The sequence below is a fragment of the Streptomyces coffeae genome (genome assembly GCF_016741875.1).
Classification (GTDB): Bacteria; Actinomycetota; Actinomycetes; order Streptomycetales; family Streptomycetaceae; genus Streptomyces; species Streptomyces coffeae.
Map to the genome: position 1 here is coordinate 1 of NZ_JAERRF010000021.1, position 55,807 is coordinate 55,807.

General features: G+C 72.2%; 58 protein-coding genes (1 of these 58 cut by a window edge). 23 read left to right on the forward strand and 35 right to left on the reverse strand.

Annotation, left to right across the window (positions count from 1 at the left end):
- Positions 1-177 precede the first annotated feature (177 nt).
- The 11 genes from JK363_RS28920 to JK363_RS28970 all read right to left on the reverse strand — a co-directional run bounded on the left by JK363_RS28920 (position 178) and on the right by JK363_RS28970 (position 4,186).
- On the reverse strand, positions 178-372 hold the full coding sequence (locus tag JK363_RS28920) for a hypothetical protein (protein WP_201879296.1): 195 nt from the start codon (positions 370-372) through the stop codon (positions 178-180).
- 81 nt (positions 373-453) lie between these two features.
- The gene (locus JK363_RS28925) at positions 454-807 is read right to left on the reverse strand and encodes a hypothetical protein (protein ID WP_201879298.1); all 354 of its coding nucleotides are present in this window, start codon (positions 805-807) and stop codon (positions 454-456) included.
- A 401-nt stretch (positions 808-1,208) separates the two neighbouring features.
- On the reverse strand, positions 1,209-1,571 hold the full coding sequence (locus JK363_RS28930; protein WP_201879300.1) for a hypothetical protein: 363 nt from the start codon (positions 1,569-1,571) through the stop codon (positions 1,209-1,211).
- A complete protein-coding gene (locus JK363_RS28935) occupies positions 1,568-1,813 on the reverse strand; it encodes a hypothetical protein (protein ID WP_201879302.1) in 246 nt (81 codons plus the stop codon). The genes JK363_RS28930 and JK363_RS28935 overlap by 4 nt, the downstream gene beginning before the upstream one ends.
- Positions 1,810-2,133 carry a hypothetical protein gene (locus JK363_RS28940; protein ID WP_201879304.1) on the reverse strand — a complete coding sequence of 108 codons (324 nt, stop codon included), beginning with the start codon at positions 2,131-2,133 and terminating at the stop codon, positions 1,810-1,812. Before JK363_RS28940 ends, JK363_RS28935 begins: the two co-directional genes overlap by 4 nt.
- Positions 2,134-2,317: 184 nt before the next feature.
- A complete protein-coding gene (locus JK363_RS43920; RefSeq protein WP_307821903.1) occupies positions 2,318-2,596 on the reverse strand; it encodes an HNH endonuclease in 279 nt (92 codons plus the stop codon).
- A gap of 187 nt (positions 2,597-2,783) precedes the next feature.
- Positions 2,784-3,002: a hypothetical protein gene (locus tag JK363_RS28950; protein ID WP_201879306.1), complete on the reverse strand. Its 219-nt coding sequence runs from the start codon at positions 3,000-3,002 to the stop codon at positions 2,784-2,786.
- A complete protein-coding gene (locus tag JK363_RS28955) occupies positions 2,999-3,199 on the reverse strand; it encodes a hypothetical protein (protein ID WP_201879308.1) in 201 nt (66 codons plus the stop codon). Before JK363_RS28955 ends, JK363_RS28950 begins: the two co-directional genes overlap by 4 nt.
- Positions 3,196-3,381 (reverse strand): hypothetical protein, encoded by a 186-nt coding sequence (locus tag JK363_RS28960; protein WP_201879310.1) that lies wholly within the window; start codon positions 3,379-3,381, stop codon positions 3,196-3,198. Before JK363_RS28960 ends, JK363_RS28955 begins: the two co-directional genes overlap by 4 nt.
- The gene (locus JK363_RS28965) at positions 3,378-3,695 is read right to left on the reverse strand and encodes a hypothetical protein (protein ID WP_201879312.1); all 318 of its coding nucleotides are present in this window, start codon (positions 3,693-3,695) and stop codon (positions 3,378-3,380) included. The genes JK363_RS28960 and JK363_RS28965 overlap by 4 nt, the downstream gene beginning before the upstream one ends.
- A complete protein-coding gene (locus JK363_RS28970) occupies positions 3,692-4,186 on the reverse strand; it encodes a DUF6907 domain-containing protein (protein ID WP_201879314.1) in 495 nt (164 codons plus the stop codon). The genes JK363_RS28965 and JK363_RS28970 overlap by 4 nt, the downstream gene beginning before the upstream one ends.
- 202 nt (positions 4,187-4,388) lie before the next feature.
- On the opposite strand from JK363_RS28970, the gene JK363_RS28975 reads away from it, so the two are divergent.
- The 3 genes from JK363_RS28975 to mug all read left to right on the forward strand — a co-directional run bounded on the left by JK363_RS28975 (position 4,389) and on the right by mug (position 7,321).
- The gene (locus JK363_RS28975; protein WP_201879316.1) at positions 4,389-5,174 is read left to right on the forward strand and encodes a GntR family transcriptional regulator; all 786 of its coding nucleotides are present in this window, start codon (positions 4,389-4,391) and stop codon (positions 5,172-5,174) included.
- 142 nt (positions 5,175-5,316) lie between these two features.
- Positions 5,317-6,750 (forward strand): adenylosuccinate lyase, encoded by a 1,434-nt coding sequence (gene purB, locus JK363_RS28980; protein WP_201879317.1) that lies wholly within the window; start codon positions 5,317-5,319, stop codon positions 6,748-6,750.
- Positions 6,751-6,778: 28 nt separating this feature from the next.
- On the forward strand, positions 6,779-7,321 hold the full coding sequence (gene mug, locus JK363_RS28985) for a G/U mismatch-specific DNA glycosylase (protein ID WP_201879527.1): 543 nt from the start codon (positions 6,779-6,781) through the stop codon (positions 7,319-7,321).
- A 65-nt stretch (positions 7,322-7,386) separates the two neighbouring features.
- Here mug and JK363_RS28990 read toward each other — a convergent pair whose 3' ends face one another.
- Positions 7,387-7,824 (reverse strand): hypothetical protein, encoded by a 438-nt coding sequence (locus JK363_RS28990; RefSeq protein WP_201879319.1) that lies wholly within the window; start codon positions 7,822-7,824, stop codon positions 7,387-7,389.
- A gap of 183 nt (positions 7,825-8,007) precedes the next feature.
- Here JK363_RS28990 and JK363_RS28995 point away from each other — a divergent pair, with 183 nt between their 5' ends.
- Positions 8,008-9,210 (forward strand): ROK family protein, encoded by a 1,203-nt coding sequence (locus JK363_RS28995; RefSeq protein ID WP_201879321.1) that lies wholly within the window; start codon positions 8,008-8,010, stop codon positions 9,208-9,210.
- Between the two features lie 21 nt (positions 9,211-9,231).
- Here the strand turns inward: JK363_RS28995 and JK363_RS29000 are convergent, their stop codons facing one another.
- Complete coding sequence (locus JK363_RS29000) at positions 9,232-9,978, reverse strand: GntR family transcriptional regulator (RefSeq protein ID WP_201879323.1); 747 nt, start codon at positions 9,976-9,978, stop codon at positions 9,232-9,234.
- 198 nt (positions 9,979-10,176) lie between these two features.
- On the opposite strand from JK363_RS29000, the gene JK363_RS29005 reads away from it, so the two are divergent.
- Positions 10,177-10,923 carry an SDR family oxidoreductase gene (locus JK363_RS29005; protein WP_201879325.1) on the forward strand — a complete coding sequence of 249 codons (747 nt, stop codon included), beginning with the start codon at positions 10,177-10,179 and terminating at the stop codon, positions 10,921-10,923.
- Positions 10,924-10,950: 27 nt separating this feature from the next.
- Here JK363_RS29005 and JK363_RS29010 read toward each other — a convergent pair whose 3' ends face one another.
- The gene (locus JK363_RS29010; RefSeq protein ID WP_201879327.1) at positions 10,951-11,832 is read right to left on the reverse strand and encodes an RNA polymerase sigma-70 factor; all 882 of its coding nucleotides are present in this window, start codon (positions 11,830-11,832) and stop codon (positions 10,951-10,953) included.
- A gap of 146 nt (positions 11,833-11,978) precedes the next feature.
- Here JK363_RS29010 and JK363_RS29015 point away from each other — a divergent pair, with 146 nt between their 5' ends.
- The 4 genes from JK363_RS29015 (at position 11,979) to JK363_RS29030 (ending at position 16,703) form a co-directional block, all read left to right on the forward strand.
- Positions 11,979-12,809, forward strand: coding sequence for an alpha/beta fold hydrolase (locus tag JK363_RS29015; RefSeq protein WP_201879329.1), 831 nt, complete (start codon positions 11,979-11,981; stop codon positions 12,807-12,809).
- 187 nt (positions 12,810-12,996) lie between these two features.
- A complete protein-coding gene (locus tag JK363_RS29020; protein WP_201879331.1) occupies positions 12,997-14,571 on the forward strand; it encodes an alkaline phosphatase D family protein in 1,575 nt (524 codons plus the stop codon).
- Positions 14,572-14,625: 54 nt separating this feature from the next.
- The gene (locus JK363_RS29025) at positions 14,626-15,162 is read left to right on the forward strand and encodes a DUF1990 domain-containing protein (protein WP_201879333.1); all 537 of its coding nucleotides are present in this window, start codon (positions 14,626-14,628) and stop codon (positions 15,160-15,162) included.
- 125 nt (positions 15,163-15,287) lie between these two features.
- Positions 15,288-16,703 (forward strand): GNAT family N-acetyltransferase, encoded by a 1,416-nt coding sequence (locus JK363_RS29030; RefSeq protein ID WP_201879335.1) that lies wholly within the window; start codon positions 15,288-15,290, stop codon positions 16,701-16,703.
- On the opposite strand, the gene JK363_RS29035 is transcribed toward JK363_RS29030, so the two are convergent.
- Positions 16,621-17,841: a trans-sulfuration enzyme family protein gene (locus JK363_RS29035; protein WP_201879337.1), complete on the reverse strand. Its 1,221-nt coding sequence runs from the start codon at positions 17,839-17,841 to the stop codon at positions 16,621-16,623. The genes JK363_RS29030 and JK363_RS29035 overlap by 83 nt on opposite strands.
- A 59-nt stretch (positions 17,842-17,900) precedes the next feature.
- Between JK363_RS29035 and JK363_RS29040 the strand changes: the two genes are divergently transcribed.
- The 3 genes from JK363_RS29040 to JK363_RS29050 all read left to right on the forward strand — a co-directional run bounded on the left by JK363_RS29040 (position 17,901) and on the right by JK363_RS29050 (position 21,131).
- Positions 17,901-18,395, forward strand: coding sequence for an Lrp/AsnC family transcriptional regulator (locus JK363_RS29040; protein ID WP_201879339.1), 495 nt, complete (start codon positions 17,901-17,903; stop codon positions 18,393-18,395).
- Between the two features lie 90 nt (positions 18,396-18,485).
- Positions 18,486-20,168, forward strand: coding sequence for a DUF885 domain-containing protein (locus JK363_RS29045; protein WP_201879340.1), 1,683 nt, complete (start codon positions 18,486-18,488; stop codon positions 20,166-20,168).
- A gap of 87 nt (positions 20,169-20,255) precedes the next feature.
- Positions 20,256-21,131: an ATP-grasp domain-containing protein gene (locus JK363_RS29050; RefSeq protein ID WP_201879342.1), complete on the forward strand. Its 876-nt coding sequence runs from the start codon at positions 20,256-20,258 to the stop codon at positions 21,129-21,131.
- A gap of 204 nt (positions 21,132-21,335) precedes the next feature.
- Here the strand turns inward: JK363_RS29050 and JK363_RS29055 are convergent, their stop codons facing one another.
- The 3 genes from JK363_RS29055 to JK363_RS29065 form a co-directional block, all read right to left on the reverse strand.
- Positions 21,336-24,641, reverse strand: a complete 3,306-nt coding sequence (locus tag JK363_RS29055) for an AAA family ATPase (protein ID WP_201879344.1) — start codon at positions 24,639-24,641, stop codon at positions 21,336-21,338.
- The gene (locus JK363_RS29060) at positions 24,638-25,861 is read right to left on the reverse strand and encodes an exonuclease SbcCD subunit D (protein WP_201879346.1); all 1,224 of its coding nucleotides are present in this window, start codon (positions 25,859-25,861) and stop codon (positions 24,638-24,640) included. The genes JK363_RS29055 and JK363_RS29060 overlap by 4 nt, the downstream gene beginning before the upstream one ends.
- 337 nt (positions 25,862-26,198) lie before the next feature.
- Positions 26,199-26,825, reverse strand: coding sequence for a YigZ family protein (locus tag JK363_RS29065; RefSeq protein ID WP_201879348.1), 627 nt, complete (start codon positions 26,823-26,825; stop codon positions 26,199-26,201).
- 282 nt (positions 26,826-27,107) lie between these two features.
- Between JK363_RS29065 and JK363_RS29070 the strand changes: the two genes are divergently transcribed.
- Complete coding sequence (locus tag JK363_RS29070) at positions 27,108-27,515, forward strand: CoA-binding protein (protein WP_201879350.1); 408 nt, start codon at positions 27,108-27,110, stop codon at positions 27,513-27,515.
- Between the two features lie 36 nt (positions 27,516-27,551).
- Here JK363_RS29070 and JK363_RS29075 read toward each other — a convergent pair whose 3' ends face one another.
- Together JK363_RS29075 and JK363_RS29080 are read right to left on the reverse strand one after the other, a co-directional pair.
- Positions 27,552-28,106, reverse strand: a complete 555-nt coding sequence (locus JK363_RS29075; RefSeq protein WP_201879352.1) for a YbaK/EbsC family protein — start codon at positions 28,104-28,106, stop codon at positions 27,552-27,554.
- Between the two features lie 43 nt (positions 28,107-28,149).
- Entirely contained in the window at positions 28,150-28,722 is a 573-nt protein-coding gene (locus tag JK363_RS29080; protein ID WP_201879354.1) for a helix-turn-helix domain-containing protein, read from the reverse strand.
- Positions 28,723-28,824: 102 nt separating this feature from the next.
- On the opposite strand from JK363_RS29080, the gene JK363_RS29085 reads away from it, so the two are divergent.
- Positions 28,825-29,691, forward strand: a complete 867-nt coding sequence (locus JK363_RS29085; protein WP_201879356.1) for a DMT family transporter — start codon at positions 28,825-28,827, stop codon at positions 29,689-29,691.
- Between the two features lie 72 nt (positions 29,692-29,763).
- On the opposite strand, the gene JK363_RS29090 is transcribed toward JK363_RS29085, so the two are convergent.
- Positions 29,764-30,543 (reverse strand): alpha/beta hydrolase, encoded by a 780-nt coding sequence (locus tag JK363_RS29090; protein WP_307821904.1) that lies wholly within the window; start codon positions 30,541-30,543, stop codon positions 29,764-29,766.
- A gap of 117 nt (positions 30,544-30,660) precedes the next feature.
- Between JK363_RS29090 and JK363_RS29095 the strand changes: the two genes are divergently transcribed.
- On the forward strand, positions 30,661-31,212 hold the full coding sequence (locus JK363_RS29095; RefSeq protein ID WP_201879360.1) for a gamma carbonic anhydrase family protein: 552 nt from the start codon (positions 30,661-30,663) through the stop codon (positions 31,210-31,212).
- Between the two features lie 57 nt (positions 31,213-31,269).
- On the opposite strand, the gene JK363_RS29100 is transcribed toward JK363_RS29095, so the two are convergent.
- Together JK363_RS29100 and JK363_RS29105 are read right to left on the reverse strand one after the other, a co-directional pair.
- On the reverse strand, positions 31,270-31,938 hold the full coding sequence (locus JK363_RS29100) for a DedA family protein (RefSeq protein WP_201879362.1): 669 nt from the start codon (positions 31,936-31,938) through the stop codon (positions 31,270-31,272).
- Between the two features lie 181 nt (positions 31,939-32,119).
- Positions 32,120-32,572 (reverse strand): DUF4442 domain-containing protein, encoded by a 453-nt coding sequence (locus tag JK363_RS29105; protein WP_201879364.1) that lies wholly within the window; start codon positions 32,570-32,572, stop codon positions 32,120-32,122.
- Positions 32,573-32,656: 84 nt separating this feature from the next.
- On the opposite strand from JK363_RS29105, the gene JK363_RS29110 reads away from it, so the two are divergent.
- Together JK363_RS29110 and JK363_RS29115 are read left to right on the forward strand one after the other, a co-directional pair.
- Positions 32,657-33,727, forward strand: coding sequence for a DUF8017 domain-containing protein (locus tag JK363_RS29110; RefSeq protein ID WP_201879366.1), 1,071 nt, complete (start codon positions 32,657-32,659; stop codon positions 33,725-33,727).
- Positions 33,728-33,784: 57 nt separating this feature from the next.
- The gene (locus JK363_RS29115; protein WP_201879368.1) at positions 33,785-35,209 is read left to right on the forward strand and encodes an MFS transporter; all 1,425 of its coding nucleotides are present in this window, start codon (positions 33,785-33,787) and stop codon (positions 35,207-35,209) included.
- Here JK363_RS29115 and JK363_RS29120 read toward each other — a convergent pair.
- The 4 genes from JK363_RS29120 to JK363_RS29135 form a co-directional block, all read right to left on the reverse strand.
- Positions 35,188-36,378, reverse strand: a complete 1,191-nt coding sequence (locus tag JK363_RS29120; protein ID WP_201879370.1) for a glycoside hydrolase family 113 protein — start codon at positions 36,376-36,378, stop codon at positions 35,188-35,190. The two genes, JK363_RS29115 and JK363_RS29120, sit on opposite strands and share 22 nt — an antisense overlap.
- 200 nt (positions 36,379-36,578) lie before the next feature.
- A complete protein-coding gene (locus JK363_RS29125; protein ID WP_201879372.1) occupies positions 36,579-37,424 on the reverse strand; it encodes a spermidine synthase in 846 nt (281 codons plus the stop codon).
- Positions 37,425-37,636: 212 nt separating this feature from the next.
- Complete coding sequence (gene tuf, locus JK363_RS29130) at positions 37,637-38,818, reverse strand: elongation factor Tu (protein WP_201879374.1); 1,182 nt, start codon at positions 38,816-38,818, stop codon at positions 37,637-37,639.
- Between the two features lie 96 nt (positions 38,819-38,914).
- Entirely contained in the window at positions 38,915-39,091 is a 177-nt protein-coding gene (locus JK363_RS29135; protein WP_201879539.1) for a hypothetical protein, read from the reverse strand.
- Between the two features lie 272 nt (positions 39,092-39,363).
- On the opposite strand from JK363_RS29135, the gene JK363_RS29140 reads away from it, so the two are divergent.
- The gene (locus JK363_RS29140) at positions 39,364-40,098 is read left to right on the forward strand and encodes a TVP38/TMEM64 family protein (RefSeq protein WP_201879376.1); all 735 of its coding nucleotides are present in this window, start codon (positions 39,364-39,366) and stop codon (positions 40,096-40,098) included.
- 22 nt (positions 40,099-40,120) lie between these two features.
- Here the strand turns inward: JK363_RS29140 and JK363_RS29145 are convergent, their stop codons facing one another.
- On the reverse strand, positions 40,121-40,309 hold the full coding sequence (locus JK363_RS29145) for a hypothetical protein (protein WP_201879541.1): 189 nt from the start codon (positions 40,307-40,309) through the stop codon (positions 40,121-40,123).
- 268 nt (positions 40,310-40,577) lie between these two features.
- On the opposite strand from JK363_RS29145, the gene JK363_RS29150 reads away from it, so the two are divergent.
- Positions 40,578-41,450, forward strand: coding sequence for an undecaprenyl-diphosphate phosphatase (locus JK363_RS29150; protein WP_201879378.1), 873 nt, complete (start codon positions 40,578-40,580; stop codon positions 41,448-41,450).
- 267 nt (positions 41,451-41,717) lie between these two features.
- Here JK363_RS29150 and JK363_RS29155 read toward each other — a convergent pair whose 3' ends face one another.
- The 7 genes from JK363_RS29155 to JK363_RS29185 form a co-directional block, all read right to left on the reverse strand.
- Positions 41,718-42,356, reverse strand: a complete 639-nt coding sequence (locus JK363_RS29155) for an HAD family hydrolase (protein WP_201879381.1) — start codon at positions 42,354-42,356, stop codon at positions 41,718-41,720.
- A gap of 48 nt (positions 42,357-42,404) precedes the next feature.
- Positions 42,405-43,028, reverse strand: coding sequence for a flavin reductase family protein (locus tag JK363_RS29160; protein WP_201879383.1), 624 nt, complete (start codon positions 43,026-43,028; stop codon positions 42,405-42,407).
- A gap of 117 nt (positions 43,029-43,145) precedes the next feature.
- Positions 43,146-45,080 carry an APC family permease gene (locus JK363_RS29165; protein WP_201879385.1) on the reverse strand — a complete coding sequence of 645 codons (1,935 nt, stop codon included), beginning with the start codon at positions 45,078-45,080 and terminating at the stop codon, positions 43,146-43,148.
- A 149-nt stretch (positions 45,081-45,229) separates the two neighbouring features.
- Complete coding sequence (locus JK363_RS29170) at positions 45,230-45,661, reverse strand: VOC family protein (protein ID WP_201879387.1); 432 nt, start codon at positions 45,659-45,661, stop codon at positions 45,230-45,232.
- A gap of 5 nt (positions 45,662-45,666) precedes the next feature.
- A complete protein-coding gene (locus tag JK363_RS29175) occupies positions 45,667-46,524 on the reverse strand; it encodes a helix-turn-helix transcriptional regulator (protein ID WP_201879389.1) in 858 nt (285 codons plus the stop codon).
- Positions 46,525-46,581: 57 nt separating this feature from the next.
- On the reverse strand, positions 46,582-46,887 hold the full coding sequence (locus JK363_RS29180; protein ID WP_201879391.1) for a hypothetical protein: 306 nt from the start codon (positions 46,885-46,887) through the stop codon (positions 46,582-46,584).
- 87 nt (positions 46,888-46,974) lie between these two features.
- A complete protein-coding gene (locus JK363_RS29185; RefSeq protein ID WP_201879393.1) occupies positions 46,975-47,262 on the reverse strand; it encodes a helix-hairpin-helix domain-containing protein in 288 nt (95 codons plus the stop codon).
- Positions 47,263-47,696: 434 nt separating this feature from the next.
- Between JK363_RS29185 and JK363_RS29190 the strand changes: the two genes are divergently transcribed.
- The 4 genes from JK363_RS29190 to JK363_RS29205 all read left to right on the forward strand — a co-directional run.
- The gene (locus JK363_RS29190; RefSeq protein WP_201879395.1) at positions 47,697-48,500 is read left to right on the forward strand and encodes a Tat pathway signal sequence domain protein; all 804 of its coding nucleotides are present in this window, start codon (positions 47,697-47,699) and stop codon (positions 48,498-48,500) included.
- Positions 48,501-48,514: 14 nt separating this feature from the next.
- Positions 48,515-49,735, forward strand: coding sequence for a copper amine oxidase (locus tag JK363_RS29195; protein ID WP_307821905.1), 1,221 nt, complete (start codon positions 48,515-48,517; stop codon positions 49,733-49,735).
- A gap of 44 nt (positions 49,736-49,779) precedes the next feature.
- A complete protein-coding gene (locus tag JK363_RS29200; RefSeq protein WP_307821906.1) occupies positions 49,780-51,144 on the forward strand; it encodes a serine hydrolase domain-containing protein in 1,365 nt (454 codons plus the stop codon).
- A 144-nt stretch (positions 51,145-51,288) separates the two neighbouring features.
- Positions 51,289-55,807, forward strand: partial view of a non-ribosomal peptide synthetase gene (locus tag JK363_RS29205; protein ID WP_201879397.1) — the 5' portion only. It continues 14,135 nt past the right edge of the window; the window shows 4,519 of its 18,654 coding nt (coding positions 1-4,519); it begins with the start codon at positions 51,289-51,291; the stop codon falls past the right edge of the window.

Consider the following 55,807-nt stretch of genomic DNA (forward strand, 5'->3'; position numbering starts at 1 on the left):
GCTGAACCCCGGCACAGACAGTCCTTCAAGTAACTCAGTCAGACGCCCGCACGGGCCAGGCGGAGATTTTCGCGGCGCCGCGAAAATGTGGCCGGGCATAGCGAAGGCCCGCCGCGCCGGTACCGTCCCCGGTGGAGTCGGGGGCGGGCCCAGTGCGACGGGCCTTGGTGGAACTGGTCAGCCTCGGCGCCGACGAGACGGCTTGCCAGTGACGGCCGATCCCTTGATGTGCGGCGGCACCAGGCCCTGCTTGGCGAGCTCAGCGCCGAGCAGCTGCTGCTCCTTCACCTCCGGGTCGTCGGTGCTGTCCGCGGCCCGCTGGCACGCGGCTGCGATGTCGGCGGCGGTGGTGCGCTTGAACGGGTTCTTCATGGTCTTCTCCATCCCGGCCGGTCCGTCCGGCCCCACCGCACCCGCCGGCGCCGCCGCCGCCGGTGGGCACGGAAGGGTCGGTCAGAGCGGGTGACTGAAGCCGACTTTGCGCGCCACGCGGTACAGCTCGGACTGGGTCGCCCGCAGCGTGGTGACCATGCGGGCCTGGTCGTCCTTGACGCCCGCGGCATCGGCGGCAGCCCGCACGTGCCGCAGGGCGGCCTCGATGTGGGCGACGGCCGTGCTGTGGTCAACGGCGGCCAGCTGGTAGCTGGTGCAGATCCCGACCCGGTCGGCCTGGAACGCGGCGAGCGGCGACAGGTGGGCGGCGGTCGGCCAGTTGGCGGTCTCCTCCATGGGCACGGTAGTGACGAGCGCCCCGGAGCCGGTGGGGATGGTCTGCTCGTCGGCGGTGACGGTCTGGGTGTTGGTCATGGTGGTCCCTTTCGGTTCGGTGTGAGAGTGAGAGCGCGCCCGGTTGAGAGCGCTCGTGAGATGGGGGCATTGGTTTGCACGCTGCGCGTTTCCCGTTTCCTTGAGAGGGGCCCACGGCCCTTTTCCCCCAAGGGTCACGAGGGGTCCGTAGCCCTTTACCGTCAACGGTTTCGGGCCCCTCCCGCGCCCCTCTCAGGGCCGTCCACGAGAGAGGGGGTCGATGGGATTTGCGCTGCGACAACGACCCTCCCGATGGCCCTCTCAGGGCAGGGGGGACTTGCAATACATGCTGCGGCGACGCGGTCGCTTCGGGGGTGTGCCGGGCCCCGTAGGAGGAGGGTCCGGAGCACCCCCGAAACAGGGGGGGATAGATCGGAAGCGACCTGCGACAACGACCTGCCTCATCCGGCCGTTCGAGACAACTCCGCCAGCTGCTGTTGCAGCTCGTCCATGCGTGCCTGAATGAGCGCCATCTCACCGGCCAGCCGGGCGATCGCCTGAAGCGGTGCGGGCGTGGCGTCGGCGGGCGGCGGGAAGTTCCGCGCGAACCGGCGCCGCACACCGTCGTTGGTCATCTCGTAGGCGGTCTCCAACGCGTCCTGCAACTCGCCGCGGGGGACGATCGCGGGCTTGGCTCGCCACTCGGCGACCGTGCGCGGGGCCACGCCCAGGTGCTCGGCGAACCGCTCGTTCGACAGCCGCATGGCGTCCTGGAGCATCCGGGCGGTGCGGCCCGTCCACTCATCGATCACCAGGTCGCTCATGCCGCCACCTTCTTCTTCCCAGCCTTGGGGCGGACGAGGACGGAGACAGGCATCGAGCGGTTCGCCGCCGCTCCCTGGCCCCGGCACGGCTCGTGCGCCGCGTCCTTGAACGAGGGCGTCCCGCACGTCCCGCAGAACCAGCACGAGTCACCCCAGAACATGTCCTCGCCCCAGTCGTGCGTGGACCACGGGCTACCGGGCGCGTACCGCTCCGGGTTCGGGACCTTCTCCTGCCAGCTCATGCCGTCACCGCCGGAGCCAGCTCGGGGAACGCGCGGTCAGCAGCCCGGTACACAGCCGCGATGAAGTCCGTCACCGAGCCGTCGTCGGCGCTCGTAAAGTACTTGGCCGACTCTTCCAGGTCGAGCACTCCGCACACCCGCAGGTGCACCTCGACGCTCTCGCGGATGAACTCGGGGGTGAGCCCGTCGGCCGGGCCGTAGCCGTCGGCGACGACGAGGTCCACCACGGCGGCGACCATGTCACGGGTGACCGCCATCGGCACGCTGATGGTGAGGGTCGGTGCCTCGCTCACGGCGGGCTTTTCGAGGATGATGCTCATGGTTCCTCTTCTCAGCAGAGGTGGTTCCGACACCCGCCCCGGGGAGCAGCCCGGGGCGGGGCTAGAAGTTGTCGGCCGGCAGTACCGTCCCCGCTAGGCCCGGGGGCGGGCCCGCCAGTAGGCGGTGGGGTCTGAAAGCCCCCCTCACCGCCCGGGATGCAGGGTCGGGCGGATCGGGTAACCGTCAGGCCGCGGGGGCGTACAGCGCCGGGTCGGCGGCGGCGTAGCGGAGCAGCAGCCACGCGAACGGCCACGGCAGCGCATCGGCCTTCCGGCTGTTGCACGGGTCGCAGGCAAGCACGAGGTTCGACTGACGCCAGCCCGGCCACAATCGGCGCGGCACGTAGTGGTCGAGCGTCGCCCCCACCAGGTCCGGGAACGAGCAGCCGCAGTAGAAGCAGCGGGCCCCGTCCCGGGCCGCGATCGCCTTCCGCTGACGCTTCCGGTCCGGGCTGCGGCTCACTGCGCGAGTCCTGTCGCCCGGTCGAGCATGCAGTCCAGCAGCCGGGCCCCGTACCGGTCGCCGTGCCAGCGGGCCTCAACCAGCAGATCCGCCAGCCGATCCGTTGACACCTTCGGCCGGGGCGACCGGGGCGCCGCACCAACGGCAGCGTCCTCGGTTGGCCGTCGCACATTCGCCGCCGTGCCGCTCACCGGTCCACCCCCACGGCCAGACCGGCGACACTGCCGCCAGCCTGCGGGCAGATGGCCAGCGCGTCACCCTTGCGGTAGCCGGGCGTCAGGCACAACACGCACCGGAAGCCACCGCCCTCCACGTTCAGCCAGTCGTGCGCCCACTGGTGGCCGTTCGGGTCAGCCTGCTGGCCAGGGATCACCGCAGGCCCGACCAGAAGCATCGCGCCGCTCATCGCTGGGCCTCCGTCCGGCCGAGGCGGTCGATGACCGTCAACACGGTGCTGATGGCCCGCTCCAGCTCCCCGATGCGGCGGTAGGTCTGCCGCACGTAGGTGCCGTTCTCGGTGGAGCCGAGCACATCGGTGAGAATCTGCACGACCAGGGCGACGGCCTGCGCGTCCAGTACCGGCTGTGTCTCCTGCGCGGTCACGGTCGGCCCCCGCTCTCGATGAGCTCGACCAGAGCCCCGACCGTGTACTCGGCGCGGCCGAGCAGGCGGGCCATGTCGCGCTCGGTGGTCTTGGCCCAGTTGATGCCCTTGAGGTCGGCGACGAGCTGCTTGGCCCGCTCGACCTGTGCCGTCTCGGACGAGGTCAGTTTCCGGGTGCTCATGACCGGCCTCCGTCCTCGGGAGGCTCGAGCATCGCCGTCAGTGCCTGCTCGAACCGGTCGAGACGCTGGAGGCTGCCCCTCGCCGCGTGGATCTCCATGCGGGCAGCACGCGCGAGGTTCAGGAACTCCTCGTCATGCTGCAGCCGCAGACGGGGCGACTTCGGTTGCTCCTCGGCGATGGCCAGCAGGGTGCGGACCATGCCCCGGAGGCTGCCGACCGCGTGCGCGGCAGCCTCCATGTCCCGGAAGTTCACGCCCTCGGTGTCGTCGAGGATCCGCTTGGCCGTCTCCACGGCCGTCCGGTGCGCGCTCACGACTGCTGCGCTTCGATGAGCTGCTGGACCTGGGCGCGCATCTTGGCCAGGTGCGTGGTCGCCTGGTCGATGAACGCCAGCGCGGCCGGGCCCTGAAGGTTGGCGACGTCGCCCTCACCGGTCGCGTCGAAGCCGAGGTAGGGGGCCCCGCGGTCCTCGTCGTTGCAGAACGGCCACTGACGCAGCGAGGTGACCATCACGTCGAACACGCCGTTGAACTCGGGCGCGGCCAGCGCGATCTCCTCTCCCTGGTGGCTGACGTCCTCCAGGAACATGTAGTTCTCGCTGTGAGGGAGGACGCACCAGGCGGGGCAGTCAACGATGACGGCCTGGCCGCGGACGGAAACGGTGACCTTGCCGGACCGGTCGGCCTTCTCGGTGGTGGGCTGCTGCGGGATACCGGAGAGTGCGGCACGCAGCTTCGCCGACGAGACAGCGGAAGGGTTGGTGATGCGTGCGTCTTCACGGCGCACGTCGGTACGATCGCTCATGTCTGGTCCTTTGTGCTTCGCAGGCGGAAGGACTGGCACGGCTTGGTGGTGAGACACCAAGCCGAAACCGGCGGCCCTGCTGGGTGGTGAGACACTCAGCGGGGCCGTTCTTGTGCTCTCGGTGACGACGCTAGCATCATCCACCGGCTTTAGACTAGTCTAGGTGGAAGATTCTTCATCACCGCAGATCGGAGCCCATGAAATGACCGAGGACACATACGAAATCGTGGCCGCGAACCTGCGCGCCGCGATCGACTCTGGCGACTACGCGCCCGGCCAGCAACTGCCGTCAGGCCCCAAGCTCGCTGAGCATTTTGGGGTCCACCGAGGGACCGTCTACAAGGCCCTCGAGACCCTGGCCACTGAGGGATACCTGGCCCTCGAGAAGCGGCGGCCCGCAGTCGTGCGTGAGCGCCCGCGAGAGCGAATGGTGGTCCGGGACCGCGCGGTCTACCGGGATGAGATCGGCTACTTCTTCGACCAGAACGCTAAGTCATGGCGCCCGGTGAAGCCTCCGACGCACAGGATCGGACCGCCGCCGAACCACATTGCGGACGCTCTCGGCACCACCCGCGGCGACAACGTGCTGACCCGCGAACGCGTCATGGCACCCCCCGAGGCGAAGCGCGGTCTTCAGTTGGCCATCAGCTACCTGCCGCTCTGGCTCGTCGCCGAGCTGCCTGTCATCGGGGGCACCGAGACGGGGCCGGGCGGCATCTATGACCGGATCGAAGAGCACTTCGGGCAGCCCATCCACTGGCACGAGACCATCGTGGGGCGGTCGCGCCCGACCACAGCCGAGCAGGTGGCGCTATCTGTGCCAGCCTCGGGAGTCGTGCTCGTCGTGACCCGGGCGGCCGAAGTCGAGCGCGGCGGGAAGGCGCTGACCGTGGAGGTGAACGAGACGAGCATGCCAGCGGAGCAGTTCGCCGTGTCCTACGCGGTCACGAGACACGAGAGTGCGGCGTGGCCGCGCCGGGGATCGTGATGCGCGGCGCGGCCCGTCCGACGTCTCACACTTGTCTCACACGCTCGCACACGTCGGACGGCCACGCCCTCTCTGACCTGCGGTTCAGCGACCGCTACGGGAATGAAAAGGCCAGCATGGAACGAATGTAAACTCTGTGCACGTGACTGCTAAGCCGCGCATCCCGAACGTCCTGGCCGGCCGCTACGCCTCGGCGGAGCTGGCCGTCCTGTGGTCCCCCGAGTACAAGGTGACGCTGGAGCGGCGGCTGTGGCTCGCCGTGCTCCGCGCTCAGAAGGACCTCGGGATCGAGGTGCCGGACGCCGCCCTCGCCGACTACGAGCGGGTCCTGGAGAACGTGGACCTGGCCTCGATCGCCGAGCGCGAGAAGGTCACCCGCCACGATGTGAAGGCCCGGATCGAGGAGTTCAACGCCCTCGCCGGTCATGAGCATGTGCACAAGGGCATGACCTCCCGCGACCTCACCGAGAACGTGGAGCAGCTCCAGATCCGGCTCTCCCTGGAGCTGGTGCGGGACCGCTCGGTGGCCGTACTGGCCCGGCTGGGGAAGCTGGCCGCCGACCACGCCGAGCTGGTGATGGCGGGCCGTTCGCACAATGTCGCGGCGCAGGCCACGACGCTCGGCAAGCGGTTCGCGACCGCGGCGGACGAGCTGCTGGTGGCCTACGGACGGCTGGAGGAGCTGCTCGGCCGCTATCCGCTGCGCGGCATCAAGGGCCCGGTGGGCACCGCGCAGGACATGCTCGACCTGCTGGGCGGGGACACGCAGAAGCTGGCCGAGCTGGAGCGGCGGATCGCCGGCCACCTGGGCTTCGCGCAAGCCTTCACCTCGGTCGGCCAGGTCTATCCGCGGTCCCTGGACTACGACGTGGTCACCGCGCTGGTGCAGCTGGCCGCGGCCCCGTCCTCGCTGGCCAAGACGATCCGGCTGATGGCCGGGCACGAGCTGGTGACCGAGGGCTTCAAGCCCGGCCAGGTCGGCTCGTCCGCGATGCCGCACAAGATGAACACCCGCTCCTGCGAGCGCGTCAACGGCCTCGCGGTGATCCTGCGCGGCTATGCCTCGATGGCCGGGGAGCTGGCGGGCGACCAGTGGAACGAGGGCGATGTGTCCTGCTCGGTGGTGCGCCGGGTCGCGCTGCCGGACGCGTTCTTCGCCTTCGACGGGCTGCTGGAGACCTTCCTGACGGTGCTCGACGAGTTCGGCGCCTTCCCCGCCGTGGTCGCCCGTGAGCTGGACCGCTATCTGCCGTTCCTCGCGACGACGAAGGTGCTGATGGGCGCCGTGCGGGCCGGGGTGGGCCGCGAGGTGGCGCATGAGGCGATCAAGGAGCACGCGGTCGCCGCGGCGCTGGCGATGCGCGAGCGCGGCGCCGAGCGCAATGAACTGCTGGACTCCCTCGCCGCCGATGAGCGGATCCCGCTGGACCGGGCCGCGCTGGAGCAGCTGATGGCGGACAAGCTGTCCTTCACCGGCGCCGCCGCCGACCAGGTCGGCGCGGTGGTGGCCCGGATCGAGGAGGTCGCCAAGCGGCACCCCGAGGCCGCGGCGTACACGCCCGGGTCGATCCTCTGACCCCGGCGGCGAGCCGGTGTCTCCCGTGCTGACGCCCGAGGAGCTGGAGGCCGCCCGCGACCGTCTGGTGCCGGACGTGGTCGCGGACGGCCTGCGGGTGCTGTTCTGCGGTATCAACCCGGGGCTGATGACGGCCGCGACGGGCCACCACTTCGCCCGTCCCGGCAATCGCTTCTGGCCCGTGCTCCACGCCTCGGGCTTCACCCCGCGCCGTCTGGACCCGTCCGAGCAGGCGGAGCTGGTGGACTACGGGCTCGGCATCACCAATGTCGTTTCCCGTGCCAGCGCGCGGGCATCGGAGCTGAGCGAGACCGAGTACCGGGAGGGCGGCCGGATCCTGGAGGAGAAGGTGCTGCGGCTGCGTCCCCGGTGGCTGGCCGTGGCCGGGGTGACCGCCTACCGGATCGCCTTCGGGGACAAGCACGCGACGATAGGCCCGCAGACCAGGACCATCGGCGACACCCGGCTCTGGGCGCTGCCCAACCCGAGCGGGCTCAACGCGCACTGGACGCTCGCGACGATGGCAGAGGAGTTCGGCAGGCTCCGGGCGGCGGCGGAAGCGGAGGGCTGAGCGTCCCCGAGGGACGCGGCCTCGCAGACCGGTAACAGCGCCTCGCGGCATGTCCCGCGGAGCGCTCAGGGCGTGGCCGCGCCGAGGTCGGGATCCTCCGCTATGGCCACCACCAGCTGGAACGGCAGCTCCCGGCCCGCCTGCCCCACCCCCAGCGCGACCCAGCGCCCGTCCGCCCGCCACACGCACAGCTCGGGGACATAGCCGCACAGAACATCCAGCGGGGGCGGCACCGGCTCGCCGATGGCCGAGCGCTCCAGATACCCGGTGAGGTGCAGCACTTCGGGGGCTCCCCACCGTAAGGACAGCACCTGGACGAGCGCGCGCAACTCGGCCTCGAACTCCTCCTCCGCCTCCCGCACCCGGACCGCGTCCGCCTCCCAGAACTCCTCGCTCACCCGGAGATCGGCAACACGGCATCCCGAACCGCGCTGCGCGGGCAGGGCATCGGCACGCAGCCGGTCGATCGTGGCCAGATACCGGGCGGTGGTGCTGCTGGTCATGCTGTCAGTAAACAACGCGGGTCGGACATGTGGCCCTCCGTCAGGGTCCGGGCGTCCGGCGCCGGCTCACGCTCCGCCGCGCGGCGGAGCGGATCCGCCCGCTCCCGAAACGGGGGCCACTCGCCGCCTTGGCCCCCAGCGGCTACGATCCGGCAGACACGGACAGCGAGGGAGGCCGACGACGTGGGGCGGCTCACCGGCGGGGACCCGTCCCTGCTGCGGCGCATCAACTCCGCGGTGGTGCTGCACGCGCTGCGCGCGGCGACGGCGGCCGGATCCGGGGACGGCTCCCGTACGCCCGGGGCCGCGACCCTCACCGATCTCACCCGGGTCACCGGACTGTCCCGGCCGACCGTCGAGGGTGTGATCGACGGGCTGATCGGCAGCGGGCTCGCGGTGGACGTCCCCGCCGAGGAGGGCGGGGTGCGCCGCCAGGGGCGTCCCGCGCGCCGGTTCCGCTTCCGGGCCGAGGCCGGACATCTGCTGGGCATCGAGATAGGGCCGCACCGCGTCGCCGCGCTGCTGTCGGACCTCGACGGGCGGGCGCTCGGCTCGACGGTGCGGGAGGTCTCCGAGAAGGCGTCGGCGGACGAGCGGCTGGAGCGGGTGCGCGGCTCCGTCGCGGATCTGCTGCGACGGGCCGGGGTGGCGCGCCATTCGCTGCGCGCGGTCGGGGTGGGCAGCCCGGGGGTGGTCGAGGACGACGGCTCGGTGCATCTGTGCACGGCCCTCCCGGGGTGGACCGGACTGCGGCTCGGAGAGCGGCTGCGGCGGTCCTTCCGCTGTCCGGTGCTGGTGGAGAACGACGCCAACACGGCGGCGGTGGCCGAGCACTGGAAGGGCGCGGCGCTGGGCTCCGACGATGTGGTGTTCGTGCTGGCCGGGCTGAGTCCGGGTGCCGGATCGCTGATCGGGGGGCGGCTGCACCGGGGGTTCGGGGGCGCGGCCGGGGAGATCGGCGCGCTGCATCTGCTGGGCCGGGAGGCGACCCCGGAGGAGGTGCTGTCCACCACCGGGGAGCCGCTGAACCCGCTGGACGAGGCGCAGGTGGCCGGGGTCTTCGCACGGGCCCGGGAAGGGGACGCGCGGGCGCGCGCCGCCGTCGACCGCTTCGTCCGGCGGCTGGTGCACGATGTGGCAGCGCTCGTGCTGGCGCTGGACCCCGAGGTCGTGGTGGTGGGCGGCTGGGCCGCGGGTCTTGCCGGAATGCTGGAGCCGCTGCGCGAGGAGCTGGCCCGCTACTGTCTGCGGCCGCCGCACGTGGCGCTGTCGCTGCTGGGTGAGGCGGCGGTGAGCACGGGCGCGCTGCGGCTGGCCCTGGACCATGTGGAGGCGGAGCTGTTCGCGGTGGAGGGCACAGTCACGGCCCGCCGCGCAGGTCCCTGACCGGCGGCGGGTGGCGAGCGCTCAGCCCGCCAGCAGCTCCTCGGAGTCGTGCGGATCGCCGAAGGTGAGACGGCAGGTGTCGGCTCGGTAGGTGGCCACGGCGACGGCGACGGTGCGCCCGGCCGCGACATAGCGGGTGGTGACCACGAGCACGGGGGCACCGGGCAGCCGGTCCAGCTCCTTGGCGTCATCCGCTCGGGCCGAGCCGAGCTCGACGGACCGCTCCCGTCCCTCCAGCGCCAGACGGCGTAGCTCGCGCAGCACGGCGCGGGCGCGGGCCAGCCCGCTGGGGGTGTCGATGGCGGCGAGGCCGGGCACGGACTCGGCCGGGACGTAGAGCAGCTCGGCGGCGAGCGGCAGCCCCTGGCCGATCCGGGTGCGCCGGACGCGGTGCACGGGGGTGTCGGGGTCGGTCTCGAGCAGCCGGGCGACGGCGGCCGGGGGCACCGCCTCGACGCTGTCGACGGACTGCCAGGCGTCGGCGCCGCCGTCGGTCCAGCCGTGGGTGGAGTCGCCGACGGCCACGCCCACGCGGGGCGGGGCGACGGTGGTGCCGACACCGCGGCGCCGCTGGAGCCTGCCTTCCAGCTCGAGCTGTTCCAGGGCCTGGCGGAGGGTGGCGCGGGCAACACCGAAACGGGCCGCGAGCTCACGCTCGTTGGGCAGGATCTCCCCGACGGCGAACTCGGTGTCCAGCGCGTCACTCAGCACGGTCTTCAGGTGCCAGTACTTGGGCTCCGGCACCGATTCCAGGTCCGTGGTCCCCACCCTGTCCCCCTGTTCTCCGCACCGGCTTGTGCGTGCTCACCGGTATATGCGTGCTTCTTTATTAAAGGTTGTTGCAGTATCAATGCGACCATAAGGCGGCCTGCGTACTTGGTCAAGACCAATCCTCGATCAGCTAGGGTCGGTGATCACTGGATCCGACAGCCGGACCAGGGCGCAACACGGGGCGGGAGCGGGACGATGGACCAGGTCACGGTGGTCACCGGCGGCAGCCGTGGAATCGGGGCGGCGGTGGCCGTACGGCTCGCCCGCACCGGGCACCACATCGCCATCGGCTACGAGCGCGCGCGGGACGCGGCCGAGCGCAGCGCGGCGGCGGTGCGGGCCGAGGGGGTCTCCGCGGTGGTCGTCCAGCTGGACACCAGCGTCGAGGACCAGGTCGAGGCGCTGTTCGACATCGCCCGGAAGGAGCTGGGCCCGATCACCGGGCTGGTCAACAACGCCGGGATCACCGGGCCTCTGGGCCGGTTCACCGAGACATCGCCCGAGGTCATGCGCCGGGTGGTGGACGTCAATGTGACCGGCGCGCTGCTGTGCGCGCGGCGGGCGGCCCGCGAGATGTCCACCCGCCTCGGCGGCCAGGGCGGCGCCATCGTCAACATCTCCTCGGGCGCGGCGACCACCGGCAGCCCTGGGGAGTACGTCCACTACGCGGCCGGCAAGGCGGCCGTGGACACCATGACCGTGGGGCTGTCCAAGGAGCTGGCCGGGGAGGGCATCCGGGTCAACTCGGTCCAGCCCGGGATGACGTTGACCGATATCCACGCCCAGATGGGCGACCCGGAGCGGCCGTGGAAGGGCGCGGGCCGGGTGCCGATGGGACGGCCCGGTGAACCGGAGGAGATCGCGGGTGCGGTGGCGTGGCTGCTCTCGCCGGACGCGTCGTACACCACCGGCGCGATCCTGCGGGTCGCGGGCGGGATGTGAGGGAGACGCCCCGACGGCCGGCCGCGCTCAGCGGGCGAACGCGGCCAGCTTGTCGGGGTTGCGCACGATGTAGATCGACTGGATCCGGCCGTCCGCCACATCGAGGCTCCACACCGAGTCCGGCACCCCGCGCGAGAGCAGCAGCACCCCCGGCCCGCCGTTGATCTCCGTGAAGACCAACTCCGGCTCCTCCATGGGCTGCTGGGAGATGGCGACCAGGAAGCGCCCGATCTTGTCGGCCGTCTCCAGCACCCGCAGCGGCGCCTTGGCCTTGCCGCCGCTGTCGCCGACCAGCCGGGCGTCCGGGGCGAGCAGCGCGAGGAGCTGCTCGATGTCCCCGCCGGTGGCGGCGGCCAGGAACTTCTCGGTCAGCTCCCGCTGTTGCTCCGGGTTCACCTCGAAACGCGGTCGGCGCTCCTCCACATGGCGCCGGGCCCGGCCGGAGAGCTGCCGTACCGCCGCCTCGCTGCGGTCCAGCGTCTCGGCGATCTCGCCGTACGGAAAGCCGAACGCCTCGCGCAGCACGAACACCGCGCGCTCCAGGGGCGACAGCGACTCCAGGACGACCAGCACCGCGAGCGAGACCGTCTCCGAGAGCAGGGTGCGCTCGGCGGCGTCCGGGGCGGTGTGGCCGAGATCGGTGGCCATCGGCTCGGGCAGCCACGGGCCGACGTAGGACTCCCGGCGGGAGGTGATCTGGCGCAGCCGGTCGATGGCGAGCCGGGTGGTGATCCGCACCAGGAAGGCGCGCGGATCGCGCACCTGCTCGCGGTCGGCGCCGGACCAGCGCAGCCAGGTCTCCTGGACGATGTCCTCGGCGTCCGCGACGCGGCCGAGCATGCGGTAGGCCACTCCGGTCAGAACGGAACGGTGCGCTTCGAAGTCGTCGGTCGCGGTGTCGGTGGCCACGGTCCCATCCCACCCGACGCGGCACGGGTTGTCCAGGCGGATCGATCACAGCCGCCCACCAGGTCTACCCGACGGTAACTCGTGCTGACATGCTGTCTCATGCGCCTGCCCGGCAGATCATGACGAGCCGACCCGAGGAGCCCTCCATGGCCGCGACCCTCTCCTTCCCCGTCGACACCCCCGGCGGCCCCCGCACCGCCCGGGTGGTCCACGAGCGGCGGGGCACGGGGCGCCCGCTGGTGCTGCTGCACGGCATCGGCCACCACTGGCAGGCATGGGAACCGGTGCTGGACATCCTCGCGGTGGAGCGCGATGTCATCGCCGTCGACCTGCCCGGTTTCGGCGCCTCTCCCGCACTGCCGGACGGCGTTCCGTACAGCCTGGAGGGCGTGGTGCCGGTGCTGGGGGCGCTCTTCGAGGCGCTGAGCGTCGACCGCCCCGATGTCGCCGGGAACTCGCTCGGCGGGCTGCTCGCCCTGGAGCTGGGCCGGGTCGGTCTCGTGCGGTCCGTCACCGCGCTCTCCCCGGCACGGTTCTGGAACGAGGCCGAGCGCCGCTATGCCTTCGGGGTGCTGAGCGCGATGCGGATGGGCGCGCGGCGGCTGCCGCTCCCGCTGGTGGAGCGGCTGGCCCGCAGCGCTGCCGGGCGGGCGGCGCTCACCGGCACCATCTACGCCCGCCCCGGGCGGCGTTCCCCCGAGGCGGTGGTGGCCGAGACCCGGGCGCTGCGCGAGGCGGTGGGCTTCGAGGCGACGCTCGCGGCCGGGGGCGCCGGGCTGTTCACCGGGGATGTGGCCGATGTGCCCGTCACCATCGGCTGGGGGTCGCGCGACCGGCTGCTGCTGCGCCGTCAGGGGGTGCGCGCCAAGCAGGTGATCCCGGGGGCGCGGCTGGTGCGGCTGCCCGGCTGCGGACATGTCCCGATGAGCGATGACCCGGCGCTGGTGGCCCGCGTGATCCTGGACGGCAGCCGCTGACCGCAGGCCGCCGGCCGAAGGCCCCGAGGGGGATCCTCCGGCGCCGCCCGCTTCCCCGGCACGGGGGCCGGCTGTTCACTGTCCGTTCGGGCACGGGGCACCTCGCACCGATAGCAACGAGAGTGGCACAGCGGCACTGTGGCAACGCACGGCACAGCGGCTCTTCGAATCACACGGGAGGTTCCACATGATGCGGGATTCCGGCGGGCGGATGGGGCGACGGGCGGTACTACGGGGTTCGGCGGCCGCCTCGGCGGCACTCACCCTGCCCACCATGGCACCGGCCGCGCCCGCCCAGGCGCTGTCCGGACGGCCGGACGCCCGGTGGGGCGTCCAGGTGGGCGATGTGACCATGTCGTCCGGACTGGTGTGGGTACGCTCCGACCGCCCGGCCCGAATGATCGTCGAGACCTCCGCGACCGAGTCCTTCACCCGGCCCCGGCGCTGGCAGGGCCCCCTGGTGGGCCCCGGCACCGACTTCACCGGCCGGACGGCGCTGCGCGGGCTGCCGTCCGGCAGCCAGGTGCACTACCGGGTGCTGCTCGCCGACCCCGACGATCCGCGCCGCACCGGTGAGCCGGTGTACGGCACGTTCCGTACCGTGTCCGAGAGCCGCCGCGACGGGGTGCGCTTCGTCTGGTCCGGCGATCTGGCCGGCCAGGGCTGGGGCATCAACCCCGATCACGGCGGCTTCCGCATCTTCGAGGAGATGCGCCGCCGGAACCCGGACTTCTTCCTGTGCAGCGGTGACAACATCTACGCCGACGGCCCGTTGACCGAGAGCGTCACCCTGCCGGACGGTTCCACCTGGCGGAACGTGGTCACCCCGGAGAAGACCAAGGTGGCCGAATCCCTCGACGAGTTCCGCGGCGCCTTCCGCTACAACCTGCTGGACACCGCTCTGCGCCGGTTCCACGCCCAGGTGCCGACGATCACCCAGTGGGACGACCACGAGGTGCTCAACAACTGGTACCCGGGCGAGATCCTCACCGACGCGCGCTACACCGAGAAGAACGTGGACGTGCTGGCGGCGCGCGCCCGGCAGGCGTTCGCCGAGTACTTCCCCATCGGCACCCTGCGCCCCGACGGCGAGGGCCGGGTCTACCGGGTGCTGCGCCACGGCCCGCTGCTGGATGTCTTCGTCCTGGACCTGCGCACCTACCGCAACGCCAACTCGCCCGGCCGCCAGCCGGAGGACACCCAGGGAGCCCTGGGCGCGGAGCAACTGGCCTGGCTCAAGCGGGAGCTGTCGCGGTCGCGGGCGGTGTGGAAGGTGATCGCCTCCGATATGCCGCTGGGCCTGGTGGTGCCGGACGGAAGCACCGACATCGAGGCCGTGGCACAGGGCGACCCGGGCGCACCGCTGGGCCGTGAGCTTCAGGTGGCCGAATTGCTGCGGCACATCAAGCACGGCAAGATCACCGGCACCGTGTGGCTGACGGCCGATGTGCACTCCACACACGCCCATCACTACGACCCCTCACGGGCGGCGTTCAAGGACTTCGCCCCGTTCTGGGAGTTCGTCTCCGGGCCGTTGAACGCGGGCGCCTTCCCCGCGGTGAACCTGGACGGCACCTTCGGACCCGAGCGGTCCTTCGTCAAGGCGCCGACCCGGGCGAACGTCTCGCCCGCCGAGGGCTTCCAGTTCTACGGCGAGGTGGACATCGACGGGGACAGCGGGGAGATGACCGTCCGGCTGCGCGAGGACGGCGGACAGGTGCTGTTCACCAAGGTGTTGCGGCCGGGTCTGGTCGGTCAGTAGCCCTCCCGGCGGTACGCCGCGCGGTGCGCCCGCCGCGCGGCGTACGGTACGGACATGACGTCCACCGGCGGCCCGGGCACTCCCGCCTCCCGGCTCACCTATCCGGAGTTGGGCGCCACCCGGCGGTGGCCGCTGCCGGGCGGCTATCACCAGCTGCGGGTGCGCACCGCCGTCGGCCACGGGCCCGCGGTGTTCGAGCGGGCCGGGCAGGCAGTGCTGGACTGGCGGATGCACCGGGCGGTCGGGGTCTCCATCCGCTCCTCGGAGCCGGTCGCCACCCCGGGGCGGCCGGTCGTGGTGGGCCTGGGCGTCGGGCGGCTTCGGCTGCGGGCGCCCTGCGAGGTGGTGTGGACGGTCGCGGACGGGTCCCGCACCGGCTTCGGCTACGGCACGCTGCCGGGCCATCCGGAATGCGGTGAGGAGTCGTTCGTCGTGGGTCTGGAATCGGACGATTCGGTGGTGCTGACGGTGACGGCGTTCAGCCGCCCGGTGGCGTGGTACACGCGGATGGCGGGTCCGCTGGTGCCCGTCCTCCAGCGGGCGTACGCACGGCGCTGCGGCCGGGTGCTGCGGCGACTGGCAGCCGCGTAAGCGGAACTACCACCTTCAAAGGTTTGATTTCGGACAAAATAACTTTCTCATCCCAGAACATCACTTAACCCTCCGGACACATCGTGTTCGTGATCAGGCAACACCCTTGCGCGAAGGTGTTTTCCATGACCTCTCGAGCGAACGTCCCACGCCCTTCCCGCCGCTTCCGTCACTGGCGGCGTGAACTGGTGGCAATGGCCGCCCTGTTCACCGCGGTGGCGGTCGCCGACACCGCGGCCGGCACGGTCGTCCACGGCCCGGACGGGCCGCTGCTGCTCATCACGTCATCCGTGACCCTGCTCGCCATGACCGCCTTCCACCTATGGTGGTCACGACGCCATGGCCATACGCCGCCGGACGACTCACCCCCGCCCGCGGACGGCGCGCGGACCGCCGCCCCCGCGGGCACCCCGGAGACCGAACGGCCGGAAGCCACCGCGCTGTGGCGGATGCGCACCACCGTCCAGGACGAGCCCGGCACCCTGGCCGCGCTGTGCGCGGCGCTGGCCGGACACCGGGTCGACATCCTCGCCCTCCAGACCCATCCGCTCGGCGACGGAACGGTGGACGAATTCCTGCTGCGCTCCCCCGAGACGCTGGCCGCCGCAGAGCTGACCCGCGCGGTCGCGGCAGCGGGCGGCAGCGACACCTGGATCGAACGGGCCGACACCCACGATCTGGTGGACGCCCCCACCCGGGTACTGACCCTGGCCACCCGCACCGCGCTGGACGGCGCGGAACTCCCGCTGGCCCTCAGGCAGTTGCTGGGCCGCTGCACCATCCACTCACTGCCCGCGAAATCCCTCACCGGCCGCCCTCTGGACGGCACCCCACCGGTCGAAGGGGCGCTGGAGGAGACCGTGATGCGGCTGCGCGATCCGTCCGGTGGCGCGATCACCATCGAGCGGCCGTATCTGCCGTTCACCCCGACGGAGTTCGCCCGGGCCCGCGCCCTGGTGGAGCTGGACGCGCGGCTCGGCCCGCGCGTCCCGCACCGCAGCGATGTGCTGACCCTGCCCGAGGGCAACGAGATCACCGTGCGCCGCGCGGACACCGGCGATCTGCCCGCTGCCCGCGCGATGCACGGCCGCTGCTCCTCCGCGACGCTCGGTCTTCGCTACCACGGCCCGATCGGCGATGCCGACCGGTATCTGAACCATCTGCTCAGCCCCCGCTTCGGCCGGACGCTGGCCGCCTACACCGCCTCCGGGCGGCTGGTGGCCCTCGGCCATCTGCTGTGGGACGGGGACGAGACCGAGGTCGCGCTGATCGTCGAGGACGACTGGCAGCGGCGCGGTGTCGGCGGCCGACTGCTGCGACGCCTGATCGCGATGGCCGCCGAGACCGGATGCGAGAGCGTCTACGCCGTCACCCAGTCCGCCAACACCGGCATGGTGGCGGCCATGCGCTCCCTGGAACTGCCGCTGGACTACCAGATCGAGCAGGGCATTCTGGTGATCACCGCCCGGCTCCGCCCGGTACCGGCGTCCGCTCCGGCTCCGACGCCGCTTCCGGCGCCCGCCCGGCCACACGGCCACTGAGCGCCCGGTCCAGATCGGCCCACAGGTCCTCGACGTCCTCCAGGCCGACCGACATCCGCAGCAGCCGGTCGCTGATCCCGTTCGAGTGCCGGTCTCCCTCGGCCACGATGCGGTGGCTGATGGAGGCGGGGTGCTGGATCAGGGTGTCGACACTGCCGAGGCTGACCGCCGGGGTGATCAGCCGGACCCCGGCGATCACCTCGTGCGGGTCGCCGTGGGTCTCGAAGGCCACCATCGCGCCGCCCAGCCGCGGATAGTGGACCCGCTCCACCCGCGGGTCGGCGGCCAGCCGCCGGGCCAGCTCCGCGGCGGTCGCCGAGGCCGCCCGCATCCGCACCGGCAGCGTGGACAGACCGCGCAGCAGCAGATAGCCCGCGAGCGGATGGAGCACCCCGCCGGTCGCGAACCGCACCTGGCGCAGCGACCGCGCGAACTCCTCGTCACAGGCGATGACCCCGCCGAGCACATCGCCGTGCCCCCCGAGGTACTTCGTCGCGCTGTGCAGGACCACGTTCGCGCCCTGTTCGGCCGGGCGCTGGAGGACCGGGGTGGCGAAGGTGTTGTCGGCGAGCAGCGGCACCGTGCCGCAGGAGTGGGCGATGGCCCGCAGATCGAGCTCGCGCAGGGTCGGGTTGGCCGGGGACTCGACCACCACCAGACCGGTGTCCGGGCGGATGGCCTCCGCCACTCCGGCCGGATCCACCCAGGTCACCTCGGTGCCCAGCAGCCCGGCATCCAGCAGATGATCACTGCATCCGTACAGCGGACGGACCGCGATCACATGCCGCAGCCCCTGGGCCACCCGCACCAGCAGACAGGCGCTGAGCGCCGCCATTCCGCTGGCGAACGCGACGGCGCTCTCGGTGCCCTCCAGCCGGGCGAGGGCGGTCTCGAAACGGGCGACGGTCGGGTTGTCGAGCCGGGCGTAGACGGGCGGGCCGTCCGGCCGGGCGCCGGTGGTGGCGAAGTCGTCGATCCGGGCGGCCTCCTGGCGGCTGTCGTACGAGGGGTAGGTTGTCGACAGGTCCAGCGGCACGGCGTGCAGTCCCATGGCCGCGAGGTCCTCGCGACCGGCGTGGACGGCCTCGGTGGCGAGTGCGTGGCTCCCGCCGTTCCGCATGCTCTCCGTGAAGTCCATGGATGAAGGGTGAACAAGCACCGATTCAATCCGACTGATGTTCGTGCTACGTTCGGCCGATGGCCGAAACTGTCGCTCTCGATCCGGTGGATCTCCAGATTCTGCGGCTCTTGCAGAACGACGCCCGGACCACCTATCGCGACCTCGCAGCACAGGTGGGTGTCGCCCCCTCGACCTGTCTGGACCGGGTCACCCGGCTGCGACGGTCAGGAGTGATTCTCGGCCATGAGCTCCGGCTCGACCCCGCCAAGCTGGGGCGCGGCCTGGAGGCGCTGCTCTCGGTACAGCTGCGACCGCACCGCCGTGAGCTGGTCGGACCGTTCGTCGAACGGATCCGGGCGCTGCCCGAGTCCCGGGCGCTGTTCCACCTCGCCGGACCCGAGGACTATCTGGTGCATGTCGCGGTCACCGACACCGCCGATCTCCAGCGGCTGGTGCTGGACGAGTTCACCTCACGCCGCGAGGTGGCCCGGGTGGAGACCCGGCTGATCTTCCAGCAGTGGGAGTGCGGGCCGATACTGCCCCCCGCTCACGGTGGCCCATCGGCCGGCTAGAGACCCATCCGGCCACCTGGACCGGCGGGTTCAGGCATGTCACGGATAATGCTGCTGACGCCGTGGCCCCGCTCGTACGAGGATGGCCGCATGTCCGACACCAAGAGCGCTCCGCTGCCCCGTGACGTCGCCGACGCCTATGTCGACGCCTTCATCGAACTCGACCCGATCACCGGCACCTACATGGGCGTTCCCGAGAGCTCCCGCCGCCTCCCGGACTTCTCCCCGGACGGCGCCGAGGCCCTCGCCGACCTGGCCCGCACCACCCTGGACCGGCTGACCGAGGCCGAGGCGCGGCCCGGCGCGGACAGCGACGCCGAGCGGCGCTGCGCCCGGCTGCTGCGGGAGCGGCTGACCGCCGAGCTCGCCGTGCACCACGCCCACGAGGGGCTGCGCGCCGTCAGCAATCTGCACTCCCCGCTCCACTCGGTGCGCGGCATCTTCACCGTGATGCCCACCGGGACCGAGGACGACTGGGCGGCCGTCGCGGCCCGGCTGCGCGCCGTACCGGCCGCGCTCGAGGGCTACCGCGCCTCGCTCGCCGAGGGGCTGCGCCGGGAGCTGCCCGCCGGACCCCGGCAGGTGGCCACCGTGCTGGAGCAGCTGACGGAGTGGATCGGCACCGACGGCGGCTGGTTCGCGGAGTTCACCGCGGGCGGCCCGAAGGAGCTGCGCGAGGAGCTGGACGAGGCGGCGGCGGTGGCCACCGGCGCACTGGTCACCTTCCGCGACTGGCTGCGCGATGGGTACGCCCCGGCCATCGAGGGCGCCCCGGACGTCGTCGGGCGCGAGCGCTACCGCCGCTGGGTCCGGCTGTGGAACGGCACCGACCTCGACCTGGACGAGGCGTACGCCTACGGCTGGTCGGAGTTCCACCGCATCCACGCCGAGATGCGTACCGAGGCCGAGAAGATCCTCCCCGGCGCCACCCCGTGGGAGGCGCTGCGCCACCTCGATGAGCACGGCACCCATATCGAAGGCGTCGAGGAGACCCGGGTCTGGCTCCAGGAGCTGATGGACGAGGCCATCGAGAAGCTGGACGGCACCCACTTCGACCTGGCCGAGCGGGTCAAGCGGGTCGAGTCGATGATCGCCCCGCCCGGCGGTGCCGCGGCGCCGTACTACACCCAGCCGTCGGTGGACTTCTCCCGCCCCGGCCGGACCTGGCTGCCCACCATGGGCGAGACCCGCTTCCCGGTCTACGACCTGGTCTCCACCTGGTACCACGAGGGTGTCCCGGGCCACCACCTCCAGCTCGCCCAGTGGACCCACGTCGCCGATCAGCTCTCCCGCTACCAGGCGACCGTCGGCATGGTCAGCGCCAACGCCGAGGGCTGGGCACTGTACGCGGAGCGGCTGATGGACGAACTGGGCTTCCTCTCCGACGCGGAGCGGCGGCTGGGTTACCTGGACGCGCAGATGATGCGGGCGCTGCGGGTGATCGTCGACATCGGGATGCACCTGGAGATGGAGATCCCCGCCGACTCCCCCTTCCACCCCGGCGAGCGGTGGACCCCGGAGCTGGCGCGGGAGTTCTTCGGTCTGCACTGCGGCCGCCCCGCCGAATTCCTCGACAGCGAGCTGGTGCGCTACCTCGGTATGCCGGGCCAGGCCATCGGCTACAAGCTCGGCGAGCGCGCCTGGCTGACGGGCCGCGAGGCGGCCCGCAAGGCCCACGGCGACGCCTTCGACGCCAAGAAGTGGCATATGGCGGCGCTGTCGCAGGGATCGCTGGGGCTGGACGACCTGGTCGAGGAGCTGTCGGCGCTGTGACATCCGGGCGGGACGCGTAGCCGGAAGGGGCGGCCGGGCCGGGAAACGGTTTGTGGCCGGGCCGCCCCTCTTCCTAGGGTCCGCCTCATGGGCCCCGTCTTCCTCTTCTCCCGCGATCCGCTCACGCCCCGCCGTGTCGACCCCGAATTCGCCGACGAGGCGCGGGCGGTGCGAGCGGCGGGAGCGACCGTCACCCTGATCGACCACGAGGCCCTGGTGTCCGGGGACGCGACGGGCGCGGTGGCCCGGGTACCGCGGGAGACCGGGCCCGCCTGGTACCGCGGCTGGATGCTGCCGGGCGATCGCTACGCCGAGCTGGCCACCGCTCTCGCCGAGCGCGGCCGGACCCTGCTCACCTCGCCCGAGCGGTATCGCACCGCGCATGAACTCCCTGGCTGGTACGCGGTCTTCGCGCCCCTGACCCCGCCGAGCGCCTGGCTGCCCACCGCGCCGGGCCACACGCCGGCGGAGTCAGAACTCGCCCGGATGGCCGCTCGGCTCGGTGGTGCGGGCCCGGTCGTGGTGAAGGACTGGGTCAAATCCCGCAAGCACGAGTGGGACGAGGCGTGTTATGTCCCCGAGACGGCCGACACCGGCCGCCTCGCCGCCGTGGTCGCCCGCTTCGTGGAGCTCCAGGGCGACTTCCTCACCGGGGGTGTGGTGCTGCGCCGCTTCGAGCACTACCAGCCGGTGGGTGAGGCGCGCGTCTGGTGGCTCGACGGCGAGCCGGTGCACATCGGCCCCCACCCCGACTCCCCCGCGCTGCGCCCCGCCCCGGACCTGACGGATGTCGGTCCGGCGGTCAGGGAGTTGGGCTGCCGCTTCATCACCACGGATCTCGCGCTGCGTGAGGACGGCCGGTGGCGTGTGGTGGAGGTCGGGGACGGGCAGGTCAGCGGTCTGCCCCGGGACACCGACCCACAGCCCCTGTTCACGGCCCTGGCAACGGCCGCCGCCCGCTGAGCCCCGCCGGTCTCGTGCACTGACGGGCCCCGCCGCGCACCGCCGACCGGGGCGGCCAGGGACGCGGCGCGCCCGCCCGAGCAGGACGTCATGAGCCCGCACGCGGCGGACGGAAGGATCGGCGCCGCGCAGGAACGCCATGGGCGCGGGTGCGGCGGGCCTGCCGAGCCGCGGGCTGGGGCGGCTGCGGTCGACCGGCCGTGCTCAGATGCCCGCCGCCGTGTGGTGACGCACGGCCGATCCGCGGCGGCCCTTGACGACCTCCAGCCGCGCCGGGATCCGCTGGCGCAGATCGGCGACATGGCTGACGATGCCAACCGTGCGGTCGCGCTCGCGGAGCGAGTCCAGGACGTCCAGGACCTCGTCGAGGGTCTGCTCGTCCAGGCTGCCGAAGCCCTCGTCGATGAAGAGGGTGTCCAGGCGGACCCCGCCCGCCTCGTCCGTGACGACGTCGGACAGCCCCAGCGCCAGCGCGAGCGAGGCGAAGAAGGTCTCTCCGCCCGAGAGGGTGGCGGTGTCCCGCTCCCGGCCCGTCCAGGCGTCGATGACGTGCAGTCCGAGGCCGGACCTGCCGCGGCCGCTGGAGCGGGCGTCGGAGTGGACCAGGGTGTAGCGCCCGGCGGACATCCGCGCCAGGCGTACGCTCGCCGCCGCCGCGACCTGCTCCAGGCGGGCGGCGAGCACATACGCCTCGAGCCGCATCTTGCGTTCGTTGTCGGCGGCGGTGCCCGCCGTGAGCGTGGCGAGGCGGGCGACGCGGTCGTACTCCTCGCGCAGCGGGGCGATGCGGCGGGCGTCGGCGACCGCCTGTTCCGACAGCGCGTCCAGGTCCACACAGCGGGCGCGAGCCGCGGCGTCCGCGGCCGAGACATCGCGCAGCGCCCGGGTGGCCGCCTCCGCGGCGGCGCGTGCCGACGCCGGGTCGGCGGGTGGCGTCCGCGCGGCGGCCAGCACCCGTTCGTCGGCCAGTTCCGCCGCGACGGCCGCGGACTCCGTCTGCCACTGCTCGATACGCAGCCGCGCCTCGCGCTGCCGCTCGGGCGACAGGACGGCACTCGCGGCGGCCTGGGGGGTGTCGAAACCCGCGCGGTACGCGGCGTCGGCGAGCCGGGCGTCGGACTCCTTCAGCCTGCGCGCGGCGGATTCGGCCGCGAGCGCCGCCTCGGCGGCGCGTGCGAGCAGCCCGGCCTGCCGCTCCAGCCGCCCGGCGCGCTCCGCCACGGTGGCGGCACCGTCCCGGGCCTGCTCCAACTCGGTGAGCAGCGTGGCGCGTTCACGGAGCAGTGCCTCGCGGTGCGAGGTGCGCGCGGAGGCCCGGCGGTCGGCCTCCTGCCGCTGGTCGAGCCGCCGTTCGTACTCGCGCTCGGCCCGGTCCAGGGCCTCCCGGGCGGGATGGCCGTCCGCCGCCGCGTCGCGGGCCCCGGCGAACGCCGACCGCACCTCGGCGACGGCGCGGGCGAGTTCACCGGCCTCGCCGCCCTCCGCGGTGGCCTCGGCACCCGCGAGGGTTTCGCGCAGCCCGTGCAGGACACGCTCGGCCTCCTCGCGGTGCGCCTCGGCCCGCTGGTACTCCTCCAGCGCGGTTTCCTCGGCGGCCCGGTCGACATGTCCGTCCCCGGGGCGCGCCGGGTCCGGGTGTTCGGCCGATCCGCACACCGCGCAGGGCTCCCCCGCCCGTAGCCCGGCGGCGAGTTCGGCGGCGATTCCGCGCAATCGCCGCTCCTTGAGGTCGAGCCAGGTCCGCTGTGCGGCGGTGGCGCGCTCCCGGGACCGGAGCCGGTTCTCCCGCGCCTCCTCGGCCTCCCCGGTGAGCCGGTCCCGCTGCTGGGCCGCCTCCAACCGCCGTTCGGCGGGCTCGATCTGCCCACGGAGCTGTTCGGCCCGGGTGGCGGCTTCCTGAGCGGTGTCGATACGCCGCTGATGCGCCGCGCGGACCATCTCCCACCCGGCGAGCCAGTCGGCGGCCTCGGCGAGCGCCTCGTCGTCGGCGCGCGCCTCCCGGTCGAGAGCGGCGATCTCGTCGGCCACGGCTTCGGCCCGCCGCTCACCGCGCCGTGCTGCGGCCAGGGACCCGAGCTCTTCGCGCAGCCGCCGCTCCACCCGTGCCAATGAGGCGGCGTCCGCCTCGGAGAGGGGGGAGGGGACACGGTGGTCGTCGGCCGAGGCGGACGGGGATCGTCGATCGGCGTCTTCCGGGCTCGTCCCGGTACCGCCCCCGGTGGTCGCCGTACCAGCCGCCGCCCGGGGCGCGTCGGACCGGCCCTCCGGCGCATCGGCGATGCGCCGCGACGCGTCGGCGGCGGCCACCGCCTCAGCCGCGAACTCACCCTCGTCCGGCGGGCGTTGGCCGGGAATCTCGGAGGTGGCGGAGCGGCGGAGTGGCGCCGTCAGGGCGTCGAGGCCCGGCTCGGCGGCGAGGTGGGCGCGGGCGGCACGTTCGGCGGAGACGGCGGCGCGGTGCTCGTGTTCGGCGGCGGCGCGCAGTTCGAGGGCGGGGGCGACCGCGTCGGCCGCGCGGGCCCGCTCCAGCCGCTGGTGCACCATGTCGCGCTCGGCCCGCTGTCGTTCGAGGTCGTCCGCGCGACGCCGAGCCTCGGCGTGGCGGTGCTGCAACTGGGCTCGTTCGCGCTCGGCGTCGGCCGCGCGCTGAGCCGCGTCATGGGCGTCCTCGGCGGCCCGCACCGCGGCGAGCGCGATGTCGCGCTGCTCGCGGGCGCCGGTGCGGGCGAGGGCGGCCCACTCCAGGACCGCGTCGGCCAGCCCCGGTGCGCCGGGGGCGAGTTCGGGGAGCGGCCGGCGCTCGAGGTCGGGGGCGGCTCCCGCCGCCTGTGCCATCCGGTGGGCGAGCGCGAGAAGCCGTTCGTCACCGCCGATGACCCGCTTCTCGGCGGCCCGGCGCAGCTCCGCGAGCCGTTCCTCGACGGCGGCGAAGCGACCGGTGTCGAACAGCCTGCCCAGCAGCTTGCCGCGCGCCATCTCGTCCGCGCGCAGAAAGCGCGCGAAATCGCCCTGCGGCAACAGCACCACCTGGCAGAACTGCTCCCGGCTCATACCGAGCAGCTGCCCGATCTCCTCGCCGATCTCCTGGTGCGAGCGGCTGAGCGCCTTCCACTCGCCGATGCCCCCGCCGGGCCCCGTCCCGGGAACGTACTCGCGCAGCAGGCTCTGTGCCTTGCTCCGGGTGGTGCCGGTGCCCCGCTTCTTGGGACGGGGCTGCTCGGGGCTCCGGGTGATCTCCAGGCGCCGTTCGGCGACGGTGAGTTCGAGGACGACCTCGGTCGGGGTGAACGGATCGGCGTGGTCGCTGCGCAGGGACGGCCCGCTGCCCTGCCGGGCCCCGGGCACCTGCCCGTACAGGGCGTAGCAGACGGCGTCGAGGACGGAGGTCTTGCCCGCGCCGGTCGGGCCGTGGAGCAGGAAAAGCCCGGCGGCGGACAGTTCGCCGAAGTCGACCTCCTGGGTGCCGCCGAAGGGGCCGAAGGCGGTGACGGACAGCCGGTGCAGCCTCATCGCGCCACCTCCGCGCCGCCGCGCCCCGTTCCCCGCCCGGCGCCGCTCTCTTCGGTCCGTACGGCTTCGAGCGCGTCGCCGAGCACCGTGCGCTCCGCCGCGTCCGGGCCGCGTCCACCGCGCACATGGGCCACGAAGTCCTCGGCGATCTGCTGGTCGCCGCGGCCGCGCAGGCGCCGGGCGTAGGAGGCGAGCGGGTCCTCGGGGGACCGCTCGGGGTCGAAGGCGAGGGCGAGGACATGCGGGAAACGCCGCGTCAGCCGGGCCATCGGCTCCTGCGGACGGACGGCGTCGGTGAGCGTCGCCTCGACCCAGGCGTGCTCGTGCCGGGCGAGGCCGGGGTCGGCGAGCAGGTCCTCGATACGGCCGCGGATCCGGGCCAGCGGCCGGGGTACGGGGCAGTCCACGCGCTCGGCGGACAGCGCGGCGCCCCCCGGAGCGGCCGGGTTCCCCGCTCCCGCCGCGCCCAGTTCCACCAGCCACATGGACTTGCGGTGCGCGGTCTCGGAGAAGGAGTACGCGAGCGGTGAGCCCGAGTAGCGGATCCGCTCCGTGATGGCCTGGCAGCCGTGCAGATGCCCGAGCGCCACGTAGTCGACGCCGTCGAAGACCTCGGCGGGGACGGAGGCGACGCCCCCGACGGTGATGTCCCGCTCGCTGTCGCTCACCGCGCCCCCCGTGACGAAGGCATGGGCGAGGACAACGGAGCGGGTACCGGGCGGCCGCGCGGCGAGATCGGCCCGCACCCGGCGCATGGCGGCCTCCAGCACCGCCGTGTGTCCGGCGGCGGGGGCGTCCAACGCCTCGCGCACCAGGCGGGGTTCGAGATAGGGCAGACCGTAGAAAGCCACTTCGCCGTGGTCGTCACCGAGGACGACGGGGGTGGCGCAGCCGGTGGGATCGGTCCGCAGATGGATACCGGCACGCTCGATCAGCCCGGCGCCGACGCCGAGCCGACGGGCGGAGTCATGGTTGCCGGAGATCATGACGGTGGGCACACCGAGCTCCGCGAGACGGTGCAGGACGTCGTCGAACAGTTCGACGGCGGCGAGCGGCGGCACCGCGCGGTCGTAGATATCACCCGCGACAAGAACGGCGTCCACCTGTCGCTCCCGCACAGTGGTGACCAGATGGTCGATGAACTCGCGCTGTGCGGCGAGCAGGTTCACCCGGTGAAAGGACCGCCCGAGATGCCAGTCGGAGGTGTGCAGAATTCTCACTGTTCATCCCCGACCCGCACGTTTTGCCCTTCTCCCGCCCCATTGCCCTCGATCACGATCGCGCCCGCACCGACCGCGCGGTACGGGCAACGACCACCGTATCCACGATCGGCTCTCCCTCGGTAACGGGGTCCGCCACTCCCCGCCCGTGTGTCGCCCGTGTCGCCGCGGGGCGCTACGGGCTGACGGTGTGTGTGGACCATGTCCGTACCGGCGCTGAGGGGTTGCCGTCCAGCCGGCGCGCCCGGTGGGCCTCCTCGCCGAGTCGGATCATCACGGCGGCCGGTGTGCCCGGACCGTCGGCGCGGAGCACGCGGACCCGTATGCCGCCCCGGCCCTACGCGTCCTGGTACGCCTCGCCGCCCAGCACCATGACCGCGGTCCCGGCGGTGGTGTCCGCCAGCCAGGCGCGGAAGGTCTCCACCTCCGCCTCGGGCAGTCCCACCTCGATCGTCACGTCCTCGGCATAGCGCACATCGCGCACCGCCCGCCCGGTCGCGCGCAGATCGTTCTCCAGCTTTCCCGCCCGCTGGTGGTCGACGGTGACGGTGACCAGCCGGAAGCGCTGCCGGACAACGGTGCCCAGCGCGTCCAGCGCCTCGCCGACCGCTCCGCCGTAGGCGCGGATCAGCCCGCCCGCGCCCAGCTTCACACCGCCGTAGTAGCGGGTGACAACAGCCACCACATAGCGCACCTCCCGGCGCACCAGCATCTGGAGCATCGGGACGCCCGCCGTACCGCCCGGCTCGCCGTCGTCACTCGCCTTCTGCACCCCGCCGTCGGCGCCGATGACATAGGCGAAGCAGTTGTGCGTGGCGGTGGGGTGCTCCTTCCGGACGCGCTGGATGACGTCCTGCGCCTCCTGCTCGTTCGCGGCGGGCGCGAGCGAGCAGATGAAGCGTGACTTGTTGATCTCGATCTCATGTACGCCCGCGCGGGCGACCGTCCGGTACCGCTCCTGCATCCGTCCACCCTATGCGCACCGGGGAGCGGCGCCCGGGGACTGCCCTCCGAACGCGTCACTGACCCTGTCGGCTGGGCCACGGCGCCGAGATCGGCCGGAGGAGCGCAACGAGCGGCGGGAGCACTGGCGGTCCGTGATGGCCGAGCTGGTGGACACCCTGCTGCCGGGCCACCGCTACCGCTCCTGACCGGTCCGCCGGGGAATCTCCGGGCGCCGGGCGCCGTTGACGTGCGAAGAGCCGTTGGAACAGCCCGTTCCAGCACCCCACCCCAGGAGGCACGTATGTACGGCGACCCGGCGACGGTCCGCAGGATCCTCACGGAGCTGGGTGACACCTGGGCCGTGGTGGGGCTCTCCGCCAACCAGGAGCGCGCGGCCTACGGGGTCGCGGGGGTCCTTCAGCGCTTCGGCAAGCGGATCGTGCCGGTGCACCCCAAGGCCGAGACGGTGCACGGCGAGCGGGGCTACACCTCGCTCGCCGAGATCCCCTTCCCGGTCGATGTGGTCGATGTGTTCGTGAACTCCGGGATGGCGGGCGGCATCGCGGACGAGGCGGTGACCATCGGGGCCAAGGCCGTCTGGTTCCAGCTGGGCGTGATCGATCCGGACGCGTACGAGCGCACCCGGGCCGCCGGGCTGGAGATGATCATGGACCGCTGCCCGGCCATCGAGATCCCCCGGCTGGGCTGAACCCCGGCGCCCGCTCAGCCGGAGCGGGTGGACGGCTCAGACGCCGAGACCCTCCAGCACCACCGCGCCCGGCAGCCCGGCGAGCAGCTTGCCCGGCACGATGAGCTTGCCGCGGCGGCTGCCGCTCCCGATGAGCGCGTAGGGGATGTCGGCCACGGCGGCGTCCACCAGCAGCGGCCAGCCGGCGGGCAGGCCGATGGGGGTGATACCGCCGAACTCCATTCCGCTCTCCCCGGTCGCCGTCTCGATCGGGGCGAACGACGCCTTCCGGGCACCGAGATGACGGCGGACCACACCGTTGACGTCCGCGCGGGTGTGGGCCAGCACCAGAGCGGCGGCGAGGGTCACGGCGCCGCCCCGTTTGCCCGCCACGACCACGCAGTTGGCGGACTGCTCCAGCAGCCATGAGCCGTAGGTCTCGACGAGTACGGCGGTGTCGGCCCGGTCCGGGTCCGTGTCCACGTAAGCCACCCGCTCCACCGGCTCGGTACCGCGCCAGTCGCGCAGGGCGGCGGCGACGGGGGCGGCCAGCAGGTCCAGGCACTCGACGGCGGGGCGGACGTCGTCGAAGGCATCCATCGGCGTGCTCATGCGGTCAAGCTAACAGCCGGGGGCGGGCACGGGAGACGTGGTCTCAGCGGGCGGGCGGGACCGACACCGCCATGGTCATCGCCACCGGGACCTCGCCGTCGTTGCGGTAGGTGTGCGGGGTGTTCGCCTCGAAAGCCGCCGAGGTCCCGGCCGGTACGGTGTGCTCCTCGCCGCCCGCCACCAGGGTCAACACCCCCGCCGTCACATGCAGCAGTTCGAAGGTGCCCACGGGGTGCGGATCGGAGTCGCTGCCCTCGCCGGGCATCAGCCGCCACTCCCACAGCTCCAGCGGCCCGCGCGCCTCGGTGCCGATGAGCAGCGCGGTGTAGCTGCCGCCGTCGGTGGACCACATCCGCACCGCCTGGTCGGCGGGGACGAGGCTCACCTGTGACCCCTGCTCGTAGTCGAGCAGGGTGGTGATGCTCACCCCGAGGGCGTCGGCCAGCTTCACGGTGGTGCCGACGCTGGGGTTGGTACGGGCCTGCTCAATCTGGATGATCATGCCTCGGCTGACCCCGGCGCGGGCGGCGAGGGCGTCGAGGGTGTAGCCGCGTTCATTGCGCCAGCGCTTGAGATTGCGGGCGAGCGACTGCGTGAGCTGATCGAGGTCCGTCACGATCCGGATGTCCGTCCAATATTTTGAATGGCGTAGTCGAGCGCGTTGAACTACGGTGAGGTGTACTCCCACGTCCATCACACTGTACGGCGAGGTTCCACCATGTCCGCACTCTTCGCTCTTGCCACCAGTCTGCTCTGGGGGCTGGCCGACTTCGGCGGAGGGCTGCTCACCCGACGGACGCCCGCGCTCACCGTGGTCGTGGTCTCGCAGACCATCGCGGTAGCGGTCCTGGGCGCCGTCGTGGTGGCCACCGGCGGCTGGTCCGAGGCCGGGCCGCAGCTGTGGTTCGCGGCCGCGGCGGGTGTGGTCGGACCAGCCGCGATGCTCTGCTTCTACCGGGCCCTCGCGCTCGGCCCGATGGGTGTGGTCTCCCCGCTCGGGGCGCTGGGCGGGGTGGTGGTGCCGCTCGGCGTGGCGCTGGTGCTCGGCGAGCGGCCCGGGGTGCTCCAGATCGCCGGGATCGTGGTGGCGGTGGCCGGCGTTGTCCTGGCGAGCGGACCGCAGACCGGGGATGCACCCGTCCAGCGGCAGACCCTGCTGCTCACACTGGTCGCCGCGCTCGGCTTCGGCTCGGTGATGGCGCTGATCGCGGAGGCGTCCTCCACCCTCACCGGGCTCTTCCTCGCCCTGTTCGTCCAGCGGGTGTGCAATGTGGTGGTCGGCGGCGCCGCGCTGTACGCCGCCGTCCGGCGCGGAAACCCCGCGCTGCCCGAAGGGGGTCTCGGTGTGGTGTGGGCGTCGCTTCCGGCGCTCGCCTTCGTGGGTCTGTCCGATGTCGCCGCGAACGGCACCTACAACCTGGCCGCCCAGCACGGCCCGGTTGCCGTGGCCGCCGTGCTCGCCTCCCTCTACCCCGTGGTGACCGCGCTCGCGGCCCGCGGTCTGCTCAACGAGCGGCTGCGTGCCGTACAGGCCGGCGGAGCCGGACTGGCCCTGGTCGGAACCCTGTTGCTGGCGACGGGCTGACCCCCGGGGATCACCGCCTCACCAGCGCCTCACCAGCACCCGGGGGTGCACCGATGGCACCAGCCACCGGCCTTACCCACCCACCAGTGCCCGGACGAACCGGCCGCGGTCCTCGGCGTGGTCACGGAACCAGGCGCCGAGCCAGTGCTCGGCGTCGGGCAGGACGAGGCGGGTGAGGTCGGAGCGCTCGGCCAGCGCGCCCGCGACGGCTTCGGTCACCTCCGGCGGGATGATCTCGTCCCGCGCGGGCACGGCGAGGACCGCCCGCGCGCCGTAGGCGCGGAAGGTGTCGAGGGCCGCGGAGGAGCGCCAACTGCCCGGGGTGCGGATGGTCTCGGTGAAGCCGGAACCGGCGCGGAACGGCACCGGCCAGGCGTCGCGGGCGTAGAGGGCCGGGGCGCACAGGCCGATCGTCGTCACCCGGGGACCGTAGTGGGCCAGCAGATCGGCGACCGTCTGACCGCTCATGCTGAACCCGATGAGGACCAGCTCATCGGAGGCGGGCACGCCCTGGTCGATCAGGGCACGGGCCTGGGCGCACCGCCGCTTCAGGCTCAATTCGCCCAGTTCGCCGGAGCTTTCGCCATGTCCGGAGAAGTCGCAGGCCACGGCGCGACGGCCATGGGCGGCCAGCGCTCGCATCAGGCCGAGCATCCGCTCCTTGTCACTGGTCCCGGCGCCGTGCAGCACCACCGCGGTGGCACCCACCGCCGGAGCGGTGGGCTCGAAGGCGGCGCAGCCGAGCCTCTCACCGTCGCCCTCCACGAAGAACCGCCGCGGTGCGGCGTGGTCCTCCTGCCCCGGTATCTGCCGTCGGTCCTGTTCCTGTGCGTCCGCGCCCTGTGTCTCCACGGACAGGAGGACGCATGATCGATTGCGCTGGTTCCGCCTCGGTTCCGGCGGTTCCGGTGGTCCGGGACGGGGGTACCGTGCCGGGGACATGCTCAGACGGGCCGAGGGAGACATGCTGTGACGGAGCGGGCGTTGATCGCTGGTGTGGGCGGCAGGGAGCCGAAGGTCGACCCGGAGGCGTTCATCGCCCCGACCTCCGTGGTGATCGGTGAGGTCTCGGTGGGCCCGGAGGCGAGCATCTGGTACCACGCCGTGCTCCGCGGGGACACCACGCCGATCAGCGTGGGGGCACAGAGCAATATCCAGGACAACTGCACCGTGCACGCCGACCCCGGGTTCCCGGCCACTGTCGGAGAGCGGGTGTCGGTGGGCCACAACGCGGTGCTGCACGGCTGCACCGTCGAGGACGATGTGCTGATCGGCATGGGCGCGACCGTCCTCAATGGCGCGCATATCGGAGCGGGTTCCCTGGTGGCCGCGCAAGCGCTGGTACCGCAGGGAATGCGGGTGCCGCCGAACTCCCTGGTGGCGGGGGTTCCGGCGAAGGTCCGGCGGGAGCTCACCGAGGAGGAGCGCGAGTCGATCCGGCTCAACGCGACAGGCTATGTCGAGCTGGCCCACCAGCACCGCGCGGCCGCTGAGGAGCGGGCACGGCAGGAAGGCCGGTGAGACGGGGCGGCCCCGGGACCGGACGGCCCTGAGGCCGGCCGGCCCCGGTCGTCGGCCTCAGTCGGCGGCCGGGACGGGCTCCGGCTCGGCCGTCTCGGGCCCGGCCTCGGTGACCGCCGTCGCCTTGGTCTTCTTCGACCGCCACTTCATGACGAGCATCGAGCAGAGGCCGAAGAGCAGGGCGGCTACCAGGCCGAGCCAGGAGAAACGCTTGAGCCAGTCCTCCGCGACCTTGCCGACGGAGTATATGACCGCGGTGGTGCCGCCCGCCCAGATGATGCCTCCGAGCACATTGGCGATGAAGAACTTCCAGTACGGCATGCGCAGTACACCGGCGAGCGGACCCGCGAAGATCCGCAGCAGGGCGATAAAGCGGCCGAAGAAGACCGCCCACATGCCCCACTTGTGGAAGGAGCGCTCGGCGGTGGCCACATGCTCGGCGCTGAAGTGCTTGGGGAATTTGCGCCCCAGCCATGCCAGGAGTGGCTCGCCGCCCTTCCGGCCGATGAGATAGCCGATGGAGTCGCCGATCACGGCCCCGGCGATGGCGCAGGATCCGAGGATGTAGGGGTTGATGTGGTCCTGGGAGGCCGCCAGCAGCGTCGCACTGACGAGGATGATCTCCCCCGGAAGCGGGATGCCCAGGCTCTCCAAGCCGATGACCAAACCCACCAGAAGATAGACGCTGATCGCGGGTACGCTCTCGAGCCATTCCTCGATGTGCAACGCCGGTTCCTCCCCGTGTGCCGATCCATCCCGGGCGCGCACCGATTCTCGGCGCACGCCCGGGAAGCCTACTCAATGAGCGCGCGGTCGCCATCATCCCCAGGTCGTGGTCCGGGGCGCGTCGGCGTACTGCTGGAGATGGGCTTGACGTAAGGCTGAGGGGCGCTTGCCGAGCGGCGTCTCAGGACTGCGGCCGCAGGGTCCACGTGATCGACATCTCGCCGGTCACCGCCCCGTCCTCACGGGTGATCTCGATGTTCACCGGGAATTCGGGACGCTCTCCGGCGTCCAGCTCGGCGATCACATCGGCGACCGGGCGGCCGAGCCGGGCCGTCGCGGTGACGGGGCCCATGGCCAGCTTCTTGAAGGCGATCTCGGAGCGCACGGCCAGCGGTACGGCGCGGGCGAGCTGGTCACCGAAAGCGGCCAGCACGATCGCACCGCTCGCGGACTCGGCGAGGGTGAACATCGCACCCGCATGCGGCCCGCCGACATGGTTATGGAAGTCCGGCTGGTCCGGCAGGCGCAGTACGGCACTTTCGGCCGTTGCCTCGACGATCTCCAGGTTCAGGGTGCGCACCATGGGCACGGTGGCAGCGAGCATCTCGCCGATGGACGGCATGGTCTGTGACATACCCCGGAAGTTACCACTCGGTAGCAAAGCGGGGAAAGGGGCAGCCGTAGCCCCTGTCGGCGCCCACCTTTATGGTTACTGCCCATGTGGCCAGGACAGCAGCCGCCCGGGGGCGAGCAGAACCCGCACGACCAGAACCCGTACCACCAGCCGGGGTATCACCAGCCCAACCCGTATCAGCAGCCCGGCTACCAACAGCCGAATCCGTATCAGCAACCGCCGCAGCAGCCCCAACCGGGCCAGCCCGGTCAGCCGCAGCAGCAGCCGGGCTACGGCGGGCCGCAGCAGCCGCAAGGCTGGGGCGCCCCCTCCGCACCACCCGGGGCACCTGAGCCGCCGCGCAAGAAGCGCACGGCCACCATCGCGATCGTCACGGCGGTGGCGGTCGTGGCGGCCGCCACGGTCGCCGCTGTACTGGTACTGAACAAGAACGACAGCAAGGACGACGAGTCCAACGAGAGTGGCAAGAAGCCCGCCTCCTCGTCGGCCCCGGCCTCGTCGGACCCCACCGAGGACCCGGGAGGCCGCCAGGAAGACGACAATCCGCGCGACGGCGGCAGTGTCAAGCCCGTCATACCCGGCTGGAAGACGGTGGTCAGCGCCAAGCGGCACAACGCCTTCGACGTGCCCGCGAACTGGGGGGTCGAGTCCTCCGGGCTGAGCATCGGCTTCGAGGACGACAAGGGCAAGCCTCTTGTCGTCATGTCCGCCCCGGGCATTTACAAGAAGGACTACTGCACGGTCAAGCGCGAGGGCGGCTACGAGAACAAGAGCGATGCCGCCGCGGCGGGCTCCAAGGGCGCCCAGGGGGCCAAGAGCGAGGCGTCCGCCGCCCGGATCGAGGCGGGCAACTGGGTCTTCTCCGCCTTCGACCAGAAGAAGACCGGCACTCTCAAGGTCAGCAAGGCCAAGAAGTTCACCAGCGAGCACGGACTCAAGGGCTACACCGCCTCGGCCACGGTCACCGGGGTGAAGAAGACCGACAAGTGCAGCACGGACGGAAAGTCGGTGACCGTCAGCTACACCGACACCAACGGTGACTTCGCGACCTGGGTGCTCTACTCCGTCAAGGGCACCAAGAACGAGGTCCCGGACGCGACCATCAAGAAGATCATGAGCAGCCTGCGTCCGCTGAAGTCCGATACCGGCTTTTGATCGCCCTGGCCGAATTTCGGTTGGACGCCGGGGCCTGCCCCCAGGGATAGTCCGCTCGTGACCACTCCCCCGGCCCCGCGCTCCCGACCCCGCCGCCCCCAGTGGGCCGGACGCAACTACACACTGCTGACCGCCGCCGCCGTGGCGACGGGCCTCGGAAACGCCGGGGCCCTCATCGCGGCGGCGTTCGCGGTGCTCGACGCCGGCGGGGACAGCGGCGATGTCGGTCTGGTGGCCGCTGCCCGCATGGTGCCGCTCGTGGTTTTCCTGCTGATCGGCGGGGCGCTGGCGGACCGGTTGCCCCGGCACCGGGTGATGGTCGCGGCCAATGCCCTCAACTGCCTGTCCCAGGCGGCCTTCGCGGCGCTGGTGCTGTCCGGTGAGGCACAACTGTGGCAGATGGCCCTGCTCTCCGCGATCGGCGGCACCGGCCATGCCTTCTTCTCCCCCGCCGCCGAGGGCATGCTGCTGTCCAGCGTCACCAGCGAACAGGCGGGCCGTGCCTTCGCGTTCTTCCGGATAGGGGTGAACGGCGCGCAGATCGGTGGCGCCGCTCTCGGTGGCGCGCTCATCGCCGTCGTGGGCCCCGGCTGGATGCTGGCCGTGGATGCCGCCGCCTTCGCCGTCGCGGGCTCGCTGCGCGCCTTCCTCGATGTCCGCGGAGTCCCCCCACGGGAGTCCGGGAGCGGGATGCTGGCCGATCTGCGCGACGGATGGCGGGAGTTCGCCACCCGGCCCTGGCTGTGGAGCATCGTGCTGCAATTCTCCGTGGTCAACGCCGTGGTGGGCGCGGCCGATGCGGTCTACGGTCCGCTGGTCGCCGAAGAGCATCTGGGCGGGGCACGGCCCTGGGGCTTCGCCCTGGCGGCGTTCGGCGCGGGCACTGTACTCGGCGGAGTGCTGATGATGCGCTGGCGTCCGCGCCGTCTGCTGCTCGCGGGCACCCTGTGCGTTCTGCCCCTCGCCATGCCGTCGGCCGCGCTCGCCATCCCGCTTCCGGTGCCGGCGCTGGCCGTGGTCATGTTCATCAGCGGGGCGTCGATCGAGGTGTTCGGTGTGTCCTGGATGACCGCGCTGCACCAGGAGATTCCCGAGGACAAACTCTCGCGGGTCTCGGCCTACGACATGCTGGGCTCGGTCGCCTTCCTCCCTGTGGCCATGTCCCTCGCCGGCCCGGCGGAGAACGCCTTTGGCCGGACGGCCTCGCTGTGGGGTTGCTCGGCACTGATCCTGCTGCTGACCCTGGCGGTGCTGACCGTGCCGGACGTCCGCCGACTGCGGCGGCGTGAATCGGGGCCCATCGCCCAGGGGCCCGTCACCGAGGGGGCCGTCGCCAAGGGACCAGCCGAGGGGGCCGTCGCCCAGGAAGTCGCCGCCGAGGGCGCCGTTACCGCGGCGCCCGCCGCCGAAGAGACCGCCGCCGAGGGGCCGCTCACCCCCGGCCCCGCGGCGGCCGAGGGTCAGCACCGCGCCCTGCCGTAGTGCCGCGCCAGTGCGTGGAACGCCTCCTTCGGCTCCCAGTGCCAGTGGGCGGTCGGCCCCTCAGGAGTCTTCCAGATCGCCTTCACCAGGCTGTAACTCGCCATGTCGAGGTCGTAGCGCGGCTGATGCCGGTGCGGGGCGTCCGGGGTGACAAATTGGTACACCAGCGCCGCATACAGATCCATCGACTCGAAGACATCGACCAGATCGGTGAGATAGGCGGCCTGGGTGCGCTCGCTGCGGACCAGGTCACCGATGATCTCAGGGGGCTCCTTGTCGTAGTCGACCACGTCCCACCCCATACCGCCCTTCTCCGGGGCTCCTTGGAAGGTGCAGGTGCCGAACTCGGGGACGACCACCGGCTTCCCCCACCGCCGGTACTTCGCCAGCTCCCGGACATGGTCGGCCCGCCGGGCGAAGGACGCGTAGTAGTTGACGCTGACCAGGTCGAACAGATTCCAGTCCACCGCTTCGTCCTGCGCCGCGCCGTATGTCAGCTTGCCGTGGAAGACGGACCTGCCGACTTTCGCCGCCCGCGCGGTGAACGAGCGCAGCTCCCGCATCATCTTCTTCAGGTCGACGTTTCCGCTCGTCAGGTTCTTGATGCGCTCCACGGCACTGGCACCGGGAACAATGCCCGGCACGAACAGCATGAACTCAGCGCCGACGCTGAGATGAACCTCGGCCCCCTGGCGCCTCAACCGCTCGGCATGTCTGCCCGTTTCGGCCAGATGGTCAAGGATCTCCCGCTGCGGAACATCCGCCAGCCGCGGCTGGAGCCACACATGCAGCCCGCGCTCCGCGGCCTCCGACGATGTGGCCGCGAGCCGCTCGACACCGGTGCCGAAGACGGAGACCGAGCTTGCGTGGAGCTGGTCCCTGATCGCCCGCAGATCATGGCGCATCCGCGTGGCATTCCACCCTGTGAACGGTGTCTCTCCGTCGATGACCTCGTAGGACACCCCGCGATACCTCAGCCCCCGCCGACCGCCCGTCCTGCCCGGCGCCGGTCCCGGGGCCCGTTCCGATGCCGGTCCCGAGGCCGCTTCCGGCGCCCCGGTCGCCCTCGCCCGGCCTCCCGTCAGCAGCGGCCCCATCGCTCCCGTGACACCGACCGCTCCCGCCCTGGCCAGAAATCCGGCCCGGCTGATCTCCTTGCCGCCCATCATCGCTCCCCCCGCTGTGCCGTTCGCTGTGCCGTTCACTCCACTCTGGCAATCGGCGGTACGCGCTGTCGTCGGCCAAAGGTCTGCGCCCCGGCGACGGAGGTATGAACCCGCCCTCCCGGAAAGCGACTTAGGTAGCGCCTCGGACAGCGCACCCGACGTGATGCGGCGGCTTCGGCCGACGGAGGATCAGCCCACGAGGATCAGCCCACGCTGAAGGCACCGCCGGGCGGTTCGGGCGACGGCACCGCCTCGGCGTCCGCCACCGGGGCTGCCCCGCCCGTGAAGCGCTCCAGCGCCTCCCCGTACTCCACACGGGCCGGGAAGGCGTCGGCGGCGGTGCGGCGGGCCAGCACGTCGACCGGCAGCTCGCTGTGGGAGGCCACCAGCACGGTGTTGCCGAACCGCCGGCCGCGCAGCACCGCGGGCTCGGCGATCAGGCACAGATGCGGGAACACCACCCGCAGCGAGGCCAGTTGTGAGCGCAGGAAGCCAAAGGGCGCTCCGTCGGCCAGATTCGCCGTGTACCGGCCGCCCCGCCGCAGCACCCGGGCGGCCGCGCGGGCGTACTCGACCGAGGTGAGATGCGCGGGCACCCGGGAACCGCCGAAGACATCGGCGATGATGATGTCGGCGGACGCCTCGGGCGCGGCCTCCAGGGCGGTCCGCGCGTCCGCGCGGCGCACCGTGATCCCCGACGCGGGCGGCAACGGCAGGTGTTCGTCGACCAGTTCCAGCAGCCCGCGGTCGGCCTCGATCACTTCCTGACGCGAACCGGGACGGGTCGCGGCCAGATAGCGCGGCAGGGTGAGCGCCCCGCCGCCGAGGTGCAGGACATCGAGCGGGGCGCCGGGTTCGGCCGTCTCGTCGAGAACGTGCGCGAGCCGCTGCGCGTACTCGAACTCGAGGTGTGTGGGGTCGTCCAGGTCGACATAGGACTGCGGGGCGTCGTCCACCGTGAGCAGCCAGGCGTGCGGCCGGTCGAGGTCCGGCATCAGCTTGGCGGTGCCGCCGTCCACGGCGCGGATCACAGGTATGGGCTCGTCCACGCTCTCATTGTGCCGGGCCGGATGCCCGGCCGCGGCCCGGCGGCCACCGCCTCGGCCGACCTCGGCCCGTCCCCGCTCGCTCCGGCCCGTTCCGGCCCGTTCTCGCTCGGCCTCTTCTCGGCTCCCGACCGTTTCCCTTCGTTCCTGCCCGTGGCTGATCCGCCCGCGCCCCCGGAAGCGTGCGGGGCGCGGGCGGATCCCTCACCGGTGCGTCACGGCCGGTCGGAGACGGTGGTCACGGTCCCCGCGCCCACCGTGCGGCCGCCCTCGCGGATCGCGAAGCCCAGCCCCGGCTCCAGCGGCAGGGCACGGCCGAGCTCGACCGCCATGGTGACGGTGTCGCCGGGGCGCGCCACACCCGTGAGCCCGAGGTCCACATCGCCGACCACATCCGCCGTACGGATGTAGAACTGCGGCCGGTAGCCGGTGGACACCGGCGTACGCCGCCCGCCCTCGTCCGTCGACAGGACGTAGACCCGCGCGGTGAAGTGCCGCCGGGGCACCACGCTGCCGGGCGCCGCGACCACATGGCCACGGCGCACCGCGTCACGCGGCACACCGCGCAGCAGCAGCGCGACGTTGTCGCCCGCCTCCGCGACCTCCATCGGTTTGCCGAAGGTCTCGACCCCCGTGACGACGGTCGCCACGTCCGCGCCGAGCACCTCGACCCGGTCGCCGACGCGCACCGTGCCGCGCTCGATGGCACCGGTGACCACCGTGCCGCGCCCGGTGATGGTCAGCACGTTCTCCACCGGGAGCAGGAACGGGGCGTCGGTGTAGCGCACCGGCGTCGGCACATAGAAGTCCACGGCGTCCAGGAGCGCCTCGATCGCGCCGGTCCAGCGCGGGTCGCCGTCCAGCGCCCGCAGCCCGGAGACCCGTACGACGGGCGTGCTCTCACCGGGGTAGCCGTGCGCCGACAACAGCTCGCGCACCTCGAGCTCGACCAGGTCGGTGAGCTCGGGGTCGCCCGCGTCGGCCTTGTTGAGGGCGACCACGATGTGGTCGACGCCCACCTGGCGGGCGAGCAGTACGTGCTCGGCGGTCTGCGGCATGACGCCGTCGAGCGCGGAGACCACGAGGATCGCGCCGTCGAGCTGGGCCGCGCCGGTCACCATGTTCTTGATGAAGTCGGCATGGCCGGGCAGGTCGACATGGGCGTAGTGCCGGGTCTCGGTCTCGTACTCGACGTGGGCGATGTTGATGGTGATGCCGCGCTCGGCCTCCTCCGGCGCCCGGTCGATGCGGTCGAACGGCACATAGGTGCCGCCGGAGCCGCGCTCGCTGAGCACCTTGGTGATGGCGGCGGTCAGGGTGGTCTTGCCGTGGTCGACATGGCCCATGGTGCCGATGTTCAGATGCGGCTTGGTGCGCACATACGTCTGCTTGGACATGCGGGCAGTTCCTCCTCGGAACAGCAGTGGAAACGCGGACCCCAGGGCCTGTCCGACCCTCCCCTTGCGGGATCCGTCGGAGATGTCCGAGGAGGGTCAGCTTCGTGCGCCGTCGAGGCAGGCGGGAGTCGTGACGAGGGCGAGGGCCACTGCGGCGATGGCCGCCATGGCGGCGGCCGTGCTCACGGGCGGGGGAACGGCGGCAGCCTTCGGCGCGTCCGCGAGGGCGGACGTCGGCGGGAGGAAGGCGTACCGGAACATGTCGTTGATCATTGCGCACCGTACGATGCACGTCGAATGGTTTTCGGGGCGCGTGGGAGCGGTGTGCCGGAAACGAACTTCCGGTGCTGTGGAGTTCGTTGTGCCGGTCAGGACCGGCGACCGGGCGCGAGCGACGAACACCTCACGAACGACCGACGAACGGCCACGAACGGCCGACGAACGGCCGACGAACGGCCAACGGCCGGCCGACGATCGACCGACAGTCCTCCGACGAGAGGACGACATCACAGCGTCCGCCTCATCCGGTCGGTTAGGCTCCCCCGATGCTCGATGTCGCCGTCCCCTCCCCGAAACCGGCCGTGCGCCGCGCCCGCGCGGTGCTGCTGTCGCCGTGGTCGCGGCTCGCGCTGCTCGCCGCGCTGCTGGTGGGCTCGGCGGCCTCGGTCTGGGTGTGGCAGCCGCACCGGCTGCTGGCGCACGGCTGGCCGCCCCAGCTGTCCGGCCCGGCGGCGGTGGTCCTGTTCACCGTCGCGTATGGGCTGTGCACCGCCGCGCTGGTGCCGCGGCCATTGCTGAATCTGGCGGCGGGTGCCCTCTTCGGCTGGCAGGCCGGGCTGGCCGCGGCGGTCGCCGGGACGGTGATCGGCGCCGGAATCGCCTTCGGTCTGGGGCGGCTGCTCGGCCAGGACGCACTGCGCCCGCTGCTGCGGGGCCGCTGGCTGACCTCGGCCGACCACCAGCTGAGCCGTCATGGCTTCCGGTCGATGCTCGCGATCCGGCTCTTCCCCGGCGTACCGTTCGCGGCCGCGAACTACTGCGCCGCGGTGTCCCGGATGGGGTGGCCGTCGTTCCTCCTGGCGACCGGCCTCGGCACTGTGCCGAACACCGCCGCGTATGTCGTGGCGGGCAGCCATGCGACCACCCCCACCTCCCCCGTCTTCCTCATCGCGATGGCGTGCATCGCCGTTCCCGCGCTGGCCGGCGTGGTCGTGGCGTGGCGCAAACGCGGCGGACTGCGGCCCCCGCGCACCGCCGGGAGCACCACGCCGCACGCCTGACCCGTACCGCCGAGCCGGACGGTCAGCCGCTCGTGGCGCTCGTCCCGGGGGCCGAGGACGCCGCCGCCGCGCGGGCGGACAGCGGCTCGGCGATGTCCTCGAGGGAGCGGCGTTCCGCCGGTACGGCGAGGAACGGAACGTCGGTCGTGATGGTCCCGGCCGCCGCGCGGCCGTTCCCGCCCTCTGCTGATCCATGCCCGGTCGCGGTCATACGGCGCGGCTCCTCGGCAGGTCCTCCGCAGATCGTCGGCATCGCGAGCGCGGTATGCCGAGCCGCCGGATACCCCATGATCAATGCGTTTAACGGGTGAGCGGACCGGGCCCTTGGTCGTCTCTTACCCGGGGACGCTACGCTGCCCCACGAACCCCGTGGTTGATCGTCGGCCACGGGCTTCTTCCCGTCGGCCACCCCCGCCTGACCCGGTCGTGCCCCATATGCGCCGGTCAGCGCATGATCAGCCTTTGGATACGTAGACGCAATGTCGTGGTTCGAATCTTTCATCCTCGGGCTTGTCCAGGGGCTGACCGAGTTCCTTCCGATTTCCTCCAGTGCCCATCTGCGGCTCACGGCCGCCTTCGCGGGCTGGAACGACCCGGGACCAGCCTTCACCGCGATCACCCAGATCGGCACCGAGCTCGCGGTGCTCATCTACTTCCGCAAGGACATCGCCCGTATCGTCTCGGCCTGGTTCCGCTCGCTCTACAGCAAGGAGTGGCGCTCCGACCATGATGCCCAGATGGGCTGGCTGGTGATCGTCGGCTCCATACCCATCGGCGTGCTCGGCATCACCCTCCAGGACCAGATCGAGGGACCGTTCCGCGATCTGCGGCTGATCGCCACCACCCTCGTGGTCATGGGTGTGGTGCTGGGCTTCGCGGACCGGCAGGCGGCGCGCGACGAGACGGGCGGGAAGCACCGTGTCGCCAAGCAGCGCAAGACGCTCCAGGAGCTGAAGGTCAAGGACGGGCTCATATTCGGCGTCTGCCAGGCGATGGCCCTGGTCCCGGGTGTCTCCCGGTCGGGAGCGACCATCAGCGGCGGTCTGCTGATGGGCTACACCCGCGAGGCCGCCGCCCGCTACTCCTTCCTCCTCGCCGTTCCGGCGGTCCTGGCGTCCGGGCTCTTCGAGCTGAAGGACGCGTCCGAGGGGCACACCTCCTGGGGCCCCACCATCTTCGCAACCGTTATCGCCTTTGTTGTCGGATATGCGGTTATCGCGTGGTTTATGAAGTTCATCTCCAGCAAGAGCTTCATGCCGTTCGTGATCTACCGGATCCTGCTGGGTCTGGTCCTCTTCGCCCTGGTCGGCTTCGGTGTGCTGAGCGCGCACGCGGCCGAGTCGGCGGGCTGACGTTCCTGACGCCCTCGAGAGGGGCGGGGAGATGGGCCGCCGGCCGAGGAGGGAGGAGTCCGGCGGCCCCTTCGCTCAGGTCTGGCGCCCCCTGAGCGGCATGGGAAGAGTCAATCGCCCCGTGGTATGGACCGGGAAGGGTGTGCGGTAGATATATGCAAGCACTCTCGTCACACGGGGTGTGAATACATCACACACCGTGAATCCCAGCCCTGAACTGCGGTCTTCCTCCGCTTCGCGCGCCGCTCCGGCTCTCCGCCCTCGCGTTCATCCGGTGGCGACGCCGACCAGCTCGTCCAGCGCGTCGATCCGCCAGTCCGCCAGGGCCGCGTCGCCCGTACCGGCCCAGAGATGCCCCCATGGCCCGCGCCGGATATGCGCGGCCCTCAGCCCGGCGGCCTTCGCCGGACGGATGTCGAACGCCGGATAGTCCCCCACGTACACCGTGCGGTCCGGCGCGCTGTCCGCGAGCTCCAGCACCCGCCGGAAGAATCCGGCCCCGGGCTTGGCGACGCCCCATGCACCGGACGTGGCGACGGCGTCGACCGGCAGCTCCAGCGCCCGCAGCAGCTCCCCCATGCGGACCGTCTGGTTCCCGGCGACAACGATCCGCGCCCCGGTGCCGCGCAACCGGCCGAGCGCGCTCCGGACGTCCGGATACAGATCCTCCTCGTCCAGCCGCTCCCCGCGCCCGGCCGCCTCACGTGCCCGCCACTCGGCGGCGATATCCATCCCCGGCTTCACCAGACGGAGCGCGTCGTTGTCCGGACGCCCCTGTGCGACAACGGCTCCCACCAGGGCGGAGAGGGTGTGCCGTGGGACACCGAGCCAGTCGGCCCACGCGGCCCAGTGGCGGTCCTCGCGGACGAGGGTCGAGCCGACGTCGAACACGAAGGTCTCCATCACCGGCAGCACCCTACGGCCCCACGGCCCTCCCGCCCCGGGGGCGCTCCGTCAGCCCCGGCCTTCGCCCCGGCCGGCCTCCCAGTCCGCGTACCGGATCCGGGCACGGTCCAGGATCTCGCCGGTGGTTCCCCACTCGTTCTTGCCCAGCCGGGCCAGCGGCTTGAGCCGGTCGATCTCGGGGTGGCCGTCGGCCATCACCGCGTCGTCGACCACGGCGTGCACCACCCGCCCGAAGACCACCGTGGAGTCGCCAAGACCCAGCGTGCCGTGCAGCACACACTCGAGCGCCACCGGCGAGGCGGCCACCCGCGGCGGCTTCACCCGCAGGCTCGTCTCCTGCTCGATCCCCACTTTCTCGAACTCGCTGACCCCGTGCGGAAAGTCCGTCGCGGTCGCGTTGACCTCCTCGAAGAGCCGCTCGGGGGCGAAGTTCACCACGAACTCCCCGGTCTCCTCGACATTGCGCAGCGAGTCCTTCCGGCCGACGGAGGTGAACTGCACGATCGGCGGGGACACACACGAGACGGAGTAGAACGAGTGCGGCGCCAGGTTGGCCGTCCCGTCCGCCGACATCGTCGACACCCAGGCGATCGGCCGGGGCACCACGACCGAGGTCAGCAGCTTGTAGAAGGGGGTCCGGTCCATGGCCTCGGGATCAAAGTCGATACGCATGCCGCCCAGTATCCGCGCCCGCGCCCCGGACCCCAACCATGGGCCGCTCCGGTGCACACCATTCCGCCCCTGGCCCGGCCCCCGCGGCGGAGGCCGATTCCGCCGACGCGGGGTGGCTCAGGGCTTCGGGAGACGGAAGCGGAGGCGGCAGATGACGGCGGTGGTGTGGTGGCGGAGGGTGTGGGCCACGACGGCGCCGCGTTGGTTCTGGAGAAGGCGCTGCCAGGGGCGGGCGGGTTCGGTTTCGGGGATGAGGACCGTGATGCGGGTGGTGGGGTGGCGGGTGGTCAGCTCGTCGACGTAGGCGGCGATGGGGCGGCCCAGCGAGCGGGTGGTGGCGGGGAGGGTGATCAGGTCGGTGCCCGGGTTCCACAGTTCCCAGTCCCGGCGCAGGGTTTCGGCCGCCCGCCGGTCCTCGGGGTCGGAATGGACGACCGTGACAGCGTGCACGTCGTCGCCGAGGGAGGCGGCGGTGCTCAGGGCCTCGCGGGTCAGGCGGGAGATGCCGGAGACGGGGACGATCATCAGGGAGCGGCTCGGGCGCGGGGGTTCGGGGATGCGCCCGAGGCCCAGGGCGTGGCCGATGCGGGTGTAGGCACGGTGGACCCGTTCGAAGACGAGGACCAGCAGCGGCAGGGCGATCACGATGAGCCAGGCGCCCTCGGTGAACTTGGTGGCGGTGACCACGATCGCGGCGACGCCGGTGAGCAGGGCGCCGAAGCCGTTGAGGGCGGCCTTGCCCCGCCGGCCGGGGGTGCGCTGCCTACGCCAGTGGCGGACCATACCGGTCTGGCAGAGGGTGAAGCCGACGAAGACCCCGATGGCGAAGAGCGGTACGAGGGTGTTGGTGTCCCCGCCCGACACCAGCAGCAGTGCGGCGGAGGCGGCGGCCAGGGCGAGAACGCCGTGGCGGTGGACCTGGCGGTCGGCCTTGAGGCCGAAGACATGGGGCAGGTGGTTGTCCCGGGCGAGCAGGGCCATCAGCACGGGCAGTCCGCCGAAGGAGGTGTTGGCGGCCAGCGCGAGCAGCACCATGGTGGCGAACTGGACGACGTAGAACGCCGCGTTGTGGCCGAGTGAGGCGTCCGCGAGCTGGGCGAGGACGGTGACACCCTCGACCGGCTGGAGGTGGAAGCGGCCGATCAGAACGGACAGGCCGATCAGCATGACGCCCAGCAGCGCGCCGAGTGCCACTTCGGTGCGCTGGGCGCGGCGGGCGGCCGGGGCCCGGAAGGAGGGGACGGCGTTGGCGACGGCCTCGACGCCGGTGAGGGCGGAGCAGCCGGAGGCGAACGCCTTCAGCAGGAGCAGGGCGCCCACGGTGGTGGCGCTGTCGCCGAGGGCGGAGGCGTGTCCGTCGGCCGCGTGGGTACTGGCCGGTGCGGAGCGGAACAGGCCGACGGTGATGATGGCCAGGATGGAGCCCACGAAGACGGTGGTGGGCACGATGAAGGCGCGTGCGGAGTCCACCACCCCGCGCAGATTGACCGCCGTCACCAGGGTGAGCACGGCCAGGCAGATCCACACCCGGTCGTCGTAGAGGCCGGGGAAGGCGGAGGTCAGGGCGGCCACTCCGGCGGTCACCGAGACGGCCACGTTCAGGACGTAGTCCAGGATCAGGGAGGCCGCGGCCACCAGGGCGGGGCGTCTGCCCAGATGAGCCTTGGCCACCGCGTAGGCGCCGCCACCGTCCGGGAAGGCGGCGATGACCTGGCGGTAGGAGGCCACGAGCACCGCCAGCAGCCCGGCGATGGCGAGGGTGACCGGCAGGGTGAAGCCGAGCCCGTGCGCACCCGCCGCGGCCAGGACCAGGACGATCGCCTCCGGGCCGTAGGCCACGGACGCCATCGCGTCCAAGGAGAGCGCGGCCAGTCCCTGGACGGCGGTGAGCCGGTGCCGGTCCTCCGGGGCCTTCAGGCCCCCGGGGCCGCGTACGCCGGTATCCGGGGGTTCCTCGTCGGCCCCGTTACCGGCTCCGGCCCCGGCTCGCGCCGTGTCCTCGGCTCCGGTCGTGGCCGGGGGCCGGTCCTCGCCTCGGGACACCGTCGTCATCTCCTCGCACCTCCGGTCGGGAACGTCGGGTGCTCAGCTTGGGACGGCGGCCGGGCGGTAGCCGAGCCGTCTTGTCGGAATCCTGGCGCGGTGTGCCGCGGTCTTGACGCCTTCCTGACACCGGGGTGCGGGAAGGCGTCGGATACCCGTCAGTTCTGGCCGCGCGGCTCTCCGGGGTAGGTGCCGAACGACCAGGTGTTGCCCTCCGGGTCCGCGATCGCGAACTCGCGGCTTCCATAGGGCTGGTCCTCGATGGCGCGGACGATCGTCACCCGGGCCGCGGTCAGCCGCTCGTAGAGCGCGTCGACGTGTGCGGTGACGATGTACGCGCCGGAGCTGCCCGGCTGGAGGCAGCCCTTCTCACCGGACGGGTCGTAGGAGCCGAGCATGACGCCGCCGCCCTCGGGCCAGTCGAGCTGGGCGTGGGCGACGCGGTCACCGTCCCGGTAGACGGCCGTACGCTCAAAGCCGACCGTGTCGACCAGGAAGTCGACCAGGGCGGGGGCGTCGTGCGCCTGGAAAGTGGGCCACACATCGGGGGCGCGGAGCTGCTGCTTCTCGGTGGTGTTCGTGGTGTTCATGCGCCCTACTCTTCGCCGTTGCGGTGCCCCCCGGCTTGGATATTCCGGCACTCTTCGGCGAGCCAGGCCGTCGGGCTGACGCCGGTGTACTGCCGGAAGTCGCGGACGAGGTGGGAGTGGTCGTAGTAGCCGCATACGGCGGCGATACGGGACAGCTCCGGCGGGCGGTCCGCGGCGACCGCGCGGGCCACCGCGGACCTGGTGTGCTGGAAGCGCATCAGCCGGGCGGCCTGCTTGGGCCCCAGACCCGTTTCGGCGCGGAACAGGGTGGTCAGCCGGCGCGGGCTGAGTGCCACATGCTCCGCGAGGCCGGAGAGCGTGCCGGTGCCGCGGTGGCGGGCCAGCCAGGCCCATGCCTCGGCAACCTCGGGGCGCACGGCGGTGTGCCGGGCCGACGCGGCGCGCTGCCGCAGATATCCGGCGAGAGTGGCGAAGCGTTCGTCCCAGGTGTCCTGGGCGCACATCCGCTCGCGCACCTCGGCGGCCCGTGCGCCGAGCACCTCCGTCCCGGACACGACCAGCTGGGAGGTGAGTTCACCGGCGGGCAGCCCGAGGAGCGCACGGGCGGCCAGGGGGTGCAGCGCCAGCTGGACACCGGCCTCGTGGCTGTCCTGGGCCACATACGCGGGGTCCTGGTGCAGTCCGGCGACCACGATGTCGGTCCGTGCGGCGTCGGGCCCATACGCCTGCTCGGCGGTGCGGCCGGTGACGACCGGGCCCTCGAGGGAGAAGATCAGTGTCAGATACGGCGAGGGCAGCCCGCGGTGCAGCGCCGGGAGGACTCCGGCGGTGCGGTAGCCGACCGCCGACACAACCATGCCGTCGAGCCCGGGAGTGGCCCGCACGAACTCGCGGGTGCTCATGAGCTCAGTATGGGCCACCGCCCGGCCACCGGGTCCGGCCCTGCTCCCGGCGGCTCCTCACCCCCGCCGTTCCCCCGCTTCCAGCAACGCCGCGTGGGCCGCCGCGGTCAGCACCGCCGCCGCGAGCACCCAGGGGATCCAGTTGCCGGGGTTGGGCAGCCAGGTCCGTCCCAGCGCGACCGGGTAGACGATCGCCGCGTACACCGCGGGGACGGCCGGCCGGACGACACCCTTCCGGGCGGCGGCGAGGAACAGCGGCGGGCCCAGCAGCCCGGCGGAGAACACCACGCCCAGCACCCACAGCGCCCGGGTCCGGCGGGTGGCGTAGAAGGCGGCGGTCGGGCGGGCGGGGACATCGGTCATGGGTCACCTCTCGGCCGTCGGGCCCACCGCGTCCCGGCCGGGCCGGAACACGGCGCGCGGGGTTCGTGGGCGTGTTCGCGAAACGCCTCAGCGCGTGGTGTCCCGCTCCGGTTCGGGACGCAGACGGCTGAGTGCGTGATGGGCCCCGGCGGTTCCGATGCCCTCCAGGCTGAGGAGTTGGCGCGCCGACAAACTGGCCAGGAGTTCGAGATTGTCGACGCCCGCCCGCAGCAGGGTATTGGCGAGGCGGTGTCCGATTCTGTCGTGGCCGAGCACGTCGAAGAGTTCACCGCCCTCGCATGAACAACGGGGTTTCCCACCGGGGTTCTCCGGCGTGTTCTGCGGGGTGGTGCACGCGGAGCACACATCGATCATTCGGCCGTCCTGTCGCGCTATTGCCCAGCTCATAAGGGCCATGGCCTCCCGTACCCCGCTTGCGCTCTCGGCCGCGTGGGATGAATGAGTGGCGCCACAGAGGTCACATCGAATGATGATCCAATGGCTCATGTGCGCATGATGGCAGACGGGTTGCCAACGGGCCTTCTCCGTAGTCGCTTTGCAGTCTCCCCCGTCCAGGACGCTTTCCGGCCAGAACATGCGTTTCTCACAGTCGCTTGATTACAAAAGCAACTGTTACGCCGCCCGGAGTGGTGAAAACGTGAGCCGACAGTGGACAGCGGAGAGCCTCGGAAGTGTCCGGGCGAGCCGCCGGAAGCGTCTCGAATCGCGCCGGTGGGACGGCGATCGCCGTGCTGTCCTCCTGAGCCCCCACCGGGGCTCGACCGACCGACAACGGGAACGGCTGGGTGATGAGAAGCAACGCCACCAACAACGGTGCGGCCGATGCGAAGGGCGGCCGGACACGACGATGGCGCATACCCGTGGCCCTGGGTCTGTCGGCCCTGCTGGCCGCCGCGGGGACGGTGGTCCTCAAGGCCACCGGGTCAGCCGCGCCCGGCACCACCCCCGCCGCCGTGATCACCTCCCACAACGGTCCGCTGACCTCGGAGGAATCCCGCAAGGCCACCCGGATCGCCATCGACCACCCCACCTCCCGCCGGGGAGCCGCCGGCACCGGCCGTGAGCGGAACGCCGCGGGTGCGGCCGGGGCCGAGCCGCTGGACACCCACCGCCCGCCGCGGTCCCCGTCGAAGTCCGCGGCGCCGGACGGTGAGGCCGAGGTCCAGCTCTACGACTACGCCTCGGACAGCCTGATCACCCGCCGGGTCGATCTGCGCTCCGGCAAGGTGCTGGCCTCCGGCCGCCGGCACGGTGTGCAGCCGCCGCCCAGTCTCGCGGAGGCCCGGCAGGCGGTGAGGATCCTCCTCGCCGACCGCCGCCTCGGTCCGGGGATGCGCGCGTCGTACGCGTCCGCGACGCACAGGAAGCTGACCTCGCCCGCTCAACTGCGGCTCCAGGGAATGGCGTTCCTGGCCTCCCGCGCCGAGGGCGTCAAGGGAGCCCGGCAGGTGTCCCGGTGCGGCGCCCACCGATGTGTGCAGCTCTTCGTCCGCATTCCTGGCACACAGGGCCGCGACGGCGGCAGGTGGATCGACACCAGTCGCATCGTCATCGATCTGTCGGCCCGGCGCGCCGCCGTCATCGGCCTCTGAGGGGAGTCCCGTTCGTGTTCCGTGTCCTTTGGCGTGCCCGTGTGCTCGTGGCAGCGGCGGTTCTCCTGGTGGCGGGGACGCCGGGTCCGGCGTCCGCCGCTCCCCGGGAGCCCTCGGCGACCGCCGACTGCCCCGCGGCCAACCGCATCGACAAGACCCTGAAGAACGGCGCCCGTTGGCGGATGTGCTGGGACGTCGACCGCAACACCGGTGTGGTGTTGAGCGATGTGACGTACACCCCGCTGCGCGGCACACCGACCCGTGTGCTGAAGAGCGCATCGCTCGCCGAGGTGCATGTGCCCTACGACAGTGGCGAGCCGCGTTTCTACGATGTGTCCGCCATCGGCTTCGGCGACCTGGAGCAGGGCACCCTCACCCAGCTGACGAAGAAGGACTGCCCGGCGGGGCGGCTCGGGAGCTTCCGCGGCACCGCCGTGCTGTGCAGCGAGGAGCAGCCGAGGCCCTTCGCCTACAAGAGCGCGGTGGAGAAGGGGGTGCTGCACGGCAGCGATCTGACCGTCTTCTCGGTCTCGGAGATCGGCTGGTACGACTACATCATCGAGTGGCACTTCGCCGACGACGGCTCGATCACCCCGAGGGCGGGCGCCACCGGCTCCCTGTCGCCGTTCCAGTTCGCCGACGCGACCGGTGGCTGGCCGACCGGGGTGGGCTCCACCCGGTTCAGCGAGAACCACAGCCACAACATCTTCTGGCGGATGGACTTCGACGTCGACGGGGAGAAGAAGAACGCCGTCGAGCAGTACGACTTCCCCGGCAGCGGCACCGCGAAGCGCACCACCAAGCGCACCGTGCTCTCCCGTGAGACGGCGGCGGACATCGCCCCCAGCCGCTTCTGGCGGGTGGTGAACCGGGCCGCCGAGAACGCCGACGGCCACCCGAAGTCATGGGAGATCGACAACCACGAGAGCGACCAGTACCGCGGGCCGGACCACACCGAGGACTTCACCCACCACGACATGTACTTCACGCAGTACCGGACGTGCGAGCGGCTGGCGTACGGCAACAAGGCCAACGCGTACGGCACCGCCGCGTCCGGCTGCGCCCCCTCGGTGGACAAGTACGTCAACGGCGAGAAGCTCACCGACCCGGTGGCCTGGGTCAGTGTCGACTTCCACCACGTCCCCCGGGACGAGGACGAGGACCCCATGCCCACGCACTGGCAGGGCTTCCGGATCGTCCCCCGCGATGTGACCGCCACCAGCCGGCTGCCGTGACCCCCGGCAGGCCGTCCGTCCCCTCGTGCGCCAAGGAGTACACCGTGTACCACGGGTCCGAGTCCGCCTCCAGAGACGAGCGGCGCCCCAAGGAGCGCCGCCTCCTCGAAGATCACCTGACCGCGCTGGCCCGCGCCCACCGGGTGCCGGGAGCCCAACTCGCCGTGCACACCGGCGGATCCACGCTCACCGTGGAGACCGGTGTGCTGGACGCGGACACCGCGGAGCCGTTCACCACCGAAACCGCGGTGCCCATCGGCTCGATCACCAAGTGCTACACCGCGACGCTGGTGCTGCTGCTGGTGGCCGACGGGGACGTGGCACTCGACGACCAGCTCGGCGACCACGTACCGGAGCTGCGGCGGTCCGGCCCGCCGTGCACGGTGCGTCAGGTGCTCAGCCACACCGCGGGGCTGCCGTCGGGCCCCGACTCCGACCAGGTGGCCGCGCTGACCACCGCGCGCTATCTGCTGGACCACTGCACCGACCGGAGCCTGGTGATGGCGCCGGGCACCGACTTCTCCTATTCCAACGCCGGTTATGTGGCCGCGGGCCGGCTCATCGAGACGGTCACCGGAATGAGCTGGGCGGAGGCCGTACGGTCGGTGCTGCTGGAACCGCTGGGCACCGTGCCCTGCTTCGTCGGCGCCACCGGAACCGCGCGCCGCCCGCCGGCGCACGGCCACGCGGGCAATATGGCCACCGGCAGAATCCGGCCGGTGCACCAGAACCTCGCCCCGGCGGAGGCCGCTGCCGGAGCCCTCGCGGCCAGTGCGCTCGATCTGGTGGCGCTGGCGCGGGCGCACATCGGCGACGGCCCCCCGGGGCTGCTGCCTCCGGAGCTCGCGGCACGGGCGCGCCGACCGGTGCCCGGCGCCGATCCCGGTGTGCTCGCCGACGGCTGGGGCCTGGGGTTCGCACTCTTCCGGCGGGACGCCACCCTGTGGTTCGGCCACGACGGCAACGCCCAGGGAACCTCCTGCCATCTGCGGGCGGATCCGGTCAGCGGTGCCGTGGTCGCCTTCACCAGCAACGCGAGCGTCGGCACCGAGATGTGGCACGAACTGGCCGACGGGCTCGAGGACATCACCGGGCTCCGGGTGCCCGCGACCCCGGCCCGCCCCGCCCCGGCCACCCCGATGGCCGCGACCGCCCAGTGCACCGGGATCTATCTGAACGGCGACATCGAGTACCAGGTGACGATGAGCGACAGCGGCAATCTCGCCCTGTCCGTGGACGGCGATCTGCCCGCGCCCCTGGTCTGTCACGAGGACCTCACCTGCGACCTGGTGGACCCGTCCTCCGGACGCCGGATCCCCGGTGGCCGCTTCGTGCGCGATCCGCGGACCGGCGCGGTCGACCGCATTCAGCTCTCGGGCCGGATGGCCCGCAAGAGCGCCCTGGTCTGACAGCCGCGACCGGCCCTCCCCACACCGGTACTCCCCACACCGGACCTCCCCACCGCGGCGGACTCCCCCACGCTCACCGCCAGGCCGCGCGGCGCACCGTCCCCCTGTCCCCGCCCGAACACCGCTCCGAAGGGCCGACCCATCATGAACGACCGTTACGAGACGTCATCCGGCCAGCCCACCGCCGGTTCGACCGCCGCACCCCAGGAGGCCCCTGGCCTGCCTCCGGCGGAGTGGAACGCCACCGGCCGTGATGCTTCCCGCGCGCCGCTGGACGCGCTCTTCGCGGTGTGGGCGGCGCGTACGCCGGACGCTCCGGCGCTGGTGGCGCAGGACCGGACGTGGTCCTTCGGCGAGGTCGAGGAGTGGGCGAACCGGCTGGCGCACCGGCTGATCGGGCGCGGGGTGGGACCGGAGCGGGTGGTGGCCCTGGTGCTGCCGCGCTCGGCCGAACTGGTGGTGGCCGAGCTGGCGGTGGCGAAGGCCGGAGGTGCCTTCCTCCCGGTGGACCCGGCACACCCCGAGGAGCGCCGGGCCATGATGCTGGCCGACGCCCGGCCCGTCGTGGTGCTGGACGATCCGGTGGCCATCCGCACCGTGACCGGCCCCGGCCGGGCGCCCGGCGACGCGGACCGGCTCGCCCCGCTGCTGCCGGAGCATCCGGCGTATGTCATCTACACCTCGGGATCCACCGGTGTCCCCAAGGGGGTGCTGGTGGCCCACGGCGGCCTGGGGAACTTCTCGGCCGCGGCCGCCGAACACTACGCCGTACGGCCGGGCGACCGGTGGTTGCAGTTCTCCTCGCCCAGTTTCGACGCCTCGGTGCTGGAGCTGTGCTCCTCGCTGCTGGCGGGGGCCGCGCTGGTGGTGCCTCCGGAAGGGCCGCTGCTGGGGGCCGAGTTGTCCGCCGTACTGCGCGACCACGCGGTGACCCACGCCCTGGTCCCCCCGGCGGCCCTGGCGACGGTGCCCGCGGAGGAGGCCCGCCGGGGACTGGAGGCTCTGCGCACACTGATCGTGGGCGCCGAGGCGTGCCCCGCCGGTCTGGTGGACCTGTGGGCGCCGGACCGGCGGCTGGTCAACTCCTACGGTCCGACGGAGGCCACCGTCGTGGCCACCTGGACCGGTGCGCTGCGCGCGGGCTCCGGCACCCCGCCGATCGGCCGTCCGCTGCCCAACACCCGGGTGTACGTGCTGGACGGGGCGATGCGGCAGGTGCCGGTCGGCACCACCGGTGAGCTGTACATCAGCGGCGCGGGGGTGGCCCGCGGCTATCTGGACCGGCCGGGGCTCACGGCAGAGCGTTTTGTCGCCGCCCCCTTCGGTCCGCCGGGCGGCCGGATGTACCGCACCGGCGATCTGGCGCGCTGGACGGCCGACGGGGAGCTGGAGTTCCTCGGCCGCACCGATCACCAGGTCAAGGTGCGCGGGTTCCGTATCGAGCTGGGCGAGGTGGAGGCCGCGCTCGCCCGCCATCCGGAGGTCGGGGCCGCCGTTGTCACCGTCCGGGAGGACGAGCCGGGGCTGCGGCGGCTGGTGGCGTACGTGGTGCCCGCCGGTGGCGGGACACCGCCGGGGGCCGCCGGACTGCGGGCCGCGGTGAGCCGGGTGCTGCCCGCGCACATGGTGCCGTCCGCCTATGTCGTACTGGACGCCTTCCCCCTCACCCCGCACCGCAAGGTCGACCGCGCGGCGCTGCCCGCGCCGCGCTCCGCCCCCGACGGGGACGCCCGCCACATCGCTCCGCGCACCCCGGCCGAGGCCGCCCTCGCCCGGATCTGGGCCGAGGTGCTGCCGGTGGACACCGTGGGTGTCGAGGACGACTTCCTCGGGCTCGGCGGCGACTCGGTCCTGGGAATCCGGCTGCTGTCCCGGGTCCGGGCGGAGCTGGGTGCTGAACTGACGCTCCGTGAACTGCTGGACGCCCGGACCGTGGCACGGCTGGCGCGGGCGCTGCCCGCCGAGCCCGTGGCCGCGGACCCGCCGATCCCGCCCGCGCCACGTGACCGCCCGCTGCCGCTGTCCGCCGCCCAGCGGCGGCTGTGGTTCCTGGACGACCTGACCTCCGGCGGGACCGAGTACAACACCGGGGCCGGGCTGCGGCTGAGCGGCCCGCTGGACACCGAGGCGCTGTGCCGCGCGCTGGACGGGCTGGCCGCCCGCCATGACGCGCTGCGCACCACCTTCGCCACGGTGGACGGCCACGGGGTGCAGCGGGTGGCCGAGCGGGGCACCGTACCGCTGGAGCGCACCGATCTGACCGGGCTGACCGCCGCCGAGCGGGCCGGGGCCGTCGACGCAGCTCTGACCGAGGAGTTGAGCCGCCCCTACGACCTGGAGCGGGGGCCGCTGACCCGGGCACTGCTGATCCGGCTCGCCGACGACGAGCACCTCCTGCTGCTGGCCCAGCACCACATCGTCACCGACGGCTGGTCGGTCGGTGTGCTGGTGCGTGAACTGGCCGCGCTCTACGGGGGGCAGGTGGCGGGCACGGACTCCGGACTGCCGCCACTGCCCCTCCAGTATCCGGACTACGCCGCGTGGGAGCGGAGCCGTCCGGCTCCGCCGCGGCAGGAGACGGATCTGAAGTACTGGCGGACGAAGCTCGCCGGGATGCAGACACTGGAGCTGCCCACCGACCAGCCCCGGCCGCCGGTGCGCACCACCGCGGGCGCGGTCCACCGCCATGAGCTGCCCGCCGATCTGGTGGCGGATCTCGTCCGGCTGGGCCGGGAGCGCGGCACCACGCTGTTCACCCTGCTCGCGGCGGCGGTGTCGGTGCTGTTCGCGCGCTATTCGGGGCAGCGGGACATCTCCTTCGGCACCGTCACCAATGGACGTCACCGCAGCGAACTGGAGTCCGTCGCCGGGTTCTTCGTCAACACCCTGGTGCTGCGCTCCGAGGTGGACGGGGACACCACGGTCGAGCAGTTCCTCGACACCATGCGCGAAACGGTGCTGGACGCGTTCGGCCATGACGAGCTGCCGTTCGAGCGTGTGGTGGAGGAGCTGGCCCCGCAGCGCGATCCCAGCCGCAATCCGCTGGTGCAGGCGCTGGTCGTCCAGCAGAGCGCGATGGTGCCGACCCGGGAGGCCGGGGAGCTGCGGATCACCGAGCACCCACTGCCGCGGCCCGCCGCGCGGTTCGACCTGGTGCTGGAGTTCCTGCCGCGGGAGAGCGGTTCGCTGGGTCTGACGGTGGAGTACAACTCCGATCTGTTCGACGCCGGGACGATGGAGCGGATGGCCACCCATCTGCACCGGCTGCTGACGGGCATGGCGGCGGCTCCCGAAACGCCCCTGATCGAGCTCCAGATGCTCACCGACGCCGAGTGGCACACGATGCTCGATTCCTGGAACGGGCAGGGGCGCCCGGCCCCGGACACCACGCTGCCCGAGCTGTTCGAGGCACAGGCGGCTCGCAGCCCCTCGGCTCCCGCGGTGGCCCACGGGGATGTCCGGCTCTCCTACGGCGAGCTGAACCGGCGCGCCAACCAGCTGGCCCGGCTGCTGATCGACCGTGGTATCGGCCCGGAGCGCCTGGTGGCGCTGGCGCTGCCGCGCACCGCCGACCTGGTCGTGGTGGTGCTGGCGGTACTCAAGGCGGGCGCGGGCTATCTGCCGGTGGACCCCGGCTATCCGCCCCGGCGCATCGCTCTGATGCTGGACGACGCCACGCCCGCGGTGGTGCTGACCACCGGTGAGACGGCCGGATGTCTGCCCCCGGGCGCGGAGATCCTGGTCCTGGACGACACCGCGGTCCGCTCCGATCTGGGCTCGCGCGGGGACGGCGACATCACCGACGCCGAGCGGACCATGCCGCTGGACCCGGCCCACCCCGCGTATGTCATCTACACCTCCGGATCCACCGGCAGGCCCAAGGGCGTGGTGGTCACCCACCGCAGTGTGGCGGCTCTCGCGGCATGGGCCGAGGCGGAGTTGGGGCGGAGCCGGCTGACCGATGTGGTGGCCTCCACCTCGCTCAACTTCGATGTGTCGGTGTTCGAGCTCCTGTGCCCGCTGCTGGCCGGGGGCAGTGTCGAGGTCGTCCGGGATCTGCCCGCGCTGCTCGATCCGCGGGAGCGGCCGCGCACCCCCGGGCTGATCAGCGCGGTGCCCTCGGTGTTCGACCGGATCCTGGCCGGGGACACGGTGGCGTTGAGTGCCGGGACGGTGGTGCTGGCGGGCGAGGCGCTGTCCGCCCGGACCGTACGGGACGTCCGCGCGGCCATGCCGTCGTGCCGGATCGCGAATCTGTACGGGCCGACCGAGGCCACGGTGTACGCCACCGCGTGGTTCTGCGACGGCGCGGCGCCCGAACAGGCCCCGCCGATCGGCCGTCCGGTGGCGGCCACCCGCGCCTACGTCCTGGATCCGACCCTGCGTCTGGTGCCTCCCGGGGTGACCGGGGAGCTGTACCTCGGTGGCCAGGGGCTGGCCCGCGGCTATCTCAACCGGCCCGCGCTGACCGGCCGTCGCTTTGTGGCGGACCCCTTCGGCACGCCCGGCAGCCGGATGTACCGCACCGGTGATCTGGTGCGGTGGAACGGTGACGGCCGGCTGGAGTACATGGGCAGAGCGGACGACCAGGTCAAGATCCGCGGTTTCCGCATCGAGCTGGGCGAGGTGGAGACGGCGCTGCTGCGCCACCCCGAGGTGGCCG

Coding starts and splice junctions, on each gene's coding strand:
- JK363_RS29175 (WP_201879389.1), bottom strand. CDS start 46,524: ATGAGCACCCGCGAGTTCGTGCGGGCCACTCCCGGGCTCGACGGCATG.
- JK363_RS29020 (WP_201879331.1), top strand. CDS start 12,997: ATGATGCGGGATTCCGGCGGGCGGATGGGGCGACGGGCGGTACTACGG.
- JK363_RS29145 (WP_201879541.1), bottom strand. CDS start 40,309: ATGACCGCGACCGGGCATGGATCAGCAGAGGGCGGGAACGGCCGCGCG.
- JK363_RS28930 (WP_201879300.1), bottom strand. CDS start 1,571: ATGAGCGACCTGGTGATCGATGAGTGGACGGGCCGCACCGCCCGGATG.
- JK363_RS28960 (WP_201879310.1), bottom strand. CDS start 3,381: ATGAGCACCCGGAAACTGACCTCGTCCGAGACGGCACAGGTCGAGCGG.
- JK363_RS29030 (WP_201879335.1), top strand. CDS start 15,288: ATGACCTCTCGAGCGAACGTCCCACGCCCTTCCCGCCGCTTCCGTCAC.
- JK363_RS29015 (WP_201879329.1), top strand. CDS start 11,979: ATGGCCGCGACCCTCTCCTTCCCCGTCGACACCCCCGGCGGCCCCCGC.
- JK363_RS29135 (WP_201879539.1), bottom strand. CDS start 39,091: ATGATCAACGACATGTTCCGGTACGCCTTCCTCCCGCCGACGTCCGCC.
- JK363_RS28940 (WP_201879304.1), bottom strand. CDS start 2,133: ATGAGCATCATCCTCGAAAAGCCCGCCGTGAGCGAGGCACCGACCCTC.
- JK363_RS29025 (WP_201879333.1), top strand. CDS start 14,626: ATGACGTCCACCGGCGGCCCGGGCACTCCCGCCTCCCGGCTCACCTAT.
- JK363_RS28925 (WP_201879298.1), bottom strand. CDS start 807: ATGACCAACACCCAGACCGTCACCGCCGACGAGCAGACCATCCCCACC.
- JK363_RS29085 (WP_201879356.1), top strand. CDS start 28,825: ATGTCCGCACTCTTCGCTCTTGCCACCAGTCTGCTCTGGGGGCTGGCC.
- JK363_RS29045 (WP_201879340.1), top strand. CDS start 18,486: ATGTCCGACACCAAGAGCGCTCCGCTGCCCCGTGACGTCGCCGACGCC.
- JK363_RS29170 (WP_201879387.1), bottom strand. CDS start 45,661: ATGAACACCACGAACACCACCGAGAAGCAGCAGCTCCGCGCCCCCGAT.
- JK363_RS29065 (WP_201879348.1), bottom strand. CDS start 26,825: ATGCAGGAGCGGTACCGGACGGTCGCCCGCGCGGGCGTACATGAGATC.
- JK363_RS29185 (WP_201879393.1), bottom strand. CDS start 47,262: ATGATCGATGTGTGCTCCGCGTGCACCACCCCGCAGAACACGCCGGAG.
- JK363_RS28920 (WP_201879296.1), bottom strand. CDS start 372: ATGAAGAACCCGTTCAAGCGCACCACCGCCGCCGACATCGCAGCCGCG.
- JK363_RS29160 (WP_201879383.1), bottom strand. CDS start 43,028: ATGCGTATCGACTTTGATCCCGAGGCCATGGACCGGACCCCCTTCTAC.
- JK363_RS29035 (WP_201879337.1), bottom strand. CDS start 17,841: ATGGACTTCACGGAGAGCATGCGGAACGGCGGGAGCCACGCACTCGCC.
- JK363_RS28975 (WP_201879316.1), top strand. CDS start 4,389: ATGACCGAGGACACATACGAAATCGTGGCCGCGAACCTGCGCGCCGCG.
- JK363_RS29190 (WP_201879395.1), top strand. CDS start 47,697: ATGAGAAGCAACGCCACCAACAACGGTGCGGCCGATGCGAAGGGCGGC.
- JK363_RS29050 (WP_201879342.1), top strand. CDS start 20,256: ATGGGCCCCGTCTTCCTCTTCTCCCGCGATCCGCTCACGCCCCGCCGT.
- JK363_RS29040 (WP_201879339.1), top strand. CDS start 17,901: ATGGCCGAAACTGTCGCTCTCGATCCGGTGGATCTCCAGATTCTGCGG.
- JK363_RS29140 (WP_201879376.1), top strand. CDS start 39,364: ATGCTCGATGTCGCCGTCCCCTCCCCGAAACCGGCCGTGCGCCGCGCC.
- tuf (WP_201879374.1), bottom strand. CDS start 38,818: ATGTCCAAGCAGACGTATGTGCGCACCAAGCCGCATCTGAACATCGGC.
- JK363_RS29110 (WP_201879366.1), top strand. CDS start 32,657: ATGTGGCCAGGACAGCAGCCGCCCGGGGGCGAGCAGAACCCGCACGAC.
- JK363_RS29165 (WP_201879385.1), bottom strand. CDS start 45,080: ATGACGACGGTGTCCCGAGGCGAGGACCGGCCCCCGGCCACGACCGGA.
- JK363_RS28935 (WP_201879302.1), bottom strand. CDS start 1,813: ATGAGCTGGCAGGAGAAGGTCCCGAACCCGGAGCGGTACGCGCCCGGT.
- JK363_RS28950 (WP_201879306.1), bottom strand. CDS start 3,002: ATGAGCGGCGCGATGCTTCTGGTCGGGCCTGCGGTGATCCCTGGCCAG.
- JK363_RS29075 (WP_201879352.1), bottom strand. CDS start 28,106: ATGAGCACGCCGATGGATGCCTTCGACGACGTCCGCCCCGCCGTCGAG.
- JK363_RS28990 (WP_201879319.1), bottom strand. CDS start 7,824: ATGACCAGCAGCACCACCGCCCGGTATCTGGCCACGATCGACCGGCTG.
- JK363_RS28970 (WP_201879314.1), bottom strand. CDS start 4,186: ATGAGCGATCGTACCGACGTGCGCCGTGAAGACGCACGCATCACCAAC.
- JK363_RS29070 (WP_201879350.1), top strand. CDS start 27,108: ATGTACGGCGACCCGGCGACGGTCCGCAGGATCCTCACGGAGCTGGGT.
- JK363_RS29180 (WP_201879391.1), bottom strand. CDS start 46,887: ATGACCGATGTCCCCGCCCGCCCGACCGCCGCCTTCTACGCCACCCGC.
- JK363_RS29120 (WP_201879370.1), bottom strand. CDS start 36,378: ATGATGGGCGGCAAGGAGATCAGCCGGGCCGGATTTCTGGCCAGGGCG.
- JK363_RS29005 (WP_201879325.1), top strand. CDS start 10,177: ATGGACCAGGTCACGGTGGTCACCGGCGGCAGCCGTGGAATCGGGGCG.
- JK363_RS29055 (WP_201879344.1), bottom strand. CDS start 24,641: ATGAGGCTGCACCGGCTGTCCGTCACCGCCTTCGGCCCCTTCGGCGGC.
- JK363_RS29105 (WP_201879364.1), bottom strand. CDS start 32,572: ATGTCACAGACCATGCCGTCCATCGGCGAGATGCTCGCTGCCACCGTG.
- JK363_RS29150 (WP_201879378.1), top strand. CDS start 40,578: ATGTCGTGGTTCGAATCTTTCATCCTCGGGCTTGTCCAGGGGCTGACC.